Origin of the sequence: Pseudoalteromonas sp. A3, assembly GCF_025942345.1 — a bacterium.
GTDB lineage: Bacteria > Pseudomonadota > Gammaproteobacteria > Enterobacterales > Alteromonadaceae > Pseudoalteromonas > Pseudoalteromonas atlantica.
The window spans coordinates 57,672-115,342 of record NZ_JAPCKL010000007.1; the positions used below are offsets into that span (position 1 = coordinate 57,672).

Consider the following 57,671-nt stretch of genomic DNA (forward strand, 5'->3'; position numbering starts at 1 on the left):
AAACCAAATATAAATCCTAAAATAACATGAATTACTGCTGTCATTTTTTTACCCTACTAGGTTTGCTGTAATTATAGCCACGGCCATAAATGTACATGTTGAAACCCACGAACGGGTAGAAAAACGCGACATGCCACATACGCCATGGCCACTTGTACAGCCATTAGCTAATGAGGTGCCCATACCGACAAGTAGCCCAGCTACAACTATAAGCACAGGCGATAAGCTCAGCTCACCTTCTAATAAAGACGGCGCAAATATACGCACCGCAATACCGGCTAATAATAGCCCTGCAATAAAGTATAATTTCCAACGCGACTCAGCCGTTTGCTTATTAAAAACAGATTTAACAATGCCTGATATACCGGCTATTTTTCCGTATAAAACCAGTAATAGTGCGCACGCTATTCCTATTAAAGCACCCCCTATAGCTGCCGCTATTGGCGTAAACTCTGTAACCATTTTATATTCCCCAAACAACCGACACACCTAGGCCTGATTGCTCCATTTCAATTGATACTTGTTGGTTTGGCGCTAAGTAGTTAGCACCCGATACTTTTTTAGCTGGCGAGTAAAAAGCCATTGCATTTAATTGTACCGTGTTACTAATAGAATGGCTAAACCCCGTAGTAAAATGCCATTCTTGCACACCTGGCGCTAAAATATTAAGTAAAACGTTTGATGAAGGAATAGGTTGCTCTGTATACGAAATACCAAAGCGAATTTTTTGTTTTGCTGTACGCTGCCACTGATAGCCAAGTTTATAAATGGTCATATCGTCCCAACCAAAGCCTGCGCCTGCATCGGCACCTAGTGGAGCCGACATTAAATTATCAATCGGGTTAGCAATGCTGTTTACTTCACTGTAATTTATTTTTTGCCAATCAAATACAAGCTGGTTGTTTGGCGTAATTTTATAAGCTGCGCCAATTTGAAGCGAACTAGGTAAATCAAATCCACCTTGCTCTGCAAACAAACCTTTATAGCTATCAAACTCTTGCATAGATACTGATGAGCGGTAACTTGCTCCCAAGCTTAATGACGAGTTTATATCTTGGCTAATACCTAATTGAATACCTAAGCCTGTGCTGGTGTCGGTGCCATTATTAGTAAGGGCTTGGGGCGATTGCGAAAAAGGCGCAAAGTTTCCAAGGCCTGTAGCTTTAAACTGCTGCACTGCATAAATTGGTGATACACCAAGGCGTATTTGCTCGTTAAGTTTGTAGCTTATTGTTGGGCTAATAAACATTTGCTTTAAATCAACACCAGTAGTGCCAGCATAAAATGTGCCTTCAGGCTCTGAATCGGCGCTGTAGTCGGTGTTCATACCGCCATTACCATAAACTAATAAGCCAATACTTACTTTGTCATTAAGCTGGTGGCCAATAGCAAACTCAGGAATAGCAAATAAAGTGTTATCACTTTTTTGGGTTTTTGCTTGCAGGTAGAATGCGTCAGGGTAAAAGGTATCTACATCGGATGCTGAGTATTTTCGATCAGGCGAAAAAAGCTCCAAGCCCACAGATAATTGCGTGCCATTAGCTAAAAAGGTAGCAGGGTTATTAGCGCCAGACATTAACTCTTCAGATAGCGCAACACCCGCACCCGCCATGCCTTTGTGGGTCATGCCATAACCATGAGTAAAATACCCATTGGTAGCAAATGCGTTAAACGAACCTAAAGTAAGGGTTAGGGCCAAACCAGATACTAACTTATTTTTCATTTTGATAGACATACGTAGTGGGAAAACGCGGACAATAGCTAATTTTCTATATTCAAAAAAGGAATTTAAATCGATTACTTATAGTAAAAAGGAATACTGAACGCGATTGGTAAGCCACTGTTTAGCGCAGTAATTATTAGATGGTTTAATACTGATATTAAATCAATCATTTACCTAAAAAGCACAAAGCGGTGAAAAGGGTTCACCGCTTTCAGGGCTAATTACATAGACTCAAGTGTTTTACCACGGGTTTCTGTAATGTATTTAGCCACAAAAAATATGCTAATAAGTGCCGATAAAGCATAAAAGCCGTACGCACCTGCAAGGCCAATTTTAGCCAGCATAATAGGGAAGGTCATGGTAATGGCAAAGTTAGCAATCCACTGCGCGCTAGCAGCAACAGCAAGCGCTGCCCCACGAATACGGTTATTAAACATTTCGCCTAATAACACCCACACAACGGGGCCCCAACTTAAACCAAAAAATACCACAAATAAGTTAGCCATAATAAGCGCGAACGTACCCATGTTATCGCTAAGTGCAAGCTTGCCTGCTTCATCAAGGCCTGCGCTGCCAAATATATAAGTAAGCGCGCTTAAGCTGATAAACATACCAATACTGCCTACTAATAGCAGTGGTTTACGGCCAATTTTGTCAACAAGGGCAATAGCAATAAAGGTCGATACAATATTAGTCGTACCCGCTAATACATTTATAAATAACGATTGCGACTCATCAAACCCAGCAGCTTGCCAAAGCTCAGAGCCGTAATAAAACACCACGTTAATACCCACAAATTGCTGAAACACACTCAGCGCAACACCCGCCCATACAATCGGGTGTACTTTTTTACTGCCATCAATGAATAAATCGCGAATACTTGGCTTTTTATCGCTACGTAAGGAGCTTTTAACATCGCTTATTTGCGCAGCAACGTTGTCGTTCGAAATTTTACTAAATACTGTTTTTGCATCGTCCACTTTACCTTGCGCCACTAAATAACGAGGCGACTCAGGAATAAACAACACACCCACTAAAAATAGTATTGCAGGCACAAGCTCAGCCCAAAACATCCAGCGCCAAGCGGCTATATCAAGCATTAAAATATTTTGCGCACTACCTGCTGCATCAGCAATTAAATAGTTACTTAAAAATGCAGCAAATAAACCCAATACAATAGCGAGCTGTTGTAATGTAGCTAAACGACCACGAAGGGTAGGTGGCGCAACCTCTGCAATATAAGCTGGCGCCAATACCGATGCAGCACCAATACCTAAGCCACCAAATAAGCGGTAAAAAATAAACTCGGCCGAGCTTTCGCTAATGCCTGAGCCAAACGCACTAATGGCAAAAATAATCGCGGTGATGATCATAATTGCACGGCGACCAAACTTATCAGCCAGCGGCCCCGCAGCAAGTGCACCTAAGGCACAGCCAAGTAATACAGACGCTACGTTAAAGCCCGTAGCCACACTGCTTGAATTAAACGCATTACCCAGTGCCGACACCGTGCCGTTAATAACACCCGAGTCAAAACCAAATAAAAAGCCACCAATAGCAGCCACGGCAGAGATAAAAATTACGTAAAAAAGAGAGGTGTTTTCAGCTGTGTTGGCTGAGTGGGAAGGCGGTGTGTGCGTTGTCATTATATGCCCTGAAAGTTAATTTAAATTTAAAGGAGCATAATATCGTAAAGCGTTATGGCTGAATACATTTGTGCAGGTATAACGATTTAGCGGGTTTAAATTGAGCTGTATTCTAAAGGTTTTAGCTTAGAGGTATTAATTTAAAGGTATTAGCTTAAAGGCGTTAGTTTAAAGGCTTTAAAATTAAGAAACCGACTTTTAAATAACACAGGCTGAATTCAATAAGTAATGTGCGTTGTGTAGGAAGTAGCTGTTTTGTCCAATATTGCTGATCTCTACAATTATGTGTTTTCGCAATTATAAAACCTGATTTTAAGTTATGTAATTGTTTACATGTGGTTATATGGTGGTTAAGGTAAATGCATTGAATTTTGGGACGCTTGTCGATTTATAAAGCGACAAATGTTGTAGATTAAGTTGTTAGCTTTTTCATCAACATAGGAGTTGAATTTTAAATGTTGAAAATATACCCTTTTGGAGTATACTTTGATTTATAAGACTAAAGATTTTAGTTCTTTGACTAAAAAAGAAAGCTTATCTGATGATGATCTTATTATTGCTTGCAGAGAAATGAATAATGGTCTTTATGATGCGGATTTAGGTGGAAATGTATATAAAAAGAGAATTGCATCAAGTAATAAAGGAAAGAGTGGTGGTTATCGTACAATAATAGGTGCCGCTATTGGAAGTAAGTACTTTTTTCTCTATGCTTTCGCTAAAAGTACCAGAGCTAACATTAATGCTAAAGAAAAATTAGCGTTAAAAGAATTAGCTAAAGAGTTTCTTGATTTTGATCAAGATGAATTAGACGAGCTTGTCCAAACTGGAGAGCTAATAGTAGTAGGTGAATAATATGAGTGACATTTTAAAATCAGTTCATAGAACGGCTAAAGGCCTTAAAAAATCTGGTGTAATTGATAAAACTACAATGCGTAAATTCGACGCACTATGTTTAACCAGTGTTCATGAATTCACACCAGCCCAAGTTCGAAACTTAAGGTTGAAAAATAACCTTTCTCAGCCTGTATTTGCGCAGTACTTTAATGTTAGCGATAAACTAGTGAAAAAGTGGGAACAAGGCGATAGCTCTCCAAGGGGGGCTGCATTAAAAATGTTATCATTAGCTGAAAAAAAAGGTCTTGAAGTTATAGCGTAATCAAAAGCTAAAAAGATAATTTAAAGCGGACGCGGAACAGTTGACCATCGCTTTGCGAGTATAGCCAACGTTACTTAGCCGTTAAATATAGGCGCTAAGGCTTTAGAATCACTCCTTTTAAGAAAAATAGCCTATTTTATGGATTCCAAATAATGCATTACCTAATGCTTTGAAAACGTTTAGAGTTAATTACAGGAACTTATTGTTAAATTGAATTTAGCTGTTGGAGTTATTCTACAGTCTCGTTATATTTCAAGGAGTGAACGTGGTTGAATTTGTTAAGTCTGCATTACCTTTTCTGTCGCTTGTAATTGCGATGCTAGCTGTTGTAGTTGGCCCTATAGTTTCAATGCGGATATCTAAAAACCAAAATGCCAATAATTTACGTATTGCAAATAAGCAAATTATTGCACCTATTAGGCAGTCATGGGTTAATGAATTAAGGGTTTTACTAGCTGAAATAACTGGTAAATGCTCTCATTATTGGGCATCTGGTTACGAAAACCGTACAGACGCAGAATATCAATATATTACTGAATCCATTAATAAACTTAATTTATATATAAATTCTAAAGAAGAGAGTCATCTTAAATTGCTTGTCCATGTAACTGAGATGCATAATGCTTTACTTTCAGGCGGTTCTATTGAGAGTGATGCAGAGTTTTGGAATTCGCACAAATTAACCATAGAGCAGTCGCAATTTGTTTTAAAGAAAGAGTGGGAGCGAGTTAAAAATGAAATATAACCAGTGGTATGGTATATCATCGCTAACTCATTACTAGCATAAAAATATTTTTAGCACTATTCATAGTGCTAAATCTCCCCCAGTTTCTCCCTCACACCTCAACGTTATTAAAGTATTCTTTTTGTAGTTCTATAGTCAGTGCTTTAGGGCGAATGCCTTGTACTAGGCTGTATACCTCATCTTTTGTGTAACCTGCCGAATTTAAAATAAGCGCAGCAACCAACCCTGTGCGGCCAGTGCCGCCTTTGCAATGAATGGCAATGGTTTGTTTTTGCTGTATAGCTTGTAGTATGTCTGCTTTGTGGGTGTTCCAGCTTGATATAAAAGGCTGTTTGGGTGCTTCGTCGTCATTTATAGGTAAATGAAACCAGGTTATATCGTGCTTTTTGCACTCACTATTAATTGTTTCTACGTTGTTTTTTTCAAGCTCCTTTTGCGGCATAAGCGATAGCAGCATGTGAGTGCCAGCGGCTTTTAATGTAGCGATTGAATCCGCTAGGTTTTGCGTTTTTGTACCAGGGCAAGGCGTAAAAATAATATTTGCGCCGTTATTGAGTGATAAAACATCGTATGGGTGCGCGCTCATGGTAAGTCCTTTATTTTTCATAAATTTACTTTTATACGCTCACTATAGCGTGTTTTAGTTACAAGTTTAAGATTGAATAATAAGCACAAATGCTAGATACTGTTTTTATATACAGTTATGGCGATGTTATGAAAAAAGAATTACCAGCAAAATACTATTTAGCGCATTTTAGAGAGCTTATTGAGTTTGTAACAAGTAAATGTATGCATTTACTTGAGCCCAAACACAGCCAATTTATTAGTAAAATTAACCAACTAGATGAGCAAAGCCAGTGCATGTTGGCGCGTGTGTATTCGCGTAAGCCTTATTTAGTGCAGGCGCAATCGCTCAATTATGAAGAAATAACTTCGCCGCATCAGGCTATTTATACGCTAAAAACAGCGGGTATTTTATATGAGCCAAACGCACAGCATTACAAGCAGCTTATTGCGCATTTAACCAAGCCCATGTTGGTGGAGTTACTCAGTAATTACAGTGAGCAAGTAAGCTTTAAAAAAAGCGCAGCTAAAGGGGAGTTGGTCACTATTGCGTGCCAATTTTTTAGTGAGCGCGCAGATGATTTAGCCCCTTTATATAGCCAATATGTGATAAATAACCGTGAAGATTATTACGAGTATTTTGAGTTTTTATTTGCAGGGCGCTTAAGTAGTGGCGATGTAAACCATCAAAACCGCTTTGTTATGCGCGATTTAGGGTTAACCGCTACCCGCGAAGGGCACAGCGAGAGCTTATCGCGCTTTAATACACTCGCTGAGGCGCAATCTAATTACGTTTTAAATCGTTACCGTTTAGCGTTTAAAAACATCGGCAAAACGGCCGGTAATACAAAAGATGAAACCTTGGATGACAAAACCCCTTACACCGAGCTTGCGCATTTAGTATTGGCGCAACCGGCGCATGGCACACAAGCGCACGACATTAAAAACAAACTGCTGGTTAGGCTGTATAAACAACTTAAAAATACCGATAGCGAACTTGCCTTTAGCCTACTTGAAGGCTGCACCGATTACGCCGAAGCACAAGAAATTCAAATAAGAGAGCAATACCGCCTAGGTAATAAAGCGTGGGTTAAAGCGCAGCTAGAGCAAATTATAGAAAACCCGCTCACCGACGATTTACTGTACTTTGCTGATGACTTTTTAATGCGTAAGTTTAATAAACAAACGCGTTCGCGCTTAAGTACTATGCTGGCCGACACCCAGTGTGTGCTTGAAATTGACGAAATTTACCGAGGCGATGTAGAGCAAGGCGTAAATGAGCATTACAGTGCAAAAGGGTTAACGGTTTTTAACACCGAAAACACCTTATGGCAAAGCTTGTTTGGCTTAGTATTTTGGCACGAGTTATTTATTGAATCGCCATACCCGCCGTGTAATGAATTTGATATTTACCCGCAAGTTTTGCAGCTTGGTAATTTTTATGAAGCACAAAGCACGCAAATTGACGCACGTTTAAAAAGCTGTAGCACTAATCAGGCGCTGCTTAATTTGGTATGTAAGCATGCCGCGCAGTATTTTGAGCAGCCCAATGGTTTATTTAGATGGCGCAGCAATTTATTAGAGCCACTAGAGGCACTTATTTTAAACAGCCCGCTTGAAGCGTTAATTGCGCACTTAACGGCTATGAGCAAACACTATTTACAGCTAAAAGACGGCTACCCCGACTTAATGGTTATTAATAATGGCCAAGTACATTTTGAAGAGGTAAAAGCCCCAGGCGATAAACTTAGGCGCAACCAACTTACCACTATTGATAATTTAAAAAATGTAGGCTTTACAGTACATATTGCTGCAGTTAGGTGGTTTGTAGACCCTAACCGTATTTACAGCGTGGTTGATATAGAAACCACGGGTGGCTTAAAAGGCGGTAACCGCATTACCGAAATTGGCATTGTTAAAGTGCAGCACGGTAAAGTAATTGATACCTGGACGACACTTATTAATCCGCAGCGCCATATCCCAAGCTTTATTACTAAATTGACCGGCATAAGCGATGGCATGGTTTACAACGCGCCTGTATTTGCCGATATAGCACAGCCACTACTAGATAAACTTGCAGGCAGTATTTTTGTAGCCCATAACGTAAACTTTGATTACGGTTTTATTAAAAAAGAATGCGAGGTTGCAGGGCACTTTTTTAAAATGCCAAAAATGTGCACCGTGGTTGAATCGCGCAGAGCGTTTAAAGGCTTAAAGTCGTATTCGCTTGGTAACCTCAGCGCGCATTTTAATTTAAACTTAACCAGCCATCACCGCGCATTGGCCGATGCTACCGCCACTGCCGAGCTGTTATTGCTGATCCAAAACAGTGAAACGCTAACACAATAAACGAGTAATTTATATTTAAGAGTATGAAACTTAAATAATTAAGTAACGTTATTATAATTTTTAATTATTTTTGGAATAAAGTGTTTTTGTAAATCGTCTTCTTTATGTCAATCCGACAAACTAGAGGACAAAACAATGACTAAATTAAATAAAATTGTAAGCGTAATGATGTTAAGCGGTGTGTGTACTTTTACAGGTGCAGTGCATGCCGCTGATATTGAACTATCTCAGTCAACGTCGGCGCAGCAACAAACATCTACATCTATTGCGCTTTCACAAAATGGTTTAACAGCCAGTGGTAGCAACGAGTCAAACGTATCTAACGATACACAAGTAACGGCTGATGACTCGCAAAACACAGATTCAACGGCGAATAATACGCAAACTCCAGCGCAAGAAAGCAGTGAGGCCGCAGAGCCTGCAAATTCATTAGTTGCATCTGCCGGCTCATCTTTAAATAATGCATTAAATGCATCGGCCTCGTCTTTAAATACCACAGCTAATTCCACAAACAATACCACAGCCAATACAGCGCTTGATGCAACAGCGCAGCTAACCTCATCGGCGGGTAATTTAACGACTGCAGTGAACCAGTCGTCATTACTTTCTGTTACCTCTGAGCAAGGCACTCAGCCAGATACTACCGATACATCAGCCGATACCTCTTTACTTTCAACTGTAAGTAGCACTACCGATTCAGTAACGCAAGCTGATGCAATAAATGCGCTTAATGCGGGTGAGCTTACAAACCAATTAGCAATGACTAATACGGCTGCAAACTCAGTGAGTTCTGCACTGCAAATGGGTGATGCAATTAATACCAGTAATGAAGTAGTAAGCAGTGTTCAGCAATCTTTAATTGCCAGTGTGCAAGACAGTACGGTTAGTAGTTTACAAAGCACGGTACAGCAAAGTGTTAGCGGGCAGGTGAGTGCAGCGGTTACTGATCAAATTAGTAACGATGTAGCACTTAGCACCGCAAGTGAAGTAGTAACCAACATTACTAACGATTTAGACCTAGGCCTTTAATACGCCAAGTGCTTGCACAAATGCCGAATGGGGAAACCTATTCGGCCTGTTGGAGAATAAATATGAAAGCAGTTATAACCGCCACATTGTGTGTTTTTAGTGCTCAAGCGGTGCTTGCACAAACTAACCACATTAAAACAGCTGAGCAAAATAAGCCCTTTAAAAGTAGCTTTGAAGTAAATGCAGATGCAGAAGTTGGGGTATTAAGTAACTCGGCGCTCTCTGTTCAAGAGCTCGACGATATTTCGTCGCAAAGCGACAGCGGCATAAAAACCGCAGCCGGTGTTAATGCAAAATGGCAAGTAACCAAAAGCACTAAATTAACCTCAAGCTATAAGTTTGAACAACAAGACTACGATGAGTTTGATCAATACGATTTAGACCTGCATCAATATGGTTTAGATGGCAGTTATAGCTTTAATAGCCATGAGCTAGGGGTTCGTTACGATGGCGCAAAAGCAAATGTAGATGGCGATACATTTTTACATTTTAATCAAGCCAGCGCCTACTATGGCCATTTTTTAAACCCGCATACGTATTTGCGTATGAGTGTAAAAACCAAAGCTAAACGTTTTGCTACTGCAAAAGCACGTAATGCCGACGGCGTAGGTGGCGATGTAGCGCTTTATCATTTTATAAATAACGGCCAAACCATGCTAATGGCAGCGCTAAGTGCCGATAAAGAAAACGCCGACGACAACCAATACGACTTTAACGGCTACGGTTTTACTACTAAAATTACGCACAAATTTACGGCCTTTAATGTGGCTAACAAAGTGGGAGCTGGCTGGCGATATCAAAATAAAGATTACGATGAGCAAACAACGGATGATTTTTTTGAGCAAATACCGTCGCGAGATGAGCACAGAAATGTCGTTAATGCGTTTTATAATCTAGCTGTGTTTGAGCACGTAACATTAATAGCCGAGGCTGAATATGGCGATTATAAATCAAAGCTTAGTAGCAATACCTATACGCAATCGGTTTTATCGGCGTCAGTTAAAGTGCATTTTTAGGTGGGTAAATGGCACCATAACCAAAGGTGGTGTCTTTGCCATGCTCGCCTAAGTCGATGGCAAGCGATGTAAGCTCGTTAAGTGCTTTGGTTTTATTATTACCATGCTTTAACAATAAACAACTTAATGCCGCGCTTACATGCGGCGCCGCCATTGATGTACCCGACTCCCTACCAAATTTTCCATTGCCTTGGCTTGTAACAACATTTACACCAAGGGCTGCAAAGTCTATGTAATCGCCTTTATTTGACCATCTATAAATTTGGTTTTGTGAATCAATAGCACTTACCGCTATCACGCTTTTATACGCACCTGGGTATAACGGCTGCGACGCCGGCCCTTGGTTACCTGCAGCGGCTACAACTAACACGTTTTGTTTTATTGCAGCAGTAATACTTGCTTCTAAAACTGCGTTATTTGGCCCTGTTAGGCTCATATTAATTACGGGTATTTTATTACTGACTAGCCAGTTAAGTGCTTCTACTATGGCAAATAATGTAGCCCCTTGTGCATATTCAGATTGCCTATAAAACACCTCGGCACTGTAGAGCTTGGCATTGCCTAAAAGCGGGCTAAGTTTTGCGCCTTTACCTGTAATTAGCCCTGCAATGGCGGTGCCGTGTAAATTTGGAGAGCTTAACCCTTGTGGTAAAAAGCTTTGCGTAGTGATATTTGCGCCTTCAAAAGCACTGTGTTTGGTATTAATGGCGCTGTCGATCATGCCAATTTTTACGCTTTGTGTGCAGTAGGGGGCAATAGAGTTATTTGGTGTTACTTTTGCGGTAGGCTCGCCAGTTTGCGCTTGGTATATGTGGTTTCGGTCAAGTATTGCAGACTCATCTATGTTAAGCGCTTTTAATAACTCACTTTTAGAATTAACACCTTGGGGGGCGTTAAAGCGTACTAAGCTCATGTTAAGTGCGTTGTAATTTTTTACCGATACAATGGTTACATTTTGCTGTTTTAGGGTATTAAGTTGTTGGCTATTTGCCATTAATAACCATTGGCGCTCTATTGCTCTAAAGCCGTTTTCTAGCTCTACTTCAACAAATGCGGTGTTTTGGCTATTTATATTAATGTTAAGTACATTGGGTAAGCTGCTAATTGGCTCACTAATTTGCGCTTTTAGTTCATCAATCGAAACTTGTGGTACAGGCACTGGAAGCGGCAGACGCTGTGCTCGTTCTATTGTTTGCTCAATACGCTGCTCTATTGGGTTTAACTGCCCAAGCACTTGATCGACACTCACTATATTGGCAGAGCTCGTTGCGCTAAATATGCAAAGCGAAGCGGCTATTATGTGTTTAACGCGTGTGTTTTTAATATTCATAGTGGGTTACTTCTATTAAATTTATCATGCTTGTAGTTAACGTTTAACACATAGAAATATTTCATTATTCAAATTATTTTGATTATTTGGGAATAAATGTTTTTTTGAATCGTCTTCTTTATAAAAGGGGTAAAAATCAATGAACGAAACTCTAAAAACCTTATTGCCCATGCTTAGGCGTTTTGCCTACTCGCTAACGGGTAGTAAAGCAGATGCAGACGATGTAGTGCAAATAACAATTGAAAAACTATTAGTAAAAGGCATTCCAGATGACGTTGAGCCTGCTAAATGGGCGTTTAAAATTTGCCGCAATGTGTGGATAGACGAATACCGCTCACGCAAGGTAAGGCAAAATACGGCCCAGGCCGATGTTTTACCAGAGCCAATTACAAGTAATGAGCACCAAACACTCGAAAACAAACAAATGCTTAAAAATGTAAATACAGCACTTGGGCAATTACCCGAAGAGCAACGTGCCATAGTATCGTTGGTGGCAGTGCAGGGCATGGCCTATAAAGAAGTAGCACATACACTCGATATACCTATAGGCAGTGTAATGAGTAAATTATCGCGAGCACGCAGTACACTTTATAACTTAATAAAACCCGACTTTAAAAAGGAGCAAGTATGAACATTAACGACGAAACACTTAGCGCCTTTTTAGACTCAGAGCTAAGCGAGCACGAAATGGAGCAAGTGCGCAAAGCCCTTGAAACCGATGATGAACTAGTGATGCGACTTGCAGAGCTAAGCGAAGTAGACATGCGAGTAAAAGAGCACGCAACAAGTATTGATGACGCCCCCCTTAGTGACTCATTAGCTAAAACGGTTGCAAAGCTTGATACAGCAAAGACAAAATACACGTTAAATAGCAATGTAGTAACGTTAACGCCTTGGCAAAGGGTTAAGCAGTCGGCTAATAAAAGCTTAGCAATAGCTGCAAGCGTTGCCGTGGTATTTGGTATTGCAATGACTAGTTATTTACAACCCAATGAGTCGCAAAATTTAGTAGCCAGTAACATAGCCTCTGCCCTTGATACACAGCTAAGTAGTGGTGAGTATAAGCAAAGTGATGGCTCAGTATTTAGCGCGCAGCTTAGCTTTAAAAATCAGCAAGGTGAGCTTTGTAGGCAGTATGCGCTAAGCTCAAACAATACCACGCAAACAAGCATTGCTTGTAAAGCGCAAAGCGGTTGGCAAATTAAAGCGCAAACAGCCGCGCAGCAAAGTGATAATGGCGCGCAATATCAAACGGCGTCTAATAACAGTGAGTTAGATGCTGTTATAGATAGCATGATCAGCGGCGCACCACTAGATAGAGCGCAAGAGCAGCAAGCAATTAGTGCAAAGTGGCAGTTAAACCAATAATAGTTTTTATAAAACGAGGTGGATAATGAAAACATCTATTTTAATTATCAGTATTTTACTTATGGCGGGTTGCGCATCTAAACCCGACTACCGCCCAGCTAATAATGGCTCACAAGGTTATAGCGAGCAAAAAATTAGTGACGATCAATACCGCGTCGAGTTTAAAAGTGTGTCAAACAACGTAGCCGATGCCGGTGACTATGCATTGTTACGCGCGGCTGAACTTACCCAAGCGCAAGGCTACGACTGGTTTGTTGTAACAAATAAAGAAACCTTTGTTGAGTCTAAGTCGCAAGCGCCCGCGTCATCTATTAGTGCATCACACAGTCAGCAATATGAGCGAAACTGCGGTTTATTAACCTGCGAAACACGCGTACGCCCGAGCAATAGTGTAGGCGTACAAGTGAGCAACAGTGATAAACGCAAAGAAGTACACACCCTGATTGACATTAAAATGGGCAAAGGCATTAAACCCAGCGACAACAGCTATAGCGCACAAGACTTAATTGAAAACTTAAGCAAAAAGACACAAAACTAATTATGAGAATAGTTATTAGCTGTTGCTATTTTACATGTAATTATATTTCAGCCATACGCTTTAACTTTTAGTGACAGTGGGCACTTAATTATTAGTCGGTTAGGTGCCTACTTTAAATGTGATTACCCCCCCCCTTTGGACTTCGAAGTCTTTTAATCTGTATTTTCTCTACCATACTTCTTTCTTTGGTTGTTATTGTTAAATTAAACAGATCAAACCAGTGCTTTAAAGAATAAACTTGTAAAATAACTTTATAATTTATAAGGGTTTATTTTTGTTTAAATACGCTGCTTCGTTTTTAGTGTTATGAACATGTAAAACTTTTACATAATCTTTATTGCATTCGAATGCAAAAAGCGATAGTTTTTATAAGTCGAAAAAATAGGCATTTAAATCGCGCTTTTAATCATTATAAATACTTAAAATTCGGTAGCGGGTTATTTAGCCCTTAAATGCTTAATAAAATAACTTATATCAACAGGTGGAGAATTAATCTCATGGCCGCACATATTTTACGTAAAACACTTATTTTTGCTGCAGTAAACACGGCGATATTGGGCTCAGCCTCGGTATACTCGCAAGAGGCAAAGTTAAACCCTAACAAAGAGTTGGAGGTTATTTCGGTTACCTCTACTAAGCGTGTTAAAAGTATTCAATCAGTGCCGTTGGCTGTGACCGCTGTATCTGCTAAAGATTTACTAGAAAATGGCGTTACTGATATCTTAAACCTTGATAGCTTAGCGCCAGGGTTAAAGTCGGGTGTGTCGGGCAGTGATGCTCGCCCAGCTATGCGCGGTGCTAGAACAGAGCAAGTAGAGGCTAACGATGTTGCCATCGCGTTTTATTCTAACGGTGTTTATCGTCCTCGTCATGGGCAGGCGCTTGCTGGGTTTGTTGATTTAGAGCGTGTTGAAGTATTACGCGGGCCACAAGGTACATTGTTTGGTCGTAACTCATTTGGTGGTGCGATTGATGTTATAGCTAAAAAACCAGAGCTAGATATTACCGAAGGCGGTATGGCCGTTACATTTGGTAATTATGGTCATTTACGTGGTGAGGGCTTTTTTAATGCAGCGCTTACTGATGACACTGCGGTGCGATTTACTGGCGTTCGAGAAATAAGAGATCCCTACGTTGAAAATACATTTAATGAAGATGCAGGCTTAAAAGATGCTGATATGTATTTTTTACGTGGCCAAGTTTTTACTGAAATTAACGACGATATAAATTTAAATGTAAAAGTAGAAACGTGGCAGGATGAATCAAATGGCGGCGGTGCTTTTGGCTACCATATTTTAGGCGTTCCTATAAACCCTGCAACGGGTAAAACAAGTTTGTCGGCACCATTAACTGAGCGAATAGGTCGTGACGATGTGTGTGGCAGTAATTGTGGCCGCTTTGGTGCAGGTTTAGATAACGTTGCAACACCAGGGCTTGATACAGCACAGGCGGTATCGTCAGACCCATTTACTCAGCAGTTTGACTATAAACCATCGCGTGATGTAAGTGATGTAAGCATTAGTGCAGAGCTTAACTGGTCATTAGAGTCGGTAGATTTGAAAGTGATTGCAGCCTCAATGGATTACGAAGAAACGCGTCTTACTGATGGTGATTTTTCGACTTATGCAACCACGGTTGATGGTAATGCGATTGAATCAAAAACAAACTCGTTAGAAGTGCAGGTTAGCTCAACGTATGAAAGCGACTTTGAATGGGTAGCGGGTATTTATTTGCTCTCAGAAGATTTAGACAACGCATTTTTAAATGGCAGTTATGGCGCTGTGGTTGATAATGTGCCAGATACAACGCAACCCCAAGAATTTCAGTACGCGTCGTGGTTAAATCAAATTCAGTTAGAAACAAGATCAGCTGCCGCCTACTTTCAAGGTAATTACACATTTAATGATGATACACGCGGTATAGCCGGCATTAGGTATACAAATGACAGCCGTGAGTGGGATATTTACGGCCAAAACCCAGATAACTTAAGCACGCTCGATTTTTCTGTACTTGAGGTTGATAGCGCAGACGATGATTGGAGTAAAGTAACGTGGAAGCTAGGTCTTGAGCACGATTTAGCAAGTTCTCAACTGCTTTATGCTACCGTTTCTACAGGCTTTTTAGCGGGTAATGCACAAGGCGCATTTAATGGTGAAGATAGCTACGATGAGCAAACAGTAACGGCTTATGAGCTTGGCTTTAAAAGCATGCTGCTTGATAATTCATTAAGATTTAACGCTTCTTTATATTACAACCAGTACGAGGACCTACTTTCTACTCGTTTTCAAAACGTGGGTGGTACGGCGGTGTCGTTTTTTGGTAATGCCGGGGAAATTGATGCTGCAGGTCTTGAGTTAGAAATTGATTGGCAGGCAAGTGATGCATTGCGCCTAGGGGCACGCGCCGCGTTTACAGACTCAACGTATGGCGACTTTGTTACGCCAAATGTATTTGAAGAGGGTGGAGAGACCATTAATGGCGTAGATAACTTACTGCAACTAGATGGTAATGACGTGCAGCTAAGCCCTAAATACAATATTACACTATTGGCCAGTTATGAGTTTGATTTAGGTGATAAAGGCCGCGTTGTGCCTGCTACCAGTATTCAATTATCGGATTCGTATACAACCAACGATTTGCCTTTTTCATTTGGTACTCAAGAAAGTTACCAAAAGTACGATGCTAGCCTTGCATGGTATTCGGCAGATAATGAGTGGTCTGTACGTGCGTATGTTCAAAACGCAGGAGATGAGCTTATACTACTTAGGACAGTCCGCTTTGGTGGTAATGTGGCTGCGGCCGATTATGCTAATCCTCGCACTTATGGTGTAAGGGTAGGCTATAACTTTTAGGCATTTTTCAATAATGTATTTTAAGGTTTAAGTAAAAGTGTAAGTTTGTGCATTTTGCTAAAATATAGCATTGAAATTTTAAATTAAACAATCGCTTACATAGAGCCAGTAATAAATTATTACTGGCTTTTTTTGTGTTTCGAAATCACTTTATTTTTATTTTAATGTATTGTTTTATTTAGGTTAATTTCGACAAGGTTATTATTCGAGCAAAAAGTTGTTGATCTTTTTGACTTCGAAGTCTATTTTAGATCCATGCATTTTCAATTGATACAACTTGTTTACTGTAATAATTGAAAATGTAGGTTTGGGGAGAACTAAATACGTTTTATACTGGGGAGAATAACTATAATGAAAGCTAAATTTACACGGACTCTCGTTCACTTTGCTGTGACCACCGCTATTGCAGCAACCACAATGAACGCACACGCTGCGCAAGAGCCAGAACAAGCACAAGCGCAAGAACAAACCGCAGAGCCCGCGATAGAGCGTATAGCTGTAACGGCAAACCGTCGCTCACAAGACCTACAGGAAGTATCATCATCAATAACAGCATTAGGGGAAGGGGACATTGCCCGTGCTGGTATTATTGATGTTACGGGTCTTGAACAAGTGGTACCAGGCTTACGTATGGGCTCTTCGGGTGGTGAAGTTAGACCCGCTATGCGTGGCGCTCGCACCAACGAAGTAGGTGTAGCAGGCACCGGTATTGCTGAGCAAATTGTAGGTATATTTCAAGATGGTATTTATGTGCCGACTACCTCATCGGGCTTAGGCGCGCTGGTGGATGTTCAACGCATTGAGGTATTACGCGGGCCGCAAGGTACGTTATATGGCCGAAACACGTTTGCGGGCAGTATTAATATTATTACTAATCAACCTGTTTTTGACGATTTACTGGGGAGTATAAAAGTTGAAACAGGCAGTTATAACCGCAGCGCTTACGAAGGAATTATAAATATTCCAGTAAGCGACACCGTGGCAACCCGTTTTGTAGTGGCCTCTGATCGTCACGATGGTTATATCAATAATTTAGTTGTTCCAGGCCCATCAGATGACTTGCGCGAGAAAAACCAGTTTTATATGCGTAACGTTACTAAGTGGGAGCCAAACGAAAAGTTTAATGCCACAGTACGCTTTGATTACTCGCGTAAAGACTCAAACTCAGAAGCTATTTGGGGTTATCAACAAATAGCGGGCTACCAAATTGAAGAAACCTCGCCGGGGTCGGGTGTATTTAACACCACGCCTACAATAACCGAGGGGCATATTTATCAGCCAAGTGATGCACAGCACGAAGACCTTGGCCCGTATGATGTTTACCGCAATGGTTTTTCACTTGATAAGCAAGAAAGCTTTTCGACCACATTAGCACTTGAATGGTATACCGACTTTGCTGATATTAAATGGACCACCAACTACTCAACGCTTAGTGGTAAGCAATATTACGATAACGACTACAGCGACGGTGGCATTGATTTTGTAGGTGGTTTTGGCCGTGAGGATGACCAAAAAACACTCTCATCTGAGCTGCAGTTTTCATCTAACGATGAGGGTAATTTTTCGTGGATTGGTGGCCTTTACTACTTTGACCAAGAAGCAGATTGGAGCTGGTTATCGCATACAGATACCACAGGCGATGGTGTATCAGACTCTGTTGTAGTGCCTTCATGGGGGAACCCTGATTACGACCCGCATACGGCAAAATCTATTGCGGCGTATGGGCAATTACGCTACCAAGTAACAGAAGATTTGCGCGTGGTAGGTGGCTTGCGTGTAAACCAAGACGACAAAACATTTACCGGCGATACAATTCCTGATTGGGATGACTCTGCGCTACTTTATAAAGCGGCTGCCGAGTACGACATTAATAACGATATTATGGTGTATGCAAGTGTAGCGACAGGCTACAGAACCGGTGGCGCAAACGATTCGCGCGTTGTAGCCCGCGGTGCTGACCCACTTTACGATAACGAAGATGTTATCTCTTACGAAATGGGTATGAAAAGCTATTTGCTTGATGGCGCAATGCGTTTAAATCTTTCGGTATTTATGAACGAATACGAAGATGTAAAAGCACAGTTATTTGCAACCTCATGTAACGATACAACCACTGGCGATACTGTTTTAGAGTGTGTTGCCGCAGGTACTGCTACCACCTTTGAATACTACGAAAACGGCGGCGATGTAGAAACTGTGGGCCTAGAAGCTGATATTCAATGGGTGCCAATTGATAACCTAACACTAACCGGTACTTTATCTCTTCTTGATAGCGAATTTGCTGATGGCTATGCAGTAGGTAATGAGCAGCTTCGCCCATTATTAGCATTAGGTAACTTAGAAGGCCGCCAAGATATAAACGACAGCTCTAGTCAGTTTAGTTTTGAAGGCTGGAGCCCCGCTATGGCGCCTGAGTACAGTGTTGGTTTTTCAGCTCGTTATGAGTTTAGCTTAGGGAGTGACTCGTACTTAGTACCGTACATTCAACTAAATTACTTAGACGATTACTACGCGTTTGATACGAACATCCCAGAGGTGCAAGTAGATGCGCACTTAATGGCTGATGCACGTTTAACTTGGTACATTAACGACAGTGTGCAAGTAGAAGCGTACGTTAAAAATATTGGTGATAAAGCGATTTTAACCCGTGGTGTAGTGCACTCACAAATTGTTGATGGCTTACCTGCAAACTCAGTACAAGCTAACTGGAACAACCCACGTACGTGGGGCGCAAGCTTAAAGTATCAGTTTTAGAATTTCCTAAATGGCGGCTTCGGTCATTACTTTCAGCCAGCTATTTATTAGCTGGCTTTTTTATTTTAAGCTTGTTAGTTAGCTCCGGTTAGCTCCGGTTAGCTCCAGTTAGCTCCAGTTAGCTGCTATTTAACCTTACTATTGTATTTACCCCACCTTTACTGGCATTTATTGAGTGCGCTTTTATTGGCTTTAGATTGTAAGCTTAACCTCTCTTACCTGACCTTCATTTAAGTTTGCTAAATGCATACGTGTATTTAAGCCATAAGTGCGTAACTTACAAAGTGGGGTGCTTGGCTTTTGGTTGTATACTCGGGCTTTAGTAAGGCGAGGCTGATACTTTATTTATTGCCTTTAACTATTTTAAAGCGTTATTTTTTAAATAAGTAATACCCACTCGCTTAATTAAGTGAGCTATTTTGAGTTATAAAAGCGAGTCATAAATAGGGTAAAAACTGCTTAAGTATGATTACAGGTTGCTAAAAGGCCATCTATAAAAAAAGCGCTCAGTGAGCGCTTGAAGGGAAGTGGAAAAGGTGACCTTATAATGCAAACTGCTGGTTAAGTGCCAGCGTGTCGAATTGCATTACTTCGTGGGTTATTTGATTATCGCTGATGCTAATAACGCTAATTATTTGCTGACGTACACGTACGTTTTTAGCATTAAAGCTGCCATCGAGAGTCCAGCATAGCGTGGCTTGGTTTTGCGTACTGTCATACTCAACGGTTTCTAGCTGGGCATAGCGTCTGCTTAGCGATTGCGTAAAATCTAAGTGGCAATCAAGCAGCGCGCTAATAGGTTGTGGCTGTGTGTTACCTGCAAGTACAGCCGTAGCGCTTGGAGTATAAAGGGTTTCAAACTGAGCCAGGTTGTTAGTTTGCCAAATTTGCCACCAGTTATCTAAAGTACGAGCAGTGTGAGAGGGCAGCTCGCAAATAGCGCTGGGGGTTGCATGAAAAGTAGTAGGGTGCAGCTGGTTATCTAAATCGCAAACGATAATTGGGTCACTTTTTGGTAGTTTAGGAATAACTGAGCTGTTATTTACCGTTGTATTTACATACTCGTTATTCGCTAACGACAACGTATCAACCACACATTTTACTGACTTAATAAAAGTCCCGTTGTGTTTTATTACAAACGTTAAACGCACTGGGTTTTTAAGCTTTTTAGGCTGTAAAACCAGCTGTAGGGTTTCACGTTCTGCGCCTACACTATGAGTGTGCGATACACACTCAGACACACCATATTGAGCTAAAAAGCTAAGCCACAAAGGCTGCGCCTGCAAAGCACCCATGGCGGTAAAGTGGTGCTGCTGCCAACGGCTACTGCGAAGCAACTTGCTGCTTATGCCTTCAATGTCGGCTTTAGTGTATAAATCGATAATAGCGTTGATCATGCATTTTCCTCCCATTGTGATTTGTTGACTAATGCATGTGCTTTAAATAAGTTTGCATAAAGTGCTACTTCATCAAAAACGGTGATCTCTTCGATGATTTTTTTGTTTTTAATACGCAAATGCGATGCGCCTAAAATAAAGTAAGGCTGCTGTTTAAGCTCACTTAGCTCGTTATTTTGCGGGTTAAAGTGGCCGGCGAGCGACCAACGTATCGCTACATCTGTCGTGGTTTCGTCAAATGGGGTAATAGCTATATGATCAATCGTTAATTTGGCATCGGGGCAGGTTGCAAAAAATTGTATAAATACGCCGTTAATTTGTGCAAGTCCGGTGGCCATTCTGCCGCTTGGCCATTGCTGCGTTGCCGTTAAACTGTAAAATTCGTGCACTTTAGCAAACTGTTTTTGATTAAATAGCGTGTCTAACCAAGTATGGGCAAATGCCGCAAGCTCACCCTCTACAATGGGCGTACTTGCTACGCGGTGATCTATGGCAATTACACGGTTAAATTCATCGTTTAGCCACTGCGTGTGTTTTTCTTTACTCGGAATGTTTGCCATGTGTTTGGCTACATTAATAATGTTTAAGCCAAGCTGCTTAACTAAAAAGCCGTTGTCGCGCACTAGCCACTCTTTAACTATTTTGTTTTCAAAGCATACGCAGTCGGCAATGGTTGTAACACGGCCTGTTTTATGTGTTGCTGGGCCAAACTCAGAGTTACCAGTGTTGGTCATTACACTGCTAATTAAATGTGATGAGTAATAGTGCTCGTTGGCTTCTTCTGAAAACACCACGTTTTCGCCAATTAGGCTCCTGTCGGGGAAGGCCGCAATAGTTTTAAGTGTACCTTGAATAACATCTTCTATGTTTTCGCCATAGGCGCCAAGGGTAAAAACAGGGCATACATCGGCGTAATAGCGATAGCATAAGCCAATGTTTTTTTGCTCCCAAATACGGTGCGTTATGCGTAAAATATAATCAACGATATCAACAAATTCGTCATCAAAACCGATTAAAGGCTGTTGTTTGTCACCTTGCGGGTTTAACACGCTCGATAACGGCAGCCAGTAAGGTTGGGTCATATTATTGTGTTTGTTCATGCTTACCTCTTAATTAGCTGCGGCTATTTTGCGTTGCATTTGCTCAAAAATATCAATGCCCATTCCATTTAATAAATGAGGGATATCAATAGCGACCCAGTTTTCTTTTAATATGCCGTTTTCGCAGCGCCAAAAGTCCATGACACGCGGGAACAGCTTATTGCCAGAAGGCGGTAAACCTAACCAGTCTTCACCGGTATGGGTGCCATACATGTGAGGCCAGCCGCCGGTAGCAACAAAGTTATCGTGACTTACTAAACACAGTGTTTTATTAATACCGCGATCTGGAAAGCCTTTTAAAAACGGCCCTTGATGGTGCTCTCTAAAACCGCTAATTCCGCGGGTTGTACCAATGCCTGCTGGGCCATACCAAATAAAGTCTGGGTGCCAGTATTTTTCTAAATTAATGCTGTATAAGTCTTTACCGTCATAGCGGCCAAGCTCTGTGAGCATATCAACTACAAGTTGCTCGTTGGTTTTGCTAAGCGTTTCGTTTTTATCACCTGTTGGTACGCCATCAAGTGTGGTGGGGGGCATAACTAAACCTGGGTAACCTAAGCTTGGGCGTAATGGGTTTACGCCTACTTGGTTCATTACATCAATTAAATCTAAAAAAGTGTAAACACTAACCACTTTGTTGTTTTCTATTTGCGCCATTTCGCTGTAGCGAATAAACACACTTTTGCCACTGGCAGGAATACCCAATAAAGGCTGTGTAAATGTGCCGGTAAAATACCCTGTTGCACACACCCATTGCTCACCTTTGTAGTCGCCCTGGATAGAGATAAACGGTTTGCGCTCTATGTCAGGTAACGAATGTTTAAGTACGCCAAAGTAATCATTAATCACATTTTGCTTTGTGCTAATAGGCTCAAAAGGGTGGCTTACCTGCCATTGAACGGAGTCTGCAAGCAATGCTTGATTTGGCAATTCTGCAGCGCTGAAGTTTTCGAAAAGTTGTTCTAAAATATTCATTTATTTCACCTTACACAAAATATTCAAATAACATGAGAGAGGCAAAGCTCAGTACAAAAAAGCCAAGTAACCAGTAATTGATTGAGTCAAACTTACCCGGAATTAAGTACCAGCCGTTTTCTTTTTCTGGACGTTTTTGATCTTTAAATGCTTTTAACTGACCTTTAATGGTGTATTCGTTGTAATCCTCTTGATAGCCATCAAATGCAATACTTAACGCAATGCTAAATACAAGGCAGGTTATTGCCCCTATGGCGCAGTACCATGGCCATGCAATGTCGGTAAACAGTGCGCACACAGCAACGGTAATAAACGACACTAAGGTGCCTATTAATAAGCCTTTTTCGGTGGTGTGCTTAGAGAAAAACCCAAGGGCAAACATGCCAAGCTGAGCACCTACAAAGTACGAGCCTACTTTAGTGAGTATTTCTAAAATTGAGCCTTCGCTGTATAGGTGATACATAATGGCCGGAATAATAATGATCACCGCCCAACCTAGCGTAAATAAGCGAGTAACATTTAAATAGTGAGCGTCGTTTTTTTCAGGCGCAAAGTACTTTTTATAAAAATCGATAGTACTTATGGTTGAAAGTGAGTTAAGTGCTGAATCGAGGCTCGACATAGATGCTGCCATTACCGCTGCGGCAATAATGCCCATTAACCCTGGTAAGCCATAATCAGCTGCAAACTGTAAAATAATTAAGTTGTCGTTTTCAAAAGTGCGCCCGCCGTAGTAGCTATAAAACAGCACGCCCATAAATATAAAGAACAAGTAAATAAAGAACGCGATAAAGCCCATTAGTAAGTAGGATTTTTTAGCATCGCCAATATTTTTAGCGGCAAGGGTGCGTTGCACCATCATTTGGTTAGTGCCATACACCGTAATGTGATACAGCGACATAGCCAGCACGCCAGACCACACGGTAGTTACTTGGGTAAAGTCGAGCGAGAAATTAAGTGGGTCTAATTTACCTTGGCTTTTTAGCTCGCTCAGTGTTGAGCTAAATGAACCATCCATAGAGGTAATGAGGGCATACATAATAATACCAGCCCCTATAAATAATATGGCTGACTGAATTACATCGGTCCATATAACGGCGGTTATGCCACCTAGCATGGTATAAATAAGGGCGATTATGGTAACTAAAAATATCGCAGTTATAACATTTATATCAATAATAAAGGCCAACACTAAGGAGGTTGCATACAGCACTGCGGCTGAACCCATAGTTTGTGATATTAACCAAATAGTAGAGATAAGTAAGCGGGCCTTTTTACCAAAGCGGCGCTCTTGGTATTCGTAAATAGAGGCCACACCCGCATTGTAAAAAAACGGAAAAAACAAACACACCACCGCCACAATAACCAGTGGGTAGTTAAGGTGTATGGCAATAACCGAGAGTCCCTCTTTGTAAGACCACGCTGGCGCACCTAAAAAGGTGAGCGCACTTACATAAGTAGCAACAACCGATATACCAATAGCCCACCAAGGTGTTGTTTTTCGACCTATGTAAAAGTCGTTAGCACTACTGATCTTTTTACTAATTACAAACCCAAGTATTAGGTTGGCAATTATGTACCCGATGAGAATGCTCCAATTCAACAATCCAAAATCATTCATAATTAATCCTGTTAGATTAGGTTTTACGGGCTTGAGAGCCTATTTGTATTTTTTATTTTGAATCATCATGAATCACTTTGACTTCGAAGTCAATTCTCATTAGTATTATTTTAAAGCAATTTATAACTTACTATTCACAGGCTTTTAATTACTCTTTAAATGCAATACATTTTGTTAAAGTGTGTTTAACGGCGGTTTGAAGACATTAATTTGACTGCGCAAACAATGAGGAATAATCATGGCAGATATACTTAAAGATAAACAACTAGTTCGTCAATTTCATACTGCATTAGAAAAAGCACAAGGCAATGATTTACAAGCCGTATTTAATGAGTTTATGGCCAATGAATACAGCTTTAAAGGGGTGCACCCGTTTAATGAGCTTGAGTGTGCGAATGATGTAATTGCCCAAGTTTGGCAGCCATTATTTAGCTCGTTTAGTGCGCTGCAGCGCCGTGAGGATATTTTTATTGCTGGGCAAAGCGAAGCCGACGGTGGCCAGTGGGTGATGAGCATGGGCCATTTTATGGGCTTATTTGATAAAGATTGGCTAGGTATTGCGCCAACCCATAAGCTTGCCACTTTGCGCTATGCCGAATTTAACTGTGTTAAAGACGGAAAAATAATTCAGACCGGTTTTTTTGTCGATATTATTGGCCTTATGATGCGAGTAGGTTTAAACCCGCTGCCGCTCTCTACTGGGCAATATTTTACGTATCCCGGGCCGCGTACGCACGATGGTATTCGTTTGGGGAAAAGTAGTGATGAGCAAAGCGAAAAAACAATGGCGCTGGTAAATCAAATGATTGATAACCTAACCGCGCTTAATAAAAGTGGCGTTGATACGTGCCCGCCCGAAGTGCTTGGTAAAACCTGGGATGAAAACATGGTGTGGTATGGCCCAGCAGGCATTGGCGCTACTTACACAATTAAGCGTTATCAGCAGCAGCACATGTATCCATTTAGAGAAGGGTTAACGGGTAAAGTATTTAACGGCCATATTTGCCGGTTTGCTGAAGATGAGTTTGCCTGCTTTTTTGGCTGGCCTAACTTAACTAACACGGCCATTGGGGGCTTTTTAGGCCTACCGGGTGCTAATACCCCAGCAGATATGCGCGTGGTGGATGTGTATCACCGCGAGGGCGATAAACTGGTAGAAAACTGGGTCATTATTGATATTCCTTATTGGTTAAAACAACAAGGCCTAGATATTTTAAAGCGCACGCAAAGTATTGCGAACCCAGGCGCATAGTCTATTTAAGTAATAAAAAAGCTCTGTTTAACAGAGCTTTTTTTGTTTATACGCCCTAGGGCGCAAAGTTTAAATAGCGCGCTTTGGTAAGCTCTTTCATGCGTGCGAATACATCTACCCCAATTTGATGATACACATCAAGTATATCTATCAGCACCCAGTTTTCGCGAATTAAGTTATTCTCGGCGCGCCAAAAGTCGAGACTACGCATGGTTATTTGCTGATTTGCGGGCGCAATACCTAACCAACCATCATTACTAATAGTCATGCTCATACCCGGCCATGCGGTAAAACCAACATAGTTTTCATCGGCAAATAAATAGCCTTTACTTGCATCACCTACTCGGTTTGGGAGGGCATTTAAAAACGGAATTTGATGCCAGTTTCTAAACCCTTTTATACCTCGTGCAGTGCCTATGGTACTTGGCCCATACCAGCTACAGTGCGGGTGCCAAAACTGCTCAAGCTTCATGGCCTCTATACCGCCTTTGGCATAAAAACCAAGGTGCTCACACATGCCGCCCACAAGTTTTAAGCTTTGTGCTGCGTACTCTTCATTGTATTCGTTTGTGATTAATCCATCTTGCGTTGCAGGGCCTGGTACATGCCACTCTTTACCTAAGCTTACCGAAAGCGGCCATACTTTAGCTTGCATCATTACTTCGGGAATATCCCAAATAGCTTGTACTTCTACCACTTTGTTATTTTTAATACGGTAAAATTCATGAAAACGCATGCTAACTTGGTGCCCAGTAGGGGGGATATCAAGCCATGGCTTTTCAAACGAACCGGTATAATAACCGCAACAACCTACCCAGTCTGAGTCGTTAATTGAGCTACCTGCCATAACTATTGTATCGCGGCGCTCTAAGCCTACAAATGCCTCGCTAAGCGGTAAATAAACTTGCTCAATAAGTGCATTAGGGTTGGCAAGTGTTTCAAACGGGTAACACAGCTGAATGAGCGCGTCATCGCTAAACACGGTATTAATTTGTGTATGCAAGGCGTTTATATCAAAGTTATACAGAGCCTGTCTAAAGTCGTGTATTAACGCTTTATTTTTATTATGAATGTTCATTGTTTTGGGCTCCTGTTGCTGTTTCAAATTGCTCTCGCAATTGCTTAGCGCCACTTAATAAAAAGCTGTGATCTGAGCCTAATAAATAAAAGCTCACGCCTAATGATTGCCAATGGCTCAGCTCGCTCAAATTACCTACAAACATGCCACAGCATTTATTATATTTAGCCGCTGCCTTGGCTATTTTAGTAACTGCCTCAAGTACAGTAGGGGCACTTGGGTTGGTTTCGCCAAGGGAAATAGTTAAATCCATACGGCCTATAAAAATGCAGTCTATTTCATCTATTTGGCACAGTTGCTCTATGTTATCCAGTGCATCGGCATCTTCTACTTGCGCAATAATACAGGTTGATGACTTATTGCTTGCTAGATTATCGGTTAGGGCATGGGTTGTGTAACCAGCAAAGCGGCTTGAACCGGCATAGCCTCGGCCGTTATTGCCATAAAAGCAGTTTTTAATAATTGCTTTTGCTTGTTCGGGGGTTTTTATATGCGGCAGCACAAGGCCATCTGCGCCTATATCTAAGCTACTTAATAAAGTGGCGTGGTCTGTATTACTAACACGTATAAGCGTGGGCATATTTTTAGTACGTGCTGCCATTATGCAGCTATCTAAATCGCCTCTATCAAAGGGCGCATGCTCTGCATCAAGGCACAGAACATCAAGGTTAGTGTGAGCCAATACTTCTGTATTATGATAATGCGTGCTTTTAATAAAGGTACCTAGCAGTAGCTGTTTTGCATTTAACTTTTGCTTTAAATTCATGATAAAGACTCCAACCAGTCTAATAAAATTGTGTTTACCGTATTACTTCGCTCAAGCGGGGCAAAGTGAGCGCAATGGCCAAGCAGTACAAGGTCACTATTAGGCGCTGCTTCATGCATACTTTGCTGAACACTTGCCGGGCATAATGGGTCATGCTCGCCCCCAATAATGAGTAGCTTTTTTGTACTTTGCTTTATTACGCTTAACGTATCTTCGCGGGTGGCAAGTGCACTCAGCTGGGCGCTAAAGGCGTTAATACCCAGATCGTTTGCCATGCTAAGTACGGTCTCTTCATGGGCTTTATTTGGTTGGTAAAAGTAGTGCGGCAAAAAGTCACGTTTAAGCAGGGCTTCTAAACTGCTGCTTTTGGCGTGTTCAATTTGTTTGAGCCTAATTGCAGGGCGCTCAGGTTTATCGGCTAAATAATTGCTCGACATTAAACACAAGGAGGTAACTAGCTCAGGGTTTGATTTTAACAGGGCAAGCGCAACAATTCCGCCCATGGAAAAACCTATAAATGGGCCCGGCTCTTGTGCAACTTTTTTGCAAAGTTCTACCATTTGCAAAATGCTAGATTGCTCGGTGAAGGGTATTACACACGGTGTATAACCTGCATTTTGCAGTGCGTTAATTTGCGCTGCAAACATGCGGTCATTACACAGTGTACCAGGTAAAATATAAACAGGATTTTTGGCCACAAAAATTCCTTAATTTAACGTTTTTTAATAGAGTTCCCTTCAATTAATGAACCAGTAAATACCCGAACTTCTGCAGCCGCTTGAGGGTTTTCAATGCGCTCCATTAAAATATCAACAGCGGCTTTAGTAAGCTGTTTCATTGGCTGTTGTATTGTGGTTATTTGATAGTTGTACCACGAGGAGGCATTAATACCATCAAATCCTACAACCGACATGTCGTCGGGCACTTTAATGCAAAAGTTTTCTTTTAGTTCATCAATTACGCCAATTGCCATAGCGTCATTACTGCATATTATGGCATCGGGCTTGGGGTGTTTTTTTAACCATTTTTTAAGTGCGTCGCGTGCCGATTTATACCCATAATCACCATAAATAACCGGCGTGTCTTTAACGCCTAGGGTTTGTAAATAATTTTCGGCTATTTCTCTGCGCTCGTTTGCAACATCTGAGTCGGTAGGGCCGGATATAATTAAATACGATTTATGGTTAGCTTCGTGTAATAAATCAATTAACTGTTTAATGCCTTTGTCGTGATTACAGCAAACGGTGTTTGCATTCGACTCAGGCACATGGCGGTTATAAAGCACAATAGGCGTACTGTGTTTAGCAAATAAGTTTAAGCTTTTACTATCAAAGTGAGCCGCTAGGGCAATTACACCATCAACCTGAAAGGTCCATATGTTTTCGAGTAATTCATCTAGCTCTTCTGCGTTATCAAGTGTAAAGAGCAGCACACGTTTATTGTGCAGTGCCAGCTCTCTGTTTAGCTCAGAAAGCACCTCTGGGTAATTCAGGTTTGCTTGCGATGATAATATAACCGCAACCATACCCGATTGTTTGGTGATCAACATACGGGCAATAGCATTCGGGCGATAGCCCATTTCATTGGCCGTTGCGATTACTTTTTCACGGGTTTTTTTAGACACACTAAAACCGGGTCTAAAAACACGTGATACCGCCGATTGCGATACGCCCGCTACACGGGCAACATCGTATGAGGTGACTCTTTTTTGCTTCAAGATTTACTTCCTATATCGTCTTACACGAATGTCTGCTTGTTCTTTGTGGCCTGCGAACCCTTCTGCAGCACATAATCGTGAACAATACTCACCAACAACCACCGAGGCTTGCTCTGTTACTTGCTGAAAAGTACATGTTTTTATGAATTTACCTACCCATAGTCCGCCAGTATAGCGCGCAGCTTTACCTGTGGGTAGTGTATGATTTGTACCAATACATTTATCACCATACGAAACATTAGTTTGCGGACCTAAAAATAAAGCGCCAAAGTTTTGCATGTTCTCTTTAAAGTAATCGGTATTGCTGGTCATCACTTGCACGTGTTCAAACGCTAAGTCGTTGGCAACTTGCAGCATTTCTTCGTAGGTGTCACATACAATTACTTCACCGTGATCTTCCCATGCTACGCCTGCAATATCGGCGGTGGGTAAAATAGTAAGCTGCCTTTGCACCTCAGCGATTGTATCTTTAGCTAGTTGCTCTGAGTTGGTGAGTAAAATAGCCGGTGAAGTCGGGCCGTGCTCTGCTTGGCCGAGTAAATCTGCCGCACATAGCTCGCCATCTACACTGTCATCGGCAATAACGAGGGTTTCGGTAGGCCCGGCAAATAAATCAATACCAACACGGCCAAATAGCTGACGCTTTGCTTCGGCGACAAACGCGTTACCTGGGCCAACTATCATATCTACCGGCGCAATAGTTTGTGTACCAATTGCCATTGCAGCTACCGCTTGCACGCCGCCTAAACAATAAATTTCATCAGCACCGGCCATATCCATCGCGACTACAATTTCAGGTGATGGCTTGCCATTAAACGGCGGAGCCATGGCTATAACGCGTTTAACACCCGCTACTTTAGCGGTTAATACGCTCATGTGCGCAGAGGCTAATAGCGGGTATTTACCACCTGGCACATAACAGCCTACGCTATCCATAGCGATATGTTTATGACCAAGGGTTACGCCCGGAAGAGTTTCTACCTCTACGTCTTTCATTGAGTCACGTTGTATTTGTGCAAAATTACGTACTTGGCTTTGCGCCCACTTAATATCGTTAATTAATTGCTCATCAAGTTGTGTATAGCAGGCTTTAATTTCGTCTTCTGAAAGTTTGAAAGACTCCGGAGTCCAGTTGTCAAACTTTTCAGAGTACTCACGAATGGCTGCGTCACCTTCGGTTTCAACATGCGCTAAAATATTCTCTACAATATCTCTTACTGATTGATTTTGTTTTTGTTTTGAGTCAATTGGTTGACCCTTTTTTAAATGCTTTATCATTGCTAGTGTCCTTAGTGAGTCGTTGTTATATACACATTTGATGAGACGTATTGGTTAAATAATGTCTTGCATCTAACTGCACTCTAATTAATAATGACTTCGAATGCAATATAGAATTTAGGTGAACAAATGGGATTTGATAAAACGCTTTTAGTGGGTAAAACCATTTTAGTGACAGGTGCAGGCAAAGGTATTGGTAAAGCATGCGTAGAAAAATGCTTAGATGCAGGGGCTCAGGTTATTGCAGTTGCACGTACCCTCAGTGATTTACAAACACTGCAGCAATACGCGCCTGAGCAAATAGAAATTTGGCCGCTAGATATAAATAGCGATGCTTTTTTTGAGCGTTTAAAGGCGCTAAAAACACTCGATGGGCTGTTAAATAACGCCGGTATAAATCGGGTTGCGCCAATGCTTGAGCAAACAGATGAAAATATTGATGACGTAATTGCGATGAATATTCGCAGCGTTTACAAAATTAGCCAAGCGGCACTGCCAGCGCTAATAAATTCTGGCGCTGGGGCGGTGGTTAATATGTCGTCGCAAATGGGGTTTGTAGGTTCACCTAAACGTACTTTGTATTGCATGAGCAAACATGCGGTAGAGGGGTTGAGCAAAGCAATGGCGGTTGAACTTGCCGATAAAAATGTGCGCGTGAACACAGTAGCCCCCACCTTTGTAGAAACCCCAATGACCAAACCCATGCTAGAAGATGCGACGTTTAAGCAGTTTGTTTACGACATGATCCCACTGAAAAAAATTGCCCAAACCGATGATATTGCCAATGCTTGTGTGTTTTTACTAAGCGGCCTTTCGGCAATGATCACCGGTACAAGTATTAAAATTGATGGCGGTTGGACCGCACAGTAACCAATTTAGGAGAGAGTAATGAGTGTATTTGCAGATAGGTTAGTACGATACGATGATTTAATTGCGTGTAAAAATGCCTTTATTGATACACGCTCGCCGGGGAGCGATCAAAAAGAAAACTTTACAATTATTGGCCCAGGCGTTGCCGAAAACCCAAATCAACATGTGCATATTTCTATTCCTCATGGGTTTAATATTGGTGGTGCGCGCCAACCTGCAGGCTGTTTAAATTCGCAGCATAGCCATTTAACTGAAGAAATTTTTGTAGTACACAGTGGTACGTGGGCTTTTTACACTGGTGTTGACGGTAAAGATGCCAAAGTAATTTTAAATGAAGGCGATATTATTTCGATCCCGATGGATATATTTAGAGGGTTTGAAAATGTTGGCGACGGCGTAGGCTATTTATATGCGGTACTTGGAAGTGATAACCCAGGTAGAGTACTTTGGGCTCCGCAAGTATTTGACATGGCAAAAGAATACGGACTAATTTTGCTAGAAAATGGCAGCTTAGTAGATACCACGTTAAATGAAACCATCCCCGATGGCGTAAAGCCAATGGCAGTGACCAGCCAAGAGCAAATAGCGCAGCACAGAGTAATAACCGATGAAGAGCTGGCACAAACAGTGGTTAAAGCCAGCAACTTTAACTGGAATAAACGCTCGTACCTTAGCCAGTTTGATGGCGTATATGAAGCGCCATTAGTCGGTGATTTAAACGCCAAAACATGTATTCAAACACAGCTAAATTGGCCTCATGGCTTTAATATTTCTGCGTTAAAGTTACAACCTGATGCACAGGTTGCGCCTCATATTCGCTTTGAAGAAGAGGTTATATTTGTTCATCAAGGAAGCGTAACAATAGACTTAGGTGATGAAGTATTAACGCTTAACCAAGGTGATACTTTTTCAGTGCCTATTGAGCACGTAAGAGCCTATAGCAATAATAGCCAAACCGACTGTGTGCTTTATATAACGCGCCGCCACGACGCGCCAAAAGACCCACAATTTGTTTAAACTTTAATGCCATATAAAATTTAAGGCACTTAGCTTGTTTTAGCTAAGTGCTTTTTTCGTGGTAAAAAACCAGTAACCAACATAGTACCCACAATAACAAATAATGCGCCGAGTAACGTATTTGGCCCTATTTGCTCATCTAAAATTAAATGCCCCCAAAAAATGCCAAATAGCGGAATTAAAAACGTGACCGTTAAAGCTGAGGTTGGGCCTATATCGTCAATAAGTTTAAAAAATAAAATATAAGCAAGTGCGGTACACACCACGCCAAGTGCTAATACGCCAAGCATAACGTTGGTACTAGGTACTTCGCGCATTGGCATAAAAAGTATAAGGGGCAGTACTATAAAGCTGGCTGCCCACATAGAGCCGTGTGCGTTATCGAACGGGGCAAGCTTAGGGGCATTTTTTGTATAATGGGATGCAATGGCATAACACAGGGAGGCGCTTAGCGCTGCTGCAATCGCAATAAGTGACTGACTATTTAATACAAAATGATTTTGCCCAACTAAAATTGCCACGCCTATTAAACCCAACAGCAAACCTAACACCATGCTTTTAGTCGGTTTGGTTTTGCTCCAAATAATGCCCACCACCGCGCCCCATATGGGCGTTGTAGAATTTAAAATAGATAAAGTAGAGGCGCTAATCGTTTGCGCGGCATAAGCAAACAGTAAAAAGGGTAGGGCGGAGTTAAGTGCGCCAATTATAAAAAAGTGCTTTGTTTGCGCAGTAAACGCCAAGCGGCGTTTTAAGTACAGCGCCACAATAAAGAGGGTGAGTGCGGCAAAGCCAACTCTAAACTCTATTAACACCGCTGGGCCTAAGCTGTTTGCTGCCATTCGCATAAATAAAAATGACGCGCCCCAAATTGCAGCCAGAAAAAATAACCGAAGTAAACTTGCTAAGCTCATGATAGTATTTTAATTATACAAATTAATTTACAGAGTAACAGGCTTTGCATTAACTGTAAGCCAGATTCGGTACTCGCATATAAAAATAATAAAAAAGGAATAGTCATGAGTCGATATTTACTGATCACAGCAATTATGGGAGTGGGTTTATTAAGTGGTTGTGGGTCTACGCCTATTAATTTATACGATGACATAACCATGAAAAAACATGAGTACAATGGCATAAAAGCGTATAAAAAAGGAGATTATAAACAAGCCTTTATGTACCTAAAAGACCCTGCAGCACTTGGCTATAAAAGCGCGCAATACACATTGTCGTTTATGTTTTTAAAAGGGCAGTACTTAACACAATCTACTAACATGGGTATGGGGTGGCTAGGCGTTGCAAAAGAGGCTGGAGTTGAAAGTTGGCAGGCGCAATACAATACCTTTTATAACGCGGCCAGTTCGGCGCAACAGCTTAAAATAGACGAAACCGTTGCGTTGTACATAAGCCAATATGGCAGTAAAGCACAAAAAATGACGTGCCGTCGCTCAACAACCCCAAGACGCACGTTTGGCGAGATTAAAATTGATTGTAACAAACACGATGGCACTGTGACTAAATACGAAGTGCAAACAAAAGAGTAATGCTAAGCGGTGGCTTGTTTTTGTTCAAAGTCACTTTTTACAATTTCGAGCGCTTTTAATACATCCTCTGGAGCAACCTCGTGCTGCTCCAAAAGCATAATTAAATCTACTGCCAGTTTTACATGTGTAGGGGCGTTATCAAGTGGGCTGGTCATCTAAATCTTTCTTTTTTGAAATTTGGCTAATAGCAACATCAATAGCGGTTTGTACGCGCTCTTCCATGTGAATACGTTCACTTTGTGGTAAATAAAAGGCCATATCTACATCGTATCTAATATAACGTGGCGGCAATTGATTAAGTACCGTGCAACAAAAATCGGCCATTACATCTTCACTGTAAACTTTATCTAGTTTACGTTTAATGATTTCTTCAACCACAATTTTTTCGTAAAAGTTATGTATGTCGTCGTGTAGTCGCATCGTGCTAGCGCCTTTTATAGAGTCCGTTTATTTGAGTGTATACTAAGCACTAAAATAAATCGATAGCAGCTTTAAATAGTTGTTTATGAACATTAATTAACGCATTTAAATTACGTTGATAACCGCCACCTAAAGCGCACATAAGTGGGATGTTATGGGCTTTGCAGTAGTTAACAATAAAATGATCGCGCGCATAAACCCCTTCAAGCGATACGTTAAATAACCCTAGCTCGTCTTTTTCGTAAATATCAGCCCCTGCGTTATATAAAATAATATCGGGGTTATGAATACGCACGCAAAATTCGAGGGCTTGTTTTAGCGTTGTTAAGTACTCGGTATCTGATGTGTTGGCAGGTAGGGCGAAGTCGTAATCGGAGTGTTGCTTTAGGCGCGGAAAATTTTGCTCGCAATGGATAGAGCAAGTAACTATAGCGTTATTATGTTGCGTAATTTGTGCTGTGCCATCGCCTTGGTGTACATCACAATCAAATATTAATACGGTATCGGCTTGGTTTGTATTGATTAAATGCGCCCCAGCCACAGCCAAATCGTTAAAAATACAAAAGCCACTTCCGTAATCGCTATATGCATGATGATAGCCACCACTTAAATTAGCGCAAAAACCATGTTTTAGTGCGTATTCGCTGCCTTGAATACTCGCGCCAACTGAAAGTAGCGTACGCTCTACTAATTTGCGTGAATACGGGAAACCCATTTTTTTAATTGCTTTATTACTGAGTGTGGCGTTTAAAAAATCATTTATGTAGCCTGGGCTATGGCACAGTGCAAGCTGCTCGGGCGTAGCTTTGGTTGGTGTATTAAACTGTGTAGCCCCAAAGCCTAAGCGTTCTATTTCTGCTTTTAGCATTTGGTATTTTTGAATAGGAAAACGGTGGCGCTCAGGAAGCGTTAAAGCACTGTAAAGCGGGTGGTAAAAAAGCTGCATTAGCGTAATTGTTGTTTTTCGACTTGTTGAATTTTATCTTCGGTGGCCGAAATAGCTTTACGGCAGCGGCCTAAACGCGCATGCGTGGTTAAAATTTCCATATTAAGTTTTTGTGCTTGCGCTGGGCTGGCTTTTTCCATTTGTAGTTTACGCTCTTCAATCATTAACACTAAGCGTCGTTCAAACTCGTGGTTTTGTTTAAGCTCGTCGTATAGCTCGTGCGACGATTGCATTATTTTTTTTACGGCTTGCTTATAAACCGTATTTTTTGGCCTAGGTTTGTACTGGCTTTTGTTTTCTTTTGCCCAGATGGGGGTCGATTTAATAACACTAAATACAGCTTGTACTTGATTACCTATGCGCTCGAGTGCATAAGCATAAGCATGGCGATGATCACTGGGTGGTAAGCTGGTAATTTCGTCTTCAATTTCTGTTACGTAGTCAGTTAAGTTCATGCTTTTAGTACTAAATACGCCGCGGTCAAATAAACTAGGCTGCGCCTGCATATAGCGGTTTTTAGAAAACAACTTTGCGCTATCAAATTGCTCAGCTTGTTGTTTAAGCGTAGCAACTTGTTGGCGTAATTTATCTAACGCGTGGGTTTGCATTTACAAATAAGCCTCGTAAATCAGTTTTAATGCTAGCAGTATAACCATAGTGTTAAAAACAGGGCGAATAAACTTACCGCCAAAGCGAATGGCTGAGTGAGCACCAATCCAAGCACCTAACATAATAAAAAAGCCCATGATAAGGCCTAATAAAAAGTTTACATGACCAAGTGCCACAAAGGTAATAAGCGATATAAAATTAGATACAAAGTTCATTGAGCGGGCTAAACCACAGTTAAGCAGTAAGCTCATTTTATAAAATAAACTATTAGATGCGGTCCAAAAAGTACCGGCGCCTGGGCCTGCTACGCCATCAAAAAAACCTAACGCTAAGCCCTGTAACCACTGCTTTAGTTTAAGTATTGGTGTTACTTTTGGTAAATCATCGCCCTGTGTGGTGCTTAAACTACCAAACAAGCTATAACAGGCCACCATAATAATAATGATAGGCAAAAGTTTATTTAAAAATTCAATACTTAAGTGATCGACTATTAACGTACCAATCACAGCGCCTATGGCTGTAGCAAAAATGGAGTTTGCCCAAAATTTAGGACTAAATAGATTTTTTTTATAATACGTGTAGCTGGCCGTTAATGAGCCAAAGCTTGCCGCAAGCTTGTTGGTGCCAAGCGTTACATGCGGTGGCAAGCCAGCGGTGAGTAGTGCAGGGACTGTTAATAAGCCACCGCCGCCAGCAATTGCGTCAATAAAGCCAGCAGCAAGGGCCGCGGCACATAAAATTGCCAGTGTTGTGGGATCTAAAGCAAGTTCAAACATTAATAATCTATTTGTCTTTTAAAAGGTGGTAAGGTGTCGAGCATGGCTTTGCCGTAGCGCTTGGTAACTAAGCGTCTATCGAGAATGGTTATACGGCCTTCATCGCTCTCTTTTCGCAGCAGTCTACCACAGCTTTGTACCAATTTCTTTGCTGCATCGGGCACCGTAATAGACAAAAATGGATTACCGCCTTTACTTTGTACAAATTCGGCTTGGGCTTCTTCTATTGGTGATGTAGGTACTGCAAACGGTATTTTTGTAATTATTAAGTTTTCTAAATATTTACCTGGTAAATCAAGCCCTTCTGAGAGGCTTTGTGTACCAAATAAAATACTACCTTTACCGCTATCAATATTTTGGGTGTGTTTTTTTAATAATGCCTCGCGCGACATTTCGCCTTGCACTAATAAGTTAAAACCTTTTGTTCTAAGAAACTTAGCCACATGGTCCATTTGCCAGTACGAGGCAAACAACACCAAATTAGCTTTTTTTGTGTTTAAGTACTCAGGCAAGGTTTGCGCTATATGGTCACTAAATGCTTTGTCGGTTGGCTCAATTTTACTTACCGGGATACGCAAGGTTGCTTGTTTAGGGTAATCAAACGGAGAGGGCACTTTAATAAATTTAACGCCTTCTTCTTTTGCTAAGCCGCTTTCATAGGCAAAGTGGTCAAACGAACCGAGAGCACTTAAAGTCGCCGAGCATAGTACCGCCCCTGCGCATTCATTCCATAGCTTGTCTTTTAAGTAGTAGCCAACTTCGATAGGGCAATCACTTAATAGGTGATCGTGATGGTTTTTATATTCTAAACGTTTGATCCACCTTGCGTGAGGTGTGCCTTCGCCTTTATTTGCATAGCTATACCACAGCTTATTTAATTGCTCTAAGCGGTTTATATAGTGTCCGCTTTCGGCCAAAACAGGGTCGGCAACATAGGGTTTTATATCGCCATCGCTTACATCTTGAGTGAGGGTATCGTGCATTTTATTTAAACAACGCAGTGCATCTAGTGTGGCGTCACTTATATCTTTAGCTTTGTTGTGCAATGATTTTGGTATTTCACCATGCTCAAAACGGTATGTGTCGTCTTTTGAGTATTCAAAGTCGGCGTTATCGAGAATATCACGCACCACTTTTAAGTCTTTATTCGCATCGTTAATGCTATCGCACAATTTGAAATTTTGGCCAATGGCTTTTTGACCCACTAATACCTTAGACATTTTGCCACTAAATTTGGTGAGCTTATCGAGCCAATCAATGGTGCCTTTAATAGTGGCCGCTGCCGATGAAAAGTCGCGGGTAATATGCGCAAGGTGGTGCGCTTCATCAATTACATAAATGGTGTTATCGGGTTCGGGTAAAATTTTACCGCCCCCTAAATCCAAATCTGCCAGTAGCAGTGAATGGTTAATAACAAGCACATCCATTTGCATAAGCTGATTACGCGCAAGCTGAAACGGGCAGGTTTGATGGGCTTTCATTTGGCGTTGGCAAGCGTGTTTATCGCATGCGATTAAGTTCCACACTCTATCGGGTATGGTGTCGGCCCAACTATCCCTGTCGCCTTGCCATTTTTTATTTACATAGGCATCGTAAAGACCTTTTAAGCATTTAGTTTCCATATCACTTAGCGGCGAGGTAAGTGTGGGCATAAACTCCATTTGCGTTTGGCTATCGCCATTAACAGCGTTATGTAATTTATGGGCACATATATAGCGTTGCCTACCTTTTACTAGGTCAAACTTAAAGTCGAGCCCTGAGTGTTTTTTAAAAAAAGGCAGCTCTTTTGCTATTAATTGTTCTTGTAGGGCCACGGTAGCAGTAGATATAACCAGCTTCTTTTTTTGAGCAAGGGCAAGCGGTAACGCGCCCAAACAGTAAGCAAGTGATTTACCCGTCCCTGTGCCAGCCTCAATAACACATATTCGCTGCTTTTTATGGTATTCGCCAGCCAGCGTTTTTGCTATTTCGGCAACTAGGTAGTTTTGGCTACTGCGTGGGCGGTAATCAGTAAGGTTACTAGCCACATGCTGGTGTACTTGCCTAATTGTTTTTTTTAGTTGGTCAGAAAGCATGGGGAGATAAACCTAAAATATGTATATAATTACAGTGTATGGATTTTAGAGTTATAACCGCGTAACTACAAGCAAGGATGAAATTAATTTAGTAATTTCATCAGCGGCTCTAGATGAGGCCTGTAATTTTCCCACTCCTTTAACGCAGAGGTATAAATAGGCTGCCTTACTTGTTCTGAGCTCGGAGTTAAGACAGGGCGTTTAGTAGCATGAAAAGAATAACAACTTTGTTCTATTTCTATAGCGCAAAATTCAGTGATTTTTTTAAGTGCAGAATCAAAACCTTCGACAACCTGTTCATATTCAAGCGTTAAAATATGGTTTGGATATAACTGCTTCCAATGATCCATAAGTTGGTAATATTTCTTTATATACGTCGCTAAATTTTCAAAACTATATGTATATGCATGCCCTTCTGAAAATATATGTTTATAAAGACTCCAAGCTGTTGCTCTATTATCGCGTCTAACGTCGATTATTTTAGCGTTAGGAAATAAAGACATAATTAACCCAATATGCTGATAGTTAGCAGGTAGCTTATCAACAAAAATCGGCTTATTAGTTCTCAAAGGCTCAATAAATTTTAGGTAACGGGCTGATAGTTTGGAAAGCTTTTGCTGTGAAAGGCTATCTAGGCCATATGGAACTTGTGACTTGTTTTGTTGCTCTAAAAAGCTCGCTATAGATATTATTTCTGTTAATTCATAGCTGGTATCAACTTTAGAGTGGCTAGCAAGAATTTGCTCTACTAAAGTTGAGCCACTTCTGGGCATGCCCACGACAAAGACTAATTGTATAGAAGAAGGTTTTACTCTGGGCAAACTGTGTATTAAGTCTTTAGTCAAAAACTTAATACAGCGATAGTCAAATTCACTTTGAGTATATTTGATGTGGTTATTTTTTATTTTATTGCCTGCAGCATAGTGCTTATAAGCAGTGTAAAAGTTGTTTTGCTGCTCGTAGGCTTTTCCCAAAGCAAATTGACCCAGTGCTTTTTTATTTTGGTTTGTTAAGTTACAAAGCGAGGCTTGTAAATTTTTTATTTCGCTTTCACTGAATTTATAGGTTTTAAGATTTGCTAGATTCCAGTATGCCTCAGTATTCGTTTTATCTTTTTCGAGAGCCTTTTTATATAACTGCACCGCAGTGGTTGGCTCGCCAATAATTTTTTTTATATTGCCCATTCTTAATAGGCAAGTAGAGGGGTGAAAACTCTTCCTTTCTAAATCAGCGTATAAATTAAATGCTAAATCAAAATTCATTTGTTTTACATGGCATGCAGCTAATAAACTGATAATATGGTTGGGGAGTGTTTTTTTATCTCTTTTATTAGCTAATTCTATGAATTCATTAAAATGTTTAGTGTGAAAAAGTGCTTCAAAATAACAGTTAACAACAGCAGGTGAGCTCGGGTTACAATGGTAATTGTATTGAGAAACGTTAAGGTAAGTATGCATGTCAGCTGCTTTAAACGCTGCTTTACTAAGCAGCAAAAGGCATCGTTTTTCGTTTGGTACTAATTTTAACAATTTCTGGATTTTTAGCTGAGTATTATGAAAGTCTCCGAGTAACAAATCCTTCTTAGCGCAAGATAATTGCTCGTTAAACCATGCTATCATTTCAAATTGGTCATAGGCTGCGGTTTGTTTTGTTAATTCACCAATTTCTTTATAGCATTTTGATAAGTGGAGCCAAGCTTGCTCTATCTCTGGATATTGAGATGTTATTTTAACTAACTCAGAGATGGCTAGTTTATATTTTTTTGTACTGATCAAAGCTAATGCTTCTTTTAGAATCGGCTCGTTTATCATTTTTACTCATTTTTTATTGATTAAACTTACATTTTAAAAGCTTACTGTAAAAGCTCATAAAGGTTCCATTTTGTATTTAACATCAGGTTTTTTACTATCAGCGAAGGCTAATGATACCGCACAAGGTGTGCAATATGAAATTTGGTTAAGTACTCAACATGGTCCGGTTAAAAGCGTTTCTTCAACGCAACCTGTTCTTTTTTTTATAAAAAGTACGGATGCAAATACAGTAAATGCTATTTTAGTTGCTGAGTCTATTCTTCATGAAATAAAACCGCTTAAATTAAAAAATTTTCAGCAGCAAGATATGTGTGGCTGTTACTTTTACTCACTAAAACACTTTTATAGCGCGAGCAAAGCGTTAAAAAGTCGCGGTATTACACTTTATGAAGATGATATAAGGCCCATTGAACGCTATTTAATGGAGCGCTTTATTAAAGGCGGAGCGTGGGTCACGGGTAAACGAGTGGATCATGCGCATTACACTGAAATTTTAGATGCTAAATTAAAAACCAATGCCGAATATACGCCTGTGCTTTCTAAGTTGTCACTTGATATAGAGTGCAATGAAAGTGGGGTGTTGTTTTCTATTGGCTTGGTAGGCTGTGGTTTAGATTGCGTAATCATGATTGGAGAGCCTGAGCATCACGAACCAGTGATTGGTTATACTATTATATGGTGCGCAGACGAGGTTGCACTATTACAGCAACTTGTAACACTTATTAAGCAGTGCGACCCAGATATTATTATTGGGTGGAATGTTATTGAGTTTGATTTTGCAGTTATTTATGAGCGCTCTGTGGCACTTGGGGTAAAACTATTACTAGGAAGAGGAAACCTTCCTTTATATGTTCGAAAAGGCCATTTTACAAGGGTTTCTATTCCCGGGCGCTGTGTAATTGATGGCATTGATACTCTAAAAAATGCCACTTATAGTTTTGAAACTTTTTCACTTGCTAATGTAGCTAAAGAAATTTTAGGCGAGTCTAAATTAATTGAAGCTAGTAACAGCTTACAAGAAATTATTCGTCAATTTAATGAAGATAAACTCGCGCTCGCTAACTACAATCGCCAAGACTGCATACTCGTTAATAAAATATTCGATAAGCTAAAACTTCTCGATTTTGCTGTTATTCGCACACAATTAACAGGCCTTGAGCTGGAAAAACGCGGCGGCTCAGTGGCGGCTTTTGTAAACATGTATTTGCCTTTATTACATCGCAGCGGTTATGTAGCACCTAATATGGGCGACCATGGGCTGACGTTTGAAAGCCCAGGTGGTTATGTTATGGAGTCGGTACCGGGGCTGTATAAAAATGTCATCGTGCTTGATTTTAAAAGCCTGTACCCCAGTATTATGCAAACCTTTTATATAGACCCGCTTGGACTAATAGAAGGGATTGAAAACCCTGAAAACAGTATTGAAGGTTTTAATAACGCATTGTTTTCAAGAGAGCAGCACCATTTACCAGCGCTTATAAAAAGCCTAGCGCTACAGCGCCAGCGGGCAAAAGATAATCACGATTTAATGCTATCCCAAGCGATTAAAATAATAATGAACAGTTTATATGGTGTATTAGGCTCACAAGGCTGTCGTTTTTATGACCCACGACTCTCAAGCTCTATTACTTTGCGTGGTCATGAGATAATGCTGCAAACTAAAAAGTGGATTGAAGAGCAAGGTTATAGTGTTATTTACGGAGATACCGATTCGACCTTTGTAAAACTAACGGATGATTTAAGTGTTGAGGCGTGTAATAAAATAGGTAAACAGTTAGCTAAACACATAAACACATTGTGGCAGCAAAACATACACGCTAAACATAATTTAACTAGCCATTTAGAAATAGAGTTTGAATCGCTTTATAGCCCCTTCTTTTTACCCACCATAAGAGGTAAAAGCGTGGGGTCTAAAAAACGCTATGTGGGGCAGTTAATAAAGCCGGATGAATCAAAATTGGTTTTTAAAGGCTTAGAAACCGTAAGAAGTGACTGGACTAAACTGGCTCAACAGTTTCAATTTGATTTATTTACCCTCCTTTTTGAGCAACCAGAGCAAATTAATGACCTTGTAAATGATTACATTAGTAAACTTTTACGTGGCGAATTTGATCATTTGCTGGTTTTTAAAAAACGTTTAGGTCAAAACTTAACCGACTATCAAAAAAATATCCCTCCCCATGTACAAGCAGTAAAAAAGTTTCAGAAACAAAATAGTGAATTTACGCTAAAAAGAGGTGAATTTGTTACATTTGTTTACACAACGCACGGTGTTGAGCTGTATCAAGGGCTGCATAGCTACGACTATCAAATGTATCTAGATAAACAGATTATGCCGCTTATAGGGATGGTTTCGTTTGTTTGTAATGTTGAAGTATCAGAAATGTTTCCTAGTCAGTTATCTCTAATTTAATTATACCAAATTCCTGTCTAAAAAGTCTGATCATCTATTTGATGTTATAACATTTACTTTAAAAGATTGTTTTGTACCTACTTTGTTTACATTTGAAATTTAATTTTAAAAAATCATTAACATTAGTTGGCTTTTAAATTGTTTTTGTTTAGTATTTGTATCAGTTGCGGTTAACATGCTGTAACAATAATAAATAATTAAATAATAAGTCGCTTCTAACAAGTGGTGACCCAGGGAGAATCAAATGTTAAATAATCAAGTTACAAAAGCAGTGCGCTTAGCCCTTGCTTTTGGTGCAGCGTCTACTGCTGCTTTCTCTGCAAGTTCATTTGCCGCAGAAGAAGAGTCAGCTGAAAAAGTTGAACGAATCGAAGTTACTGGTTCACGTATCAAGCGTACTGATATGGAAACAGCTAGCCCAGTACAAATTACAACAGCAGAAGAAATTGCAGTTTCAGGCTTTACACGTGTTGAAGACATGTTAAACAGCTTACCTCAACTAGAGGCTTCTTCTACTGCTTTCCAATCTAATGGCGCTACAGGTACAGCAACATTAGACTTACGTGGTATGGGTTCGCAACGTACTCTAGTTTTAATCAATGGCCGTCGCGCACAAGCAGGTGGTATTTACACTCAATCGGCTGATGTTAACCAAATTCCAGCCTCTCTAATACAGCGCGTAGAAGTATTAACTGGTGGTGGTTCATCTACTTACGGTGCTGATGCAGTAGCCGGTGTTGTTAACTTCGTAATGGACGACAAATTTGAAGGTTTTGCTGTTGATGTAGGTGCTACGGCTTACCAACATGATAACGACAACGACTACATCCAAGGCCTAATGGATGACAAAGATTTTGATTACCCAACGGGTAGCTCTGGCCTTGATGGTTCATCTTTTGATTTTAGTGCTACTTTAGGTGGTTCTTTCGACGGTGGTAAAGGTCACGCTGTAGGCTACATTACTTATAATAAGCAAAACGAACTTCGCCAAGGCGCTCGTGATTACTCATCATGTGCTCTAAATGCGGCTGGTACGTCATGTGGTGGTTCAGGTAATGCTGTTGTTCCAAATTTCTACGTATCTTCACCAACTGCTGATGGTGCTTTTGATTGGTCTGATTACGACTACTGGACGCTTGACGGTACTGGTGGTTTTGAAGATTCAGTAGGTAACTTATATAACTATGCTCCAATAAACCACTTTATGCGTCCTGATGAACGCCATACGTTTGGTTTATTTGCTGATTATGAAATTAATGATAACTTTCACCCATACGTAGAAGCTATGTTCATGCGTGACCGTACTACAGCACAAATCGCTGAATCAGGTACGTTCTTTAATGAAAACTATAATATTGACTTCGACAGCCCACTTTTAACTGACCAACAGCGTCAAGACTTAACTGACCGCTTTGGTTTAACGTCGGGTGATCAATTTGCTACATACATCGGTAAACGTAACGTTGAAGGTGGTGCTCGTGCAGACCAATTAGAACATAACTCGTTCCGCTTAGTACTTGGTACAGAAGGCGAGATCAATGATATGTGGTCATATGATGCATTTGTTCAATATGGTTCAACGTCTTCTTCTTCAGCTTACATTAATGACTTCTTTGGTCCGCGTATAGCCACAGCTCTATCTGCAAATGGTGAAGATTGTGCAACTAGCGATGGTTGTATACCTTATGAAGTATTTGAGTTTGAAGGTATTACATCAGAAGCGGCCGGTTCTTTAACAGGTACAGCTATTCTTAACGGTGTAACAGAGCAATTTATTGTTGGTGGTTATGTAACTGGTGAATTTGATTTTGGCCTTCCTAGTTCAGATTACCCAATTGCAGCAGTATTTGGTACAGAGTACCGTGAGGAAACATTTAGCCGTACAGCTGATGAAGTATACGCACAAGGTTTATTACTAGGCCAAGGTGGTACTACTAAAAGCTTAAATGGTGAATACGACCTAACTGAGTTCTACACAGAAGTTAGCTTACCTATTCTTGAAGATGCACCTTTTGCTAAGAGCATTGCTGTTGATTTAGGTTACCGCTGGTCTGATTACAGTACTTCTGGTGCTGAGCCTACTTATAAACTAGCGCTTGATTGGAATGTAACGGACGATTGGAAAATCCGTACAAGCTATAACCGCGCAGTTCGTGCCGCAAATAATGGTGAATTATTTGCTAACCAAAGCACAGGCTTATGGGGCGGTACAGATCCTTGTGCTACTGATACTCCTTCATTATCTGCTGCACAGTGTGCTAATACAGGTGTTTCTGCATCTCAGTACGGTAATGTTTCTGCGAGCCCAGCATCTCAATACAATGGTTTCTTCGGTGGTAACCCTGACTTAGACCCTGAAATTGCAGATACAATAACGTTTGGTATTGTTGCTAACCCATTTGAAGGGTTCAACTTCTCAATTGATTACTGGGATATTGAACTTGAAGATGCGATTGGTGCTATCAATCCTGAAGAGATTGTAACTAACTGTGCACTTACTGGTGATGCTGTTTTCTGTGATAACGTACAAAGAACATCTGGTAGCGGTAGCTTATGGATTGGTGATGGCCAAGTTGTAGCAACTAACGTTAACCTTGGTAAATTACATTGGGAAGGTATCGATTTAAGTGCAAACTATGACTTTGAAGTAGCCGGTGGCATGTTAAAAGCTAACCTAATTGGTACTTACATGCTTAGTAAAGAGTACGATAATATTCCAGGTGTAAGTGAAGCATATGACTGTGTAGGTACTCTTGATAACAGCTGTTTTGCTCAACCTGAATGGCGTCATGTTTTAACTCTTAGCTACGACATGGATACTTACTGGCGTGCGACTGCTAAATGGCGCTACTTCGGTGAAGTAAGCGATTACAGCGGTGATGATACGCTTGCTCAAGGCGGTATAAGCTCACAAAGCTACCTTGACCTTAAAGCTAGCTTCACTATTAATGAATACACTTCATTATTAGTAGGTGTTAATAACGTTTTAGATAAAGAGCCACCTCTTTTAGGCGGTAGTTTATCAACAAATGCTAACGCTATTGCTGGTTACTACGACACGCTGGGTCGTTATTTCCATACAACTGTATCATTTAAATTCTAATTATTTGTGATATAAATAAAGCGAGCTTAGGCTCGCTTTTTTTTATGGAGAAATTTAAGAATGACGCAAGTTAGCGTATCGCAAGCTTTAAAGGAGCTAAACAGTGGTCAAATCAATAAAGGAAAAACAACACTTAATATATTAGCTGCTAATCAAAATACTGCAGAGCAGGCCCTTATTCTATTATTCAAGGTTTCAATGAGTGAAAAAAACCTTAATGAGGCTAAGTTAATTAGTGAAAGGTTAGTTTCGATTGTTCCAAACAAATTTGATTACATCAATACATTAGTTCAATTGTATTTGTCGAGCGGTGATTCTGATACTGCAATCAGCAAATTAAAAGCATTTATAAGCCAAAACTCTAATCACGCGCATGCTCATTTCTTGCTTGGCAGCTTAGCTCGAAAGTTAGGTAATGGATTTTTAGCTAAGCAGCACCTTTTAAGTGCGCAAGAAAATCAATTTCCCGATATTTATTTGGTAAAATTAGAGATAGCGTTAGTTTATTCTGATTTGTTAAATGATCATAAAAGCGCAATATATTGCTTAGAAGAAGCAATAGAAATTCAAAAAAACAATGTAAATGCTTATTTTAATTTAGCTAATATCTATGAGCAAATGGGCAATAAAAGCAAAAGCTTAGAGCTATTCCAGCAAGTGCTAGTTATAAACCCTAAGCATGGCTTAGCGCATGCTAGGCTTGCTGACATAGTTACATTTAACCCTGCTTTGGCGCTAGAATATGAGCAAGTGAGCCTAAAAATTATTAAGCAAGAAAAAGATAATTCGATAGTGGCTGATTTATATTATGCCCTTGGTAAAGTATTTAATGATATTGCTGATTATAAAAAAGCTTGGGAGTATTATTTTAGTGCAAATAGAGTTAATCGTTCATATATACCGAAATACAATAAATATGAGATTGAAAAACTAACCAAATTAACTTTAGAACGAAAGGAGAAGCCAGTCACTAGCAATGAAAATAGTGAGTTAACACCAATCATAATTTGTGGCATGTTCCGCTCTGGTTCTACTTTAATTGAGCAAATACTTGCTGCATCTGATTATATTAGTGCTGGTGGCGAAATTGACTATATTCACAAAAATTTATTTAACTTAATTGCTAATCCAATTAAGCTCGAAAATACAGCCAGTACAATAGAGTTTAAAGAGGGCTATAACCGTGAGTTAGCGCTTAGAGCTAATAAGAGGGCATTCGTTACAGATAAAAGGCCTGAAAACTACCTCTATATTGACCAAATCAAACGTATTTATCCTAACGCTAAGATTATATGGACGGAGCGTGATATTCGAGATAATAGTTTGTCGGCATATTTTCAACATTTAGGGCCTAGCTTAAATTATGCTACTAACCTTAGCGATACACTACATTACTATACAGCGCAGCAAAAAGTTAAAAGCCATTGGTTGAAAAAATATACCAATGATATTTTTACGGTAAACTATGATGAATTAGTTTCAAATCCTGAAAAAGTTCTTATACCCTTGTTTGATTTTTTAGGTATTGAATATAAAGATGAAAACAGCACATTCCATGAGAAAAGAAATATTGTAAGTACAGCGAGTGTGTGGCAAGTTAGAAAGCCCCTCTATACTTCTTCATCTGGTAGATATAAAAACTTTAGTGAGTACATTAAGCAAAATATATCTGAAAAGGAGTTTGAAGCGTTTTATAACTTGTCGCTTTAATACTTATTTACAATTTACAGCTCTCAGTAGAGAGCTGATATAATCTAATTCTGCGTTGGCAAATCTTTCATCTCCACCGAGGCTCTGCTCTTTTCTCTATTAATTTTAAGCTTATAAAGTTTACTTAGCACCTCCAAAGGAAATTGCGTTTGAGACTCTATTTTCTCTGAAAAAAACTTGCTAAATAGCTCCCATTAACAGCACCAGCACATTGCACAGCACTATGGGAAGTCCACTGAATTAGCTTTTCAATCATGGCAATATTATATAAGTTTAACCAATAGGCGCGCTGTTCATCTAGGCTGAGATCGTTCAGAGAGCCTTGAACTGGGACATTTTCTAGACTTAAACGAATTTTTTAAATCCACTTTTAAGACCTGTTTCTATAACCTCTTCAAAATAAAAGCGAGTGGCTTATAATGCTTTACGCTTATTTATAGTTGATCTTATTCTTGTACCTATAGACTCCATTGACTTTAAAGCCGTTCTGTCCGACATCCATCTACAACTGTTAAGTCGAGGTGCTGGTTAAATCAGTATAATAAACCTTTATATCCCTATTTAAGCTCAAGTCAGAAAACTCTTCTGGAAGTATAAAGCCATCAGCTAATACTGGATTTTAATCTAAAGTATAGGCATAACATCGCATGGAACAGTTAAACGTGGTTGTGTACTTTTTAAAGGATATGTACCGTGCCATATATAGCTAGGAAATATAATCATTTGACCTGTTTTAGGGCAAATACTTCGCGCTATCTCTTCTCTTTCTTTAAGGTTTAAACACGTTTCCCCTAGTTTTAACCAGCCACTTTTATTAGTGTCATTTTCATTTAATTCCTTGGGGAGAGAAATATAACTTGGTGCCGATAACCAGCCAGCAGGGTGTATATGGTTTGCATGAAACCCTTTGTTACCTAACTTGACTGACCAACTTCCATTCACTTTAAATGCATTATTATTTCTTGAACACAGAGGGTGTTTTTGGTCTTTTGGCAGATTAGCTAAATAGCTTGTTATGCAATTATTCATAGAATGCTTAAAGTCGCTTATTAGCTTGTTACTTCTAAATAAGAGATGCCCCTCTGTTTGGGTACCACTTCTTACACTTTGATCAATCAATTGTGTACTGTGTGCGTGTAAATTGAGTAATAGGTCAGTTAAATTTTCTAAAAATTGTCCGCTAGTGCTATACCCTTTTGGTTTTTGAAGCTCAAAAACTTTTACGTATTGATCGTAATTCGTCAGCCAATAATATTTATCGTTAGCTGATAAGCGCCACGCGGTGCTTAAGTAAGCCCAAACTTCTTGATTAAAGTAATCGTATTTTAAAGCACTTTCTAATTGTCTAATTGCTTCTATGTAGTCTCCATTTAATATAAGGTAGTGTGCTAAATCTATTCGGTACCTGCTTTCATGAGGTACTTTTTTAACTAATTGATTCAATAAATTAAAAGCTTTTTCATGGTCATTAAGTTTTCCTAATACCACGCTATGCGCATGAACTATTGCATGATCATTCGGAAATAGTTTTAATGCATTAGTTGAAACATCCAAGGCCGACCCATAGTTATTTGACTTTATAAGCTGCGATATAAAAGAATGTTCAATTACAGGGTGAGGTTCGTATTTCTGCTTTACTAATTCATAGCTATTTAAAAACAACTTTTTATTTTTCGTTGAGTGATAAAGCCTATTAAGGCTTTCATGTGCAGGAACATAATAAGGCGCAATTGCTAAGCATTTATTTAAATAGCGTTCACACTGTTGGGTATTATTTAAATCTTTATAAATACAGCCTATTAAAAATAATATTTCTGGTGTGGTACTTTCCTTTTTTTCTATATTTAGTAGTAAACCTAAAGCCTCATTAAAGCGTCCCATACTCCTTAAATTACAGGCTCTTTTATAGCTTATATAAAAGTTATTTTGTTGTGCTTCAGGTAGCATATTAATAATATTCTCAATTATATCTAACTCACCTAACGCCTCATGTAGCTCTATTTTTAACCATATAAACCTAAACTCTAAATTAGTTGGTGTACTTATTAATTTCACTAATCTTTTAGCTTCAAGTAAGTGATTTAATTTTATTAATGCTTCTAGTTTATTTAAGGAGAGCTTAGCTGAAACAGTTGTCACTGTTGTGTTTAGTAGATTTAAACAACCCATAAAATCGCCCAACTTACAAAGTAGTCCGGTATAGTTTTCTAGTAATGAAATATTTGTAGGGTTGTTTTTTAGTGCGCATTGGTATATTTCAATGGCTTTATCATTTTTATCCAAAGCAGTTAAACTAGCTGCTTTTAGTAAATGGGCGCCTAGATGTGAAAGCTTAAACTCATCAATTATATCAAGAGATTTTTGGAAGTTTTTTGTATTGTACGCAGTAAGAGCAGCTTTAAATTTCTGCATATAAATTACACCCTGTTTATTTTTATATTAACAGGATGTAAAAAACATTTGAATTTTAATTTTCGTTTTTATCAGTTGATAAGTCCTTAATATTGACTGTACCCGAATTCTGCTCATTTTTTAGTTTTAATGCTTTTAATTTTTCAATTTGATCAGCAGAAAACCGACCAAAATCCATTGTTTTATTGGTGATTGAGTCAGAAATAAAGTTGAGGTTTACAGCTCCAACACCAGAGCCACTTCCATCGGCGCCCTTTGGATAAGTAGAGTTACTTACTACCGCATTAAGCATAGCTGCGTTATTAGTTGCTGAAGAGCCGCCGATAACTCTCTCAGTTCCAAATATATCTGTAATGCTCCAATCTTCAATTTTAAACCTAATCGACTTAGCATTTTTTACGTCGTATCGCATACTTGTATCTACATATTTTTCTAGGTGGTAATGCAGATCACTCTCGAAATTTTCAAATAAAGGTTTTGTTTGCTCGAAATATTTTGAAACGTAAAGTCTATTTTTTTTCCCAATGTATAAACCTCTGTTGGAATTAACAAATTCGTCACCATTATCTTCAAGCTGATGAAATACCTTTTTGCCGGAGTATGCTTCGGCTCTTAAATTAGGACTGCCAATATTACCCTGGTAAAAGCCATACATAACAATAGGCTTATTAGTGAATTTTTTAAAAACTATTTTTTGAATATCATTTAGAGACAATGCATGTCCTGAGACAGATAAAAACTTTTCTTCTAAAATGCTATTTTTACCAAAGAGTAACTTTTCAGTGTCTCTAACAGGGTAGTGTTTGAGTAGTTGTTCAACTACTGCGGTGTTGTAAAGGTTTAGCCAATAAGCCAACTGTTCATTTAGTGATAAGTTATTTAAAGCTATCTCATTGGGTAAGCTTTCTAGGCTTGTACGTATTTTATTAAATCCTTCACTTATTTCAGACTTACTAACTTCTTCAAAGAAAAACCTGTTAGCTTCGTTTTTTGTATTTTTCTTTCTTGACGAACGCATTTTTGTGCCAATCAATGCTTGCGATTTAGACGCTTTTTTTCTATCCGAACGGCCAGTATCTAAAACGGTCAATTTTAGAAGTTGGTCCAAATCGTCGTAAGAGACGGTAATATCATTATTGATACTAAAATCAGCAAACTCCTTAGGTAAGCCTTCAACACCTGCAAAAGCAAAACTGCTAGTGGTAAGGCAAAGTAGTAATAGCCATTTATACATTTTTATTTTCCTTTCTAATTAGATTAATTATTCAAAGTACAAATTTCACTCTAAATACATTTTATACACTTAATGCAAACAAGGTGAAACTAATTGTTAACCAAGGTTGGTTTTTATCGTTGGTTTTTGTTGGTTTGCCGTAGTGTTTTTTAAGTCTATGCGAGAAGCCTGAATTCAACAATAATGTATATTTCACAATAGTGATAAAATCGGTACATGTAAACGGAATGAAAACGCAAGCTTTTGTAAATAAAAGGTATTTTTGGTTATCGCTTTGTTGACCTTGTGCTTGAAATGATATTAATATTTGCGAGCTGGTTAATTTTAAGTATTAGCTAGCTGTATAAAAATAAACTATTAGAAGTATTCAGGGAGAATCACATGTTAAATAATCAAGTTTCAAAAGCAGTGCGCTTAGCAATTGCTTTTGGTGCAGCATCTGCAGCTGCGTTTTCAGCAAGTTCATCTGCTGCAGAAGAGGGTGTTGCTAAAGTAGAACGTATTCAAGTAACTGGTTCACGTATTAAGCGTACAGACGTAGAGACACCAGTACCTGTGACTATCATCGGTAGAACTGATATAGAGCAAATGGGTGCATTGAACGTAGCTGACGTTTTAAACCAATCACCTGTTGCTATTGCTGGTGCAGATCAATCTAACTCTTCATTCAGTACTTCTGGCGTAGGTTTAAACACAACTTCACTGAGAAACTTAGGTGAAGCGCGCACTTTAGTATTGGTTAACGGCCGACGTTTTGTATCTGGCCGTTCGCCTTCAAGTGGTTATGCCGTTGATTTAAATGCAATTCCTGCCTCAATGATTGAGCGTATCGAAATCTTAAAAAGTGCTTCTTCGGCTATATATGGTACAGATGCTGTAGCCGGTGTAGTAAATATTATCACTCGTGACAACGTAGAGGGTGTGGAAGTTAATGCTCAAACTGGTATATCAGGCGAAGGCGATCGCGAAAAGTACTCGCTAAACTTGACCGCCGGTAACAGTTGGGATTCTGGTAACGTAACCGTTGCTATTGGTTATGATGATGACAAAGGTCTAAAACCTTCTGACCGTGCATTTTCTGAGTTTGATGAAGCGATACTACTTGATGAAAATGGTAACGAGTATGTAGGGAAGGTATTCTCTTCGTATACTCCTCAAGGTAGAGTAGGCTCATATAATGCTGATGGCACCCCTTATACAGGGCTTGAAGGTGGTGATGCGTTTAACAGAGCGGATTATCGACAGCTTGTCACGCCTCTTGAAAGAAAGTACGCTGCCCTTAACATCAAGCAAGAAATTAATGATGAAGTTGAATTTTTTGCTGAAATGAACTGGAATTCATCAAAAACTTATAACTCGACTATTGAGCCAACACCATTTTCTACTAATGATGTATTCTTACCAGAGCGTGGCGGAGAAGGTGGGATAAAGCTAAGTAATCCTATGGTTCCGGAGTTACTTCGTGAAAATCTTCTTAATGACGGTTATGGACTAGATGATAACATTCCTGAGCTAGTTCGCCGTATGGTTGAGTTCGGTGCTCGTTCTACTGATTTAGAGCGTGATACTGTTCGAATTGCGACTGGTATAGATTGGATGATCAATGATGACTGGTCATTAAATACTTATGTATCTTGGGGTAAAACGGATCAACGTCAAGACAGTGGTGGCCAAGTTAACATTGAAAGAGCAGCACAAGCTTTTGATGTAGTGCAAAACGACGATGGTTCACTTCAATGTGCAAATGACCTAGCTGTTTTACAAGGTTGTGTACCTTTAAATTTATTTGGTGAGGGTTCTGTTTCAGCAGAGGCTGTTGATTACGTTAAAGTACCTGCCAAAATTGCTGGCCAAACTGAGCAATTTATAGTTTCAGCTTCTTTAGTTGGTGAGTTACCTGTTGAACTTGCAGGCGGTCGAATTGGGGTAGCTATGGGGGCTGAACATCGCCTAGAAAGTGGTTTCTTTAACCCTGGTGATTTAGCCCAAACTGGTGCGTCAAGTACTAACCGCTCACTACCAACTGATGGTAGTTACTACTCTAACGATTACTATGTAGAAACAATATTACCTATTTTAGATAATCTTGAGCTTGACTTAGCTGCTCGCTATTCAGATCACGAAATTGTTGGTGGTCAAACAACATGGAATGCGGGTATTCAATATTCACCAATTGATACATTGAAATTTAGAGCTTCAGCAGCAACAGCTATACGTACACCAAACATTGCTGATTTATTTGGTGGAAGAGGCGAAACTTTTGCTAATGTTACTGATCCATGTAGCGGTGTAACGGCTTCTTCGACAGGTAATGTAGCTCAGAACTGTTTATCAATTCCTGAGATTGCTGCTCGCGTTGCTGCAAATGGCTCGTTTGAATTAACACAAACAGAAGCACAAAGCACTGGTGGTTTCATTGGTGGTAATGAAGAAGTTCAAGAAGAAACTGCAGACACATATAGCTTAGGTGTTGTGTGGCAAGCAACTGAAGAGTTTGCTTTAACAGTTGATTACTATGATATCTCTGTGGAAGATGCTATTTCAACGACAAGCCGTACTACAGTACTAAATCGTTGTTTTGATGTAAGTGCTGCTGACTTTGATTCAACTTGTGGTGGAAATTCTTTACGTGACCAAAATGGTGCTTTAGTTGAAGTTAACTCAGGAACAAGTAACGAAAATAATATTGAAACTGCTGGTGTAGATATTGAATTAGCGTACAAGATTGATACTGAGCATGGTGAATTTGGTGCAAATCTGATTTGGAATCACCTAATAAAATATGATGAAACAGGAATCATAAGTGGTGAAACAGTTGAAAAAGCCGGCCAAGTATTCACACCAGATAACAGAGCTAATCTTAACTTAAGCTACGGCCTAGAAGATTTAAACCTTTCGTGGCGTATGCGTTACTGGGATCGTTCAAAGGATAGTGTTGATGGAGGTAACTTCAACTACACAGACTTTACTCCTCTAGAGAAGTATAACGAATTCCCATCAGTTGTTTATCACGATATTTCAGCGGGCTATAGCTTCTCTGATAGTACAAATGTGACATTAACTGTTCGTAACTTATTTGATAAGCAACCACCAGTTGCTAACCAAAGCTCTTCTAGCGGTGGTACAGGTATTAATACAGTTTCTGAAGCATATGATGTAACTGGTAGATACTTACAATTAAGTCTAACTACTAAGTTTTAATTAGTTATTAAATGTTAAAGCCGTGATTTTAATCACGGCTTTTTTTTAAACTCTAAAAAGTAGCTAATACTTTCTTCTCGTAGCCTATTTTCTATTTTAGGCTTATACTAAAAAGGAATTAAAATCTAACCCTATAATTTAGCGAGATATAAATGAAAGAAGTTCGATCTTTTATTAAAACAGCATCATTAACTGAGCTAGAAAAAGCACAACAATTAATCACTGATGCGATTGCAAAATATACTGAGCAGCTACAAGCTAAACAGGAAGTGTTGGATCTTTTAAAAGAAAAAGGACTTACGTTAGAAGATTTACAAGACGGTACTGCAGATAAACGTACTAAAGTAAAAGCTAAGTATCGTATTGAAGTAGATGGCGAAGTGATTGAATGGACCGGTCGTGGTCGTCGCCCTAAAGCGTTTGAAGGTGTTGATTTACAAAAGCACCTAGCTTAATAAAGTAACAGAGAAGCCACGGCTTCTCTTTTTAATGGCGTATAATTTAATAACTAAACTTAGGCTAAGGCTTACGCTTTGTACGCTAGATTTAATTGGCCAAAACTTACCTTAAACTCCCCGCAGTCGCTTAGTATTTGTTAAACTGCATTTCTGGTTATTCTATTTACTATTTTCATGAGCTATAAATTAAGGCCGTATCAGCAAGAGGCCGTAGAGCGCACTGTTTTACATTTTCGAAAAACAAATGATCCTGCCGTGATTGTACTGCCTACCGGTGCGGGTAAAAGCCTTGTTATTGCAGAGCTTGCGCGAATTGCTAAGCAAAAAATTTTGGTGCTTGCACATGTTAAAGAGTTGGTAGAACAAAACGCACAAAAATATAAAAGTTTTGGTTTAGAAGCGAGTATATTTTCAGCAGGGTTAAAAGAAAAATCACTCAGCCACCAAGTTACCTTTGCCAGTGTTCAGTCTTTATCGCGTAATTTAAATAAATTAAATGAGCATTATTCTTTGCTTATTATTGATGAGTGCCACAGAGTAAATGGTGATAAAAAAAGCCAATATGGAAAGGTTATAAATGCGCTCAAAGAATATAATCCTCAGTTAAAAGTATTGGGTTTAACAGCCACACCTTATAGATTAGGAATGGGGTGGATATACCATCATCATTACCATGGTTTTGTAAAAGGTAATAAAGAAAGTCCATTTAAAAACTGTATATTTGAATTACCGCTCAGGTATATGATCAAACATAATTACTTAACGCCGCCAAATGAAGTGGACGCGGCAATTAGTCATTATGATTTTTCGTCCTTGGCTACTAATGCGTTTGGTCAATATACGACTGATGACATGAATGCGCTTTTAAAAAATAGTGAGCGCGCAACGCAAGCTATACTGAAGCAGGTAATACAATACAGTGAAACCCGCCAAGGCGTGATGATATTTGCGGCAACGGTGATGCACGCGCAAGAAATTTTAACTTATTTACCCGCAGAGCAAAGTGCCCTTATAACTGGCGATACCCCAAATGCAGAACGCGATAAATTAATAAATCAATTTAAACAAAAAAACATAAAATACCTCGTTAATATTTCTGTTTTAACTACCGGATTTGATGCGCCGCATGTCGATTTTATCGCTATTTTACGCCCCACCGAATCGGTTAGCTTATACCAGCAAATTGTTGGCCGTGGGCTTAGGCTAAATGAAGGAAAAACAGACTGCTTAGTTATAGATTACGCAGGCAACGGCTTTGATTTATTTCACCCTGAGGTGGGCGATAAAAAAGGTGATAGCGATAATGAGCCCGTTCAAGTGCTTTGCCCTGGGTGTGGGTTTGCAAATATTTTTTGGGGAAAAACCGATTCTGATGGCAAAGTAGTTGAGCATTTTGGCAGGCGCTGCCAAGGTTTATTAGAAGATGACGAAGGCCATAAAGAGCAATGCGATTATCGGTTTAGGTTTAAAGAGTGCGAACAATGCGGCGCTCAAAACGATATAGCAGCTCGTAAATGCCATGATTGCGGCGCAGTAATGGCCGACCCCGACGACAAGCTACGTAACGCCCTTAATTTAAAAGATGCGTTAGTACTGCGCTGTAGTGGGTTATCAGTGGTAAAACTTAAAGATGATTTAATTAAAATAACCTACTTTGATGAAGATGGTGCAAGTTGCGATGAGGTATATAACCTTGCCAGTAAAGGCGGGCAGTATATTTTTAATAAACAGTTTGGTAAACGCTTAGGACAGGGGCAAGCGCCTGTCGAATTTAAAAGTGCTGAGCAGGTAATTAAGGCACAGTATGATTTAGTGCACCCCGATTTTGTTATCGCGCGTAAAAGTAAAAAGTATGGCTGGAAGGTATCTGATAAATTATTTGATTACTCTGGCAACTTTAGAAAAGCTAATCAGTTAAGCGGTTAAGCTTAACTGATTTTTGCTAAGCGGCGTCTTCGTCCATTAAACCCCAGCCATCGCCATAGCCATTATAACTATTAGCAATACTTTCAAGGTATTGCTCTGCTTGGCCAAGCAATGTGTGCTCTGGCACCATTTGTACATGAGTAATCACTTCCCACACGCCTGTGTCTTTGCATTTTTCAACGTTTGCGCTTTGTACTAATGCATCAGAGATTATTTCTTTGGCAAATTTTTCAGCATCAGCTTGTTGTTCAAATAAAATGAAAAAATCGATTTGGTGCATTTTGCTTAAATCAACGCCAGCAGCGGCTATTTCGGCTAAAAGTTGGCCGTTATCATCATCAGGGAATTGCATTAAAAACTCATTTAAAATTAATTTTGTATTCGTAGTCACTATTGTAACCAAAATATTGCTTTAAAGCGTATTAATTTTAACTTTATAGGCTTTAAAGGGGAGTGAAATTTGGTGCAAGATTACCATTAAGTTAATGTGTTGCTCATTATGGCTATGGTAGTATGCAACTCATTGGTGGTTAAATTTTAAAGAATAAAAAGTAAGGATATTTACTTGTTCAAACAGTTATTACGTTTTGTGTTTTTTTTAGCTTTTTTTATAAGCACTCAAGCCAGCGCTGAGCAAAGGGTAATTGAAGATTACGAAATTAAAGGGATTAGTGGCGAGTTAGAAAGTAACGTTGAGCTATATTTAAAACAACTGGTTGGCGAAAAACCCACCAGAACCTTGCGCCGCTATGCTAAAAAACAAGTGCAAAGCAGTATTAAAGCGCTGGGGTATTACAACCCAACGGTAGACATTGAGTTTGATAAAGACGACAAAGAGCTTATCGTTAAAGTAGAGCGCGGCCCTGCAACGCGCATAGAAGCTATTAATATA

Annotated in this window: 48 protein-coding genes (2 of these 48 cut by a window edge); 22 read left to right on the forward strand and 26 right to left on the reverse strand. The window is 39.8% G+C overall.

Annotated features, from left to right (window positions below; genetic code table 11):
* The 4 genes from OIZ54_RS13400 to OIZ54_RS13415 form a co-directional block, all read right to left on the reverse strand.
* Positions 1-44 carry the 5' portion of a DUF6691 family protein gene (locus OIZ54_RS13400; protein WP_264390590.1) on the reverse strand. The gene continues 358 nt to the left of window position 1, outside the view, so only the first 44 of its 402 coding nucleotides appear in the window; the start codon lies at positions 42-44; the stop codon falls past the left edge of the window.
* Between the two features lie 4 nt (positions 45-48).
* Positions 49-462, reverse strand: coding sequence for a YeeE/YedE family protein (locus OIZ54_RS13405; RefSeq protein WP_138579854.1), 414 nt, complete (start codon positions 460-462; stop codon positions 49-51).
* Position 463: 1 nt separating this feature from the next.
* Complete coding sequence (locus OIZ54_RS13410) at positions 464-1,723, reverse strand: OmpP1/FadL family transporter (protein ID WP_138579853.1); 1,260 nt, start codon at positions 1,721-1,723, stop codon at positions 464-466.
* A 221-nt stretch (positions 1,724-1,944) separates the two neighbouring features.
* Positions 1,945-3,369, reverse strand: coding sequence for a sugar porter family MFS transporter (locus OIZ54_RS13415; RefSeq protein WP_264390591.1), 1,425 nt, complete (start codon positions 3,367-3,369; stop codon positions 1,945-1,947).
* Positions 3,370-3,855: 486 nt separating this feature from the next.
* Here OIZ54_RS13415 and OIZ54_RS13420 point away from each other — a divergent pair, with 486 nt between their 5' ends.
* From OIZ54_RS13420 to OIZ54_RS13430, 3 genes are all read left to right on the forward strand, one after another.
* Positions 3,856-4,221 carry a type II toxin-antitoxin system RelE/ParE family toxin gene (locus tag OIZ54_RS13420; RefSeq protein WP_232510930.1) on the forward strand — a complete coding sequence of 122 codons (366 nt, stop codon included), beginning with the start codon at positions 3,856-3,858 and terminating at the stop codon, positions 4,219-4,221.
* Position 4,222: 1 nt separating this feature from the next.
* Positions 4,223-4,525 carry a helix-turn-helix domain-containing protein gene (locus OIZ54_RS13425; protein ID WP_096739896.1) on the forward strand — a complete coding sequence of 101 codons (303 nt, stop codon included), beginning with the start codon at positions 4,223-4,225 and terminating at the stop codon, positions 4,523-4,525.
* A gap of 265 nt (positions 4,526-4,790) precedes the next feature.
* Positions 4,791-5,270 (forward strand): hypothetical protein, encoded by a 480-nt coding sequence (locus tag OIZ54_RS13430; protein ID WP_096739895.1) that lies wholly within the window; start codon positions 4,791-4,793, stop codon positions 5,268-5,270.
* Positions 5,271-5,361: 91 nt separating this feature from the next.
* On the opposite strand, the gene OIZ54_RS13435 is transcribed toward OIZ54_RS13430, so the two are convergent.
* Complete coding sequence (locus OIZ54_RS13435) at positions 5,362-5,856, reverse strand: dual specificity protein phosphatase family protein (protein ID WP_096739894.1); 495 nt, start codon at positions 5,854-5,856, stop codon at positions 5,362-5,364.
* Between the two features lie 89 nt (positions 5,857-5,945).
* On the opposite strand from OIZ54_RS13435, the gene OIZ54_RS13440 reads away from it, so the two are divergent.
* The 3 genes from OIZ54_RS13440 (at position 5,946) to OIZ54_RS13450 (ending at position 10,228) form a co-directional block, all read left to right on the forward strand.
* Complete coding sequence (locus OIZ54_RS13440) at positions 5,946-8,183, forward strand: exonuclease domain-containing protein (RefSeq protein ID WP_096739893.1); 2,238 nt, start codon at positions 5,946-5,948, stop codon at positions 8,181-8,183.
* Between the two features lie 135 nt (positions 8,184-8,318).
* Entirely contained in the window at positions 8,319-9,212 is an 894-nt protein-coding gene (locus OIZ54_RS13445; protein ID WP_096739892.1) for a hypothetical protein, read from the forward strand.
* Positions 9,213-9,274: 62 nt separating this feature from the next.
* The gene (locus tag OIZ54_RS13450; protein ID WP_264390592.1) at positions 9,275-10,228 is read left to right on the forward strand and encodes a hypothetical protein; all 954 of its coding nucleotides are present in this window, start codon (positions 9,275-9,277) and stop codon (positions 10,226-10,228) included.
* Here OIZ54_RS13450 and OIZ54_RS13455 read toward each other — a convergent pair.
* Positions 10,212-11,558, reverse strand: coding sequence for a S8 family serine peptidase (locus OIZ54_RS13455; RefSeq protein ID WP_248531087.1), 1,347 nt, complete (start codon positions 11,556-11,558; stop codon positions 10,212-10,214). The two genes, OIZ54_RS13450 and OIZ54_RS13455, sit on opposite strands and share 17 nt — an antisense overlap.
* A 139-nt stretch (positions 11,559-11,697) precedes the next feature.
* On the opposite strand from OIZ54_RS13455, the gene OIZ54_RS13460 reads away from it, so the two are divergent.
* From OIZ54_RS13460 to OIZ54_RS13480, 5 genes are all read left to right on the forward strand, one after another.
* Complete coding sequence (locus OIZ54_RS13460) at positions 11,698-12,189, forward strand: RNA polymerase sigma factor (protein WP_054982238.1); 492 nt, start codon at positions 11,698-11,700, stop codon at positions 12,187-12,189.
* Positions 12,186-12,926, forward strand: a complete 741-nt coding sequence (locus OIZ54_RS13465; RefSeq protein WP_264390593.1) for an anti-sigma factor family protein — start codon at positions 12,186-12,188, stop codon at positions 12,924-12,926. The genes OIZ54_RS13460 and OIZ54_RS13465 overlap by 4 nt, the downstream gene beginning before the upstream one ends.
* A 25-nt stretch (positions 12,927-12,951) precedes the next feature.
* Positions 12,952-13,464 (forward strand): CC0125/CC1285 family lipoprotein, encoded by a 513-nt coding sequence (locus OIZ54_RS13470; RefSeq protein WP_264390594.1) that lies wholly within the window; start codon positions 12,952-12,954, stop codon positions 13,462-13,464.
* Between the two features lie 497 nt (positions 13,465-13,961).
* Entirely contained in the window at positions 13,962-16,316 is a 2,355-nt protein-coding gene (locus OIZ54_RS13475) for a TonB-dependent receptor (protein WP_264390595.1), read from the forward strand.
* A gap of 351 nt (positions 16,317-16,667) precedes the next feature.
* Complete coding sequence (locus tag OIZ54_RS13480) at positions 16,668-19,070, forward strand: TonB-dependent receptor (protein WP_264390596.1); 2,403 nt, start codon at positions 16,668-16,670, stop codon at positions 19,068-19,070.
* A gap of 542 nt (positions 19,071-19,612) precedes the next feature.
* On the opposite strand, the gene OIZ54_RS13485 is transcribed toward OIZ54_RS13480, so the two are convergent.
* From OIZ54_RS13485 to OIZ54_RS13500, 4 genes are read right to left on the reverse strand one after another with little or no spacing between them, the layout of a single operon-like run.
* A complete protein-coding gene (locus OIZ54_RS13485) occupies positions 19,613-20,467 on the reverse strand; it encodes a nuclear transport factor 2 family protein (RefSeq protein ID WP_096041991.1) in 855 nt (284 codons plus the stop codon).
* A complete protein-coding gene (locus OIZ54_RS13490) occupies positions 20,464-21,567 on the reverse strand; it encodes an ester cyclase (protein ID WP_264390597.1) in 1,104 nt (367 codons plus the stop codon). Before OIZ54_RS13490 ends, OIZ54_RS13485 begins: the two co-directional genes overlap by 4 nt.
* Before the next feature lie 9 nt (positions 21,568-21,576).
* Entirely contained in the window at positions 21,577-22,542 is a 966-nt protein-coding gene (locus tag OIZ54_RS13495) for an ester cyclase (protein WP_264390598.1), read from the reverse strand.
* Between the two features lie 10 nt (positions 22,543-22,552).
* The gene (locus tag OIZ54_RS13500; protein ID WP_096041989.1) at positions 22,553-24,163 is read right to left on the reverse strand and encodes a sodium:solute symporter family transporter; all 1,611 of its coding nucleotides are present in this window, start codon (positions 24,161-24,163) and stop codon (positions 22,553-22,555) included.
* A gap of 238 nt (positions 24,164-24,401) precedes the next feature.
* Between OIZ54_RS13500 and OIZ54_RS13505 the strand changes: the two genes are divergently transcribed.
* Positions 24,402-25,415: an ester cyclase gene (locus OIZ54_RS13505; protein WP_264390599.1), complete on the forward strand. Its 1,014-nt coding sequence runs from the start codon at positions 24,402-24,404 to the stop codon at positions 25,413-25,415.
* Positions 25,416-25,470: 55 nt separating this feature from the next.
* Here the strand turns inward: OIZ54_RS13505 and OIZ54_RS13510 are convergent, their stop codons facing one another.
* The 5 genes from OIZ54_RS13510 to hisD are packed head-to-tail and all read right to left on the reverse strand — an operon-like array spanning position 25,471 to position 30,254.
* On the reverse strand, positions 25,471-26,493 hold the full coding sequence (locus tag OIZ54_RS13510; RefSeq protein WP_264390600.1) for an ester cyclase: 1,023 nt from the start codon (positions 26,491-26,493) through the stop codon (positions 25,471-25,473).
* Positions 26,480-27,259: an HpcH/HpaI aldolase family protein gene (locus OIZ54_RS13515; protein WP_264390601.1), complete on the reverse strand. Its 780-nt coding sequence runs from the start codon at positions 27,257-27,259 to the stop codon at positions 26,480-26,482. The genes OIZ54_RS13510 and OIZ54_RS13515 overlap by 14 nt, the downstream gene beginning before the upstream one ends.
* Positions 27,256-27,957, reverse strand: a complete 702-nt coding sequence (locus tag OIZ54_RS13520; protein ID WP_264390602.1) for an alpha/beta fold hydrolase — start codon at positions 27,955-27,957, stop codon at positions 27,256-27,258. The genes OIZ54_RS13515 and OIZ54_RS13520 overlap by 4 nt, the downstream gene beginning before the upstream one ends.
* A 14-nt stretch (positions 27,958-27,971) precedes the next feature.
* Entirely contained in the window at positions 27,972-28,979 is a 1,008-nt protein-coding gene (locus tag OIZ54_RS13525) for a LacI family DNA-binding transcriptional regulator (RefSeq protein WP_024033720.1), read from the reverse strand.
* On the reverse strand, positions 28,980-30,254 hold the full coding sequence (gene hisD, locus OIZ54_RS13530; protein ID WP_024033719.1) for a histidinol dehydrogenase: 1,275 nt from the start codon (positions 30,252-30,254) through the stop codon (positions 28,980-28,982).
* A gap of 129 nt (positions 30,255-30,383) precedes the next feature.
* Here hisD and OIZ54_RS13535 point away from each other — a divergent pair, with 129 nt between their 5' ends.
* The gene (locus OIZ54_RS13535; RefSeq protein ID WP_264390603.1) at positions 30,384-31,124 is read left to right on the forward strand and encodes an SDR family NAD(P)-dependent oxidoreductase; all 741 of its coding nucleotides are present in this window, start codon (positions 30,384-30,386) and stop codon (positions 31,122-31,124) included.
* Positions 31,125-31,142: 18 nt separating this feature from the next.
* On the forward strand, positions 31,143-32,141 hold the full coding sequence (locus tag OIZ54_RS13540; protein WP_264390604.1) for a cupin domain-containing protein: 999 nt from the start codon (positions 31,143-31,145) through the stop codon (positions 32,139-32,141).
* Positions 32,142-32,170: 29 nt separating this feature from the next.
* On the opposite strand, the gene OIZ54_RS13545 is transcribed toward OIZ54_RS13540, so the two are convergent.
* On the reverse strand, positions 32,171-33,055 hold the full coding sequence (locus OIZ54_RS13545; protein WP_264390605.1) for a DMT family transporter: 885 nt from the start codon (positions 33,053-33,055) through the stop codon (positions 32,171-32,173).
* 105 nt (positions 33,056-33,160) lie between these two features.
* Here OIZ54_RS13545 and OIZ54_RS13550 point away from each other — a divergent pair, with 105 nt between their 5' ends.
* Entirely contained in the window at positions 33,161-33,685 is a 525-nt protein-coding gene (locus tag OIZ54_RS13550) for a sel1 repeat family protein (protein ID WP_264390606.1), read from the forward strand.
* A gap of 2 nt (positions 33,686-33,687) precedes the next feature.
* Here the strand turns inward: OIZ54_RS13550 and rsmS are convergent, their stop codons facing one another.
* The 7 genes from rsmS to OIZ54_RS13585 form a co-directional block, all read right to left on the reverse strand.
* Positions 33,688-33,840: a pleiotropic regulatory protein RsmS gene (rsmS, locus tag OIZ54_RS13555; protein WP_024033713.1), complete on the reverse strand. Its 153-nt coding sequence runs from the start codon at positions 33,838-33,840 to the stop codon at positions 33,688-33,690.
* Positions 33,824-34,105: a late competence development ComFB family protein gene (locus OIZ54_RS13560; protein ID WP_004585951.1), complete on the reverse strand. Its 282-nt coding sequence runs from the start codon at positions 34,103-34,105 to the stop codon at positions 33,824-33,826. Before OIZ54_RS13560 ends, rsmS begins: the two co-directional genes overlap by 17 nt.
* 49 nt (positions 34,106-34,154) lie before the next feature.
* Positions 34,155-35,051 carry a histone deacetylase gene (locus tag OIZ54_RS13565; RefSeq protein ID WP_264390607.1) on the reverse strand — a complete coding sequence of 299 codons (897 nt, stop codon included), beginning with the start codon at positions 35,049-35,051 and terminating at the stop codon, positions 34,155-34,157.
* Positions 35,051-35,659, reverse strand: coding sequence for a primosomal replication protein (locus tag OIZ54_RS13570; protein WP_024033711.1), 609 nt, complete (start codon positions 35,657-35,659; stop codon positions 35,051-35,053). The genes OIZ54_RS13565 and OIZ54_RS13570 overlap by 1 nt, the downstream gene beginning before the upstream one ends.
* Positions 35,660-36,436 carry a TSUP family transporter gene (locus OIZ54_RS13575; protein ID WP_264390608.1) on the reverse strand — a complete coding sequence of 259 codons (777 nt, stop codon included), beginning with the start codon at positions 36,434-36,436 and terminating at the stop codon, positions 35,660-35,662.
* Positions 36,436-38,511 carry an ATP-dependent DNA helicase DinG gene (gene dinG, locus OIZ54_RS13580; RefSeq protein ID WP_248531080.1) on the reverse strand — a complete coding sequence of 692 codons (2,076 nt, stop codon included), beginning with the start codon at positions 38,509-38,511 and terminating at the stop codon, positions 36,436-36,438. Before dinG ends, OIZ54_RS13575 begins: the two co-directional genes overlap by 1 nt.
* An 83-nt stretch (positions 38,512-38,594) precedes the next feature.
* On the reverse strand, positions 38,595-40,322 hold the full coding sequence (locus OIZ54_RS13585; protein ID WP_264390609.1) for a tetratricopeptide repeat-containing sulfotransferase family protein: 1,728 nt from the start codon (positions 40,320-40,322) through the stop codon (positions 38,595-38,597).
* Between the two features lie 70 nt (positions 40,323-40,392).
* On the opposite strand from OIZ54_RS13585, the gene OIZ54_RS13590 reads away from it, so the two are divergent.
* From OIZ54_RS13590 to OIZ54_RS13600, 3 genes are all read left to right on the forward strand, one after another.
* The gene (locus OIZ54_RS13590) at positions 40,393-42,735 is read left to right on the forward strand and encodes a DNA polymerase II (protein WP_264390610.1); all 2,343 of its coding nucleotides are present in this window, start codon (positions 40,393-40,395) and stop codon (positions 42,733-42,735) included.
* Between the two features lie 244 nt (positions 42,736-42,979).
* Positions 42,980-45,838: a TonB-dependent receptor domain-containing protein gene (locus tag OIZ54_RS13595; protein WP_024033706.1), complete on the forward strand. Its 2,859-nt coding sequence runs from the start codon at positions 42,980-42,982 to the stop codon at positions 45,836-45,838.
* A gap of 60 nt (positions 45,839-45,898) precedes the next feature.
* Positions 45,899-47,548 (forward strand): tetratricopeptide repeat-containing sulfotransferase family protein, encoded by a 1,650-nt coding sequence (locus OIZ54_RS13600; protein ID WP_264390611.1) that lies wholly within the window; start codon positions 45,899-45,901, stop codon positions 47,546-47,548.
* A gap of 624 nt (positions 47,549-48,172) precedes the next feature.
* Here OIZ54_RS13600 and OIZ54_RS13605 read toward each other — a convergent pair.
* Positions 48,173-49,960, reverse strand: a complete 1,788-nt coding sequence (locus OIZ54_RS13605; protein WP_264390612.1) for a 2OG-Fe(II) oxygenase family protein — start codon at positions 49,958-49,960, stop codon at positions 48,173-48,175.
* A gap of 55 nt (positions 49,961-50,015) precedes the next feature.
* Positions 50,016-51,194 (reverse strand): DUF547 domain-containing protein, encoded by a 1,179-nt coding sequence (locus tag OIZ54_RS13610; protein ID WP_264390613.1) that lies wholly within the window; start codon positions 51,192-51,194, stop codon positions 50,016-50,018.
* 381 nt (positions 51,195-51,575) lie between these two features.
* On the opposite strand from OIZ54_RS13610, the gene OIZ54_RS13615 reads away from it, so the two are divergent.
* The 3 genes from OIZ54_RS13615 (at position 51,576) to OIZ54_RS13625 (ending at position 56,779) form a co-directional block, all read left to right on the forward strand.
* A complete protein-coding gene (locus OIZ54_RS13615; protein WP_138579826.1) occupies positions 51,576-54,395 on the forward strand; it encodes a TonB-dependent receptor domain-containing protein in 2,820 nt (939 codons plus the stop codon).
* Between the two features lie 152 nt (positions 54,396-54,547).
* Positions 54,548-54,850: an H-NS histone family protein gene (locus OIZ54_RS13620; RefSeq protein WP_004585960.1), complete on the forward strand. Its 303-nt coding sequence runs from the start codon at positions 54,548-54,550 to the stop codon at positions 54,848-54,850.
* Positions 54,851-55,027: 177 nt separating this feature from the next.
* Entirely contained in the window at positions 55,028-56,779 is a 1,752-nt protein-coding gene (locus OIZ54_RS13625) for a DEAD/DEAH box helicase (protein WP_264390614.1), read from the forward strand.
* 16 nt (positions 56,780-56,795) lie between these two features.
* Here the strand turns inward: OIZ54_RS13625 and OIZ54_RS13630 are convergent, their stop codons facing one another.
* A complete protein-coding gene (locus tag OIZ54_RS13630; RefSeq protein WP_024033700.1) occupies positions 56,796-57,131 on the reverse strand; it encodes a ribonuclease E inhibitor RraB in 336 nt (111 codons plus the stop codon).
* A gap of 237 nt (positions 57,132-57,368) precedes the next feature.
* Here OIZ54_RS13630 and OIZ54_RS13635 point away from each other — a divergent pair, with 237 nt between their 5' ends.
* Positions 57,369-57,671, forward strand: the 5' portion of a protein-coding gene (locus tag OIZ54_RS13635; protein WP_408003090.1) for an autotransporter assembly complex protein TamA. The gene runs 1,401 nt beyond the window's last position; only the first 303 of its 1,704 coding nucleotides appear in the window; the start codon lies at positions 57,369-57,371; its stop codon lies off the right edge, out of view.

What these genes read in the sequence shown, in the direction of transcription:
- OIZ54_RS13405 (WP_138579854.1), bottom strand. Translation starts at nt 462, where the DNA reads ATGGTTACAGAGTTTACGCCAATAGCGGCAGCTATAGGGGGTGCTTTA.
- OIZ54_RS13410 (WP_138579853.1), bottom strand. Translation starts at nt 1,723, where the DNA reads ATGAAAAATAAGTTAGTATCTGGTTTGGCCCTAACCCTTACTTTAGGT.
- OIZ54_RS13415 (WP_264390591.1), bottom strand. Translation starts at nt 3,369, where the DNA reads ATGACAACGCACACACCGCCTTCCCACTCAGCCAACACAGCTGAAAAC.
- OIZ54_RS13425 (WP_096739896.1), top strand. Translation starts at nt 4,223, where the DNA reads ATGAGTGACATTTTAAAATCAGTTCATAGAACGGCTAAAGGCCTTAAA.
- OIZ54_RS13435 (WP_096739894.1), bottom strand. Translation starts at nt 5,856, where the DNA reads ATGAGCGCGCACCCATACGATGTTTTATCACTCAATAACGGCGCAAAT.
- OIZ54_RS13440 (WP_096739893.1), top strand. Translation starts at nt 5,946, where the DNA reads ATGCTAGATACTGTTTTTATATACAGTTATGGCGATGTTATGAAAAAA.
- OIZ54_RS13445 (WP_096739892.1), top strand. Translation starts at nt 8,319, where the DNA reads ATGACTAAATTAAATAAAATTGTAAGCGTAATGATGTTAAGCGGTGTG.
- OIZ54_RS13450 (WP_264390592.1), top strand. Translation starts at nt 9,275, where the DNA reads ATGAAAGCAGTTATAACCGCCACATTGTGTGTTTTTAGTGCTCAAGCG.
- OIZ54_RS13455 (WP_248531087.1), bottom strand. Translation starts at nt 11,558, where the DNA reads ATGAATATTAAAAACACACGCGTTAAACACATAATAGCCGCTTCGCTT.
- OIZ54_RS13460 (WP_054982238.1), top strand. Translation starts at nt 11,698, where the DNA reads ATGAACGAAACTCTAAAAACCTTATTGCCCATGCTTAGGCGTTTTGCC.
- OIZ54_RS13465 (WP_264390593.1), top strand. Translation starts at nt 12,186, where the DNA reads ATGAACATTAACGACGAAACACTTAGCGCCTTTTTAGACTCAGAGCTA.
- OIZ54_RS13470 (WP_264390594.1), top strand. Translation starts at nt 12,952, where the DNA reads ATGAAAACATCTATTTTAATTATCAGTATTTTACTTATGGCGGGTTGC.
- OIZ54_RS13475 (WP_264390595.1), top strand. Translation starts at nt 13,962, where the DNA reads ATGGCCGCACATATTTTACGTAAAACACTTATTTTTGCTGCAGTAAAC.
- OIZ54_RS13480 (WP_264390596.1), top strand. Translation starts at nt 16,668, where the DNA reads ATGAAAGCTAAATTTACACGGACTCTCGTTCACTTTGCTGTGACCACC.
- OIZ54_RS13485 (WP_096041991.1), bottom strand. Translation starts at nt 20,467, where the DNA reads ATGATCAACGCTATTATCGATTTATACACTAAAGCCGACATTGAAGGC.
- OIZ54_RS13490 (WP_264390597.1), bottom strand. Translation starts at nt 21,567, where the DNA reads ATGAACAAACACAATAATATGACCCAACCTTACTGGCTGCCGTTATCG.
- OIZ54_RS13495 (WP_264390598.1), bottom strand. Translation starts at nt 22,542, where the DNA reads ATGAATATTTTAGAACAACTTTTCGAAAACTTCAGCGCTGCAGAATTG.
- OIZ54_RS13500 (WP_096041989.1), bottom strand. Translation starts at nt 24,163, where the DNA reads ATGAATGATTTTGGATTGTTGAATTGGAGCATTCTCATCGGGTACATA.
- OIZ54_RS13505 (WP_264390599.1), top strand. Translation starts at nt 24,402, where the DNA reads ATGGCAGATATACTTAAAGATAAACAACTAGTTCGTCAATTTCATACT.
- OIZ54_RS13510 (WP_264390600.1), bottom strand. Translation starts at nt 26,493, where the DNA reads ATGAACATTCATAATAAAAATAAAGCGTTAATACACGACTTTAGACAG.
- OIZ54_RS13515 (WP_264390601.1), bottom strand. Translation starts at nt 27,259, where the DNA reads ATGAATTTAAAGCAAAAGTTAAATGCAAAACAGCTACTGCTAGGTACC.
- hisD (WP_024033719.1), bottom strand. Translation starts at nt 30,254, where the DNA reads ATGATAAAGCATTTAAAAAAGGGTCAACCAATTGACTCAAAACAAAAA.
- OIZ54_RS13535 (WP_264390603.1), top strand. Translation starts at nt 30,384, where the DNA reads ATGGGATTTGATAAAACGCTTTTAGTGGGTAAAACCATTTTAGTGACA.
- OIZ54_RS13540 (WP_264390604.1), top strand. Translation starts at nt 31,143, where the DNA reads ATGAGTGTATTTGCAGATAGGTTAGTACGATACGATGATTTAATTGCG.
- OIZ54_RS13545 (WP_264390605.1), bottom strand. Translation starts at nt 33,055, where the DNA reads ATGAGCTTAGCAAGTTTACTTCGGTTATTTTTTCTGGCTGCAATTTGG.
- OIZ54_RS13550 (WP_264390606.1), top strand. Translation starts at nt 33,161, where the DNA reads ATGAGTCGATATTTACTGATCACAGCAATTATGGGAGTGGGTTTATTA.
- rsmS (WP_024033713.1), bottom strand. Translation starts at nt 33,840, where the DNA reads ATGACCAGCCCACTTGATAACGCCCCTACACATGTAAAACTGGCAGTA.
- OIZ54_RS13560 (WP_004585951.1), bottom strand. Translation starts at nt 34,105, where the DNA reads ATGCGACTACACGACGACATACATAACTTTTACGAAAAAATTGTGGTT.
- OIZ54_RS13565 (WP_264390607.1), bottom strand. Translation starts at nt 35,051, where the DNA reads ATGCAGCTTTTTTACCACCCGCTTTACAGTGCTTTAACGCTTCCTGAG.
- OIZ54_RS13570 (WP_024033711.1), bottom strand. Translation starts at nt 35,659, where the DNA reads ATGCAAACCCACGCGTTAGATAAATTACGCCAACAAGTTGCTACGCTT.
- OIZ54_RS13575 (WP_264390608.1), bottom strand. Translation starts at nt 36,436, where the DNA reads ATGTTTGAACTTGCTTTAGATCCCACAACACTGGCAATTTTATGTGCC.
- dinG (WP_248531080.1), bottom strand. Translation starts at nt 38,511, where the DNA reads ATGCTTTCTGACCAACTAAAAAAAACAATTAGGCAAGTACACCAGCAT.
- OIZ54_RS13585 (WP_264390609.1), bottom strand. Translation starts at nt 40,322, where the DNA reads ATGATAAACGAGCCGATTCTAAAAGAAGCATTAGCTTTGATCAGTACA.
- OIZ54_RS13595 (WP_024033706.1), top strand. Translation starts at nt 42,980, where the DNA reads ATGTTAAATAATCAAGTTACAAAAGCAGTGCGCTTAGCCCTTGCTTTT.
- OIZ54_RS13600 (WP_264390611.1), top strand. Translation starts at nt 45,899, where the DNA reads ATGACGCAAGTTAGCGTATCGCAAGCTTTAAAGGAGCTAAACAGTGGT.
- OIZ54_RS13605 (WP_264390612.1), bottom strand. Translation starts at nt 49,960, where the DNA reads ATGCAGAAATTTAAAGCTGCTCTTACTGCGTACAATACAAAAAACTTC.
- OIZ54_RS13610 (WP_264390613.1), bottom strand. Translation starts at nt 51,194, where the DNA reads ATGTATAAATGGCTATTACTACTTTGCCTTACCACTAGCAGTTTTGCT.
- OIZ54_RS13615 (WP_138579826.1), top strand. Translation starts at nt 51,576, where the DNA reads ATGTTAAATAATCAAGTTTCAAAAGCAGTGCGCTTAGCAATTGCTTTT.
- OIZ54_RS13620 (WP_004585960.1), top strand. Translation starts at nt 54,548, where the DNA reads ATGAAAGAAGTTCGATCTTTTATTAAAACAGCATCATTAACTGAGCTA.
- OIZ54_RS13625 (WP_264390614.1), top strand. Translation starts at nt 55,028, where the DNA reads ATGAGCTATAAATTAAGGCCGTATCAGCAAGAGGCCGTAGAGCGCACT.
- OIZ54_RS13630 (WP_024033700.1), bottom strand. Translation starts at nt 57,131, where the DNA reads ATGCAATTCCCTGATGATGATAACGGCCAACTTTTAGCCGAAATAGCC.